We start from the raw sequence: 55459 nt of genomic DNA on the forward strand, positions 1-55459 counted from the left end.
CGCCGGGTTGGCGCTGGGCGGTTTTTCCCTGGGGCTGGGGCATTTCTGGCGCGAGGGGCTGGACGGGGAATTTGCCCTGCTGGCGCTGGCGACGGCAGGATTGCCGGGGGTCGCGATGCTGACCGGCTGGAGTTGCGAGGGGCGGCGGGAGGATGCGCGCTTCGTGACGCTGGCGAGCGCGGCGGCGCTGCTGCTGGTCGTGGCCGGTGGGCTGGGGCTGGCGGCATGGATGCTGGCGGTGGTGATCGCGGCGGTGGCGGCGGGGCTGCTGATGCTGGCGGAACGGGCCGGGGATCGGCGGGTCGAATGGAGTGGCTGGGGCTTCGCCTTTGGCACGGTCGTGGCTTTGGCTGGATCGGATGAGGTGGTCCGGCTTTGGGGCGGCGCGGCGGCGGACGCTGCCTGGCAGGGGGTAATATGTTGGGCGGCGGGCGCGTCGATGGCGGCGTTGTTCGCCTGGCGGGCGCGGTTCGTCGAGGGCCGGATGGTGGCGCAGGGCGCGGCCGTGCTGCTCGCTTATGGGGCGGTGGCGCAGGCGGTGCCTGCAATCTGGGTGCCGGTGGGAGCGGCTTTGGGTCTGGCCCTGTTGGCGGAAGGCGCGCGGAAACTAGCCGTGGGACGGATGGCGCCTGGGTTGGGCGTGGCTCTGACGGTGGTGGCGCTTTGGGCATGCTGGCCGGTGGGACTTTGGTCGGGGCGGGCCTTGCTGTCGCTGGTGGGCGAGCCGATGCTGGCGCGGGATTTGCCGGGGATCGGGGAAGCGGTGCGGCGTCTGGTGGTGCCTGCGGTGATGTTGGGCTTTGCCTTGTGGCGGGCTCGTTCGGTTGTCGGGGTGATCGAACGGCGGGTCGGATGGGTTGTCGCGGCGGTGCTGGGCGGGGTCGCCGTGCATGTCGGGTATAAGCAGGTCTTCGGGCTGGAGAGCTGGGACGATGTGACGCGCCTCGCCTTGGCGGAGCGGACGCTTTGGGAGGGGCTTTTGATTGGAGCCGGGTTCGTGGCTTGGCGGATGGAGCGACTGGCCCTCCCCCGACCTTTCCCGCCGCTATTGGGATGGGCGGTCGGAGGACTGCTCGCGGGTGCGGGGTTGGCGCATTTGCTGGTCTATACCGTTGTGCTGCATGATCCGCTGTGGTTTCCGCAGGCGGTGGGGAGCTGGCCGGTTTTCAATCTGCTGTCGGCTGCTTTTGCACTCTCCTTCGCGGCGCTTTGGATCGCCGGGACTTGGGCGCCGCGCGTGGCGGACGGGTTGCGGATGGCGTTGATCGCGCTGTCCGGGATAGCCTTGCTGCGGCAGCTTTTCGTCGGATCATTGCTGACCGTGCCGGGAGTGAGCCAGGCGGAGGACATATTGCGGTCCGTGCTGGCTTTGGGGCTGGCGATCGGCTTCCTGCTCTGGGGCATACACAGGAAAGCCGGGGATTGGCGGATCGCTTCGCTGCTGCTGATGTTGGCGGCGGTGGCCAAGGTGTTCCTGTTCGATGCCTCAGGCCTCACCGGCCTGTTGCGGATCGCATCCTTCCTGGCTTTGGGGTTCAGCCTGATCGGGATCGGATGGCTTTATAATCGCGTGCTGCGGGAGCCGCTTAACAACTCCGCGACAAATGCTGCATAATGCGTGAAGGACGGGGGTAAGAAAATGTCCGCACCTGATCTGTCTTTGCTGGGTAAACGCCGTTTCGCGCCCTTGTTCGTGGTGCAGTTCCTGGGCGCGTTCAACGACAATCTGTTGAAGTTCGCTCTGTTGTTCCTGGCCAATTTCGGCCTCTATCGCGCCGAGCCGGACAAGGCGGAGCTGCTGGCGACGATCGCCACGGGCCTGTTCATCCTGCCCTATTTCCTCTTTTCCGCGCTGGCGGGTCAGTTGGCTGACGCCTGGGACAAGGCGAAGCTGGTGCGGGCAGTCAAGGCGGCGGAGGTCGTCATCATGGCGCTGGCCGTCACCGGATTTTGGCTGGAATCGGTGCCGGTGCTGCTATCTTGCCTGTTCCTGATGGGGCTGCATTCGACGATCTTCGGGCCGGTCAAATTCTCGATCCTGCCGCAGCATTTGCGGCCTGAAGAGATTATGGGCGGGACCGGGCTGATCGAAGCGGGGACTTTCCTTGCGATCCTGAGCGGGCAGTTGCTGGCGGGCGTCATTCCGCCCTGGGAAGCAGGCATGGTCGCGGTCGGGCTGGCGACGCTGGGGTTTCTGGTCAGTCTGGCGGTGCCGACCGCGCCGACGGTGGTGCCGGGGCTGCGGATCGAGCGGAATGTGTTCAGGAGTACCTGGCATATATTGAAAGCCGCCCGGCATGGGCGGGGCGTGTGGCTGTCGATCCTGGGGATAAGCTGGTTCTTTGCGGTGGGCGCAGTGCTGCTGGCGGAATTCGCGCCTTTGGTGAGCGGGGTTCTGAAAGCGCGGCAGGAGGTCGCCACCTTCTTCCTGCTGATCTTCTCGATCAGCGTGGCGCTGGGGTCGATGCTGGTGAACCGGCTGCTGGGCGGGCATGTGTCGGCGCGGTTCGTGCCGGTGTCCGCGCTGGCGCTGGCGGGGTTCATGATCGATCTGTGGCTGTCGACCAGTGCTTATGTCCCCGTGCATTCGGGCGCGGGCATTGCCGTATTCGTCGGGTCGCCGGGGAGCTGGCGGATCATGGTCGATCTGTTCGGCATCGCCTTTGCGGGCGGGATGTTCATCGTGCCGCTCTACGCCATTCTTCAGACGCACAGCCCGCGTGAGGAGCGGTCGCGGACCATCGCCGCGAACAATATCGTCAATGCGGCGACCACGGTGGCGGTCGTATCGGCGGTGACGGCGATGCTGGCGCGGGGGGAGAGCGTGCCCGGCGTCATCGGGGTGATGGGCTTTGCGACTCTGGTCGTTGCGCTGATTAGCTGCTGGTTGCTGCCGGAGACGGTCATCAAGGCGATCGTGCGGGGGCTGCTGCGGCTTTGCTACCGGGTGGAGGTACTTGGGGCGGAGAATATGCCCGGCGTCGGGGAACCGGCGGTCGTGGTGGTGAACCATGTGTCGTTTCTCGACGGCTTGCTGCTGGCGGCTTTCCTGCCTGGCAAGCCGACTTTCGCGGTGCATACGCGGATCGCCAAGGCCTGGTGGGTGAAGCCTTTTCTTCCCCTGTTCGATGCCTTTCCGGTCGATCCGACCAATCCCCTGTCGGCCAAGGCGATGGTGAAGGCGGTGCGGGAGGGGCGCACTTTGGTGATTTTCCCCGAAGGCCGGATCACCGTGACCGGCGCTCTGATGAAGGTGTTCGACGGCCCCGGCATGGTCGCGGACAAGGCCGATGCGCCGATCATCCCGGTGCGGATCGACGGCGCGCAGTTCACGCCCTTCTCGCGGCTGAAGGGCAAGGTGCGGTTGCGGCGTTTCCCCAAGATCTCGCTGACGGTGCTGCCGCCGCGCCGCTTCGCCATAGAGGGCGAGATGACAGCGCGGGCGCGGCGCGCGATTGCCGGGCGGCGGCTCTATGACGAGATGAGCCAGATGATGTTCGCGACATCGGACACGGACCGGACCTTGTTCGAGGCGCTACTGGAGGCGCGGCATGTCCATGGCGCGGGCGCGCTGGTGGTCGAGGATGTGAAGCGCGAGCCGCTGAGTTACGGGCGGCTGGTGACGGGCGCGCTGGTGCTGGGGCGGGCCTTGGGCCGTTCGACGCGGCAGGGGGAAGCGGTCGGCGTGCTGCTGCCTAATGTGGCGGGGGTGGCGGTGGCTTTCTTTGCCTTGCAGGCGGGCGGACGCGTGCCGGCGATGCTGAATTTCACAGCGGGGCTGGCGAACCTGAAGGCGGCCTGCACCGCCGCGCAGATCAGGACGATCGTGACGGCTCGTGCCTTTGTCGAGCAGGGGAAATTGGGGGACGTCGTCGCCGGACTGGAAGCCGAGGGGATCAGCTTTATCTGGCTGGAGGATGTGGCGGCGGGCATCGGGACCGGCGCAAAGCTACGGGGGTTGATCGCCAGCCGCTTTGCCGGGCGGGCGCATAAGCGGCTCGGGGTTACGCCGGACGATGCGGCGGTCATTCTCTTCACCAGCGGATCGGAAGGGCTGCCCAAAGGGGTGGTGCTGACCCATCGCAACCTGCTGGCCAATTGTCGCCAGTTGGCGGCTCGGATCGATTTCAATTCCGCCGATGTGGTGTTGAACGCCTTGCCTGTGTTCCATAGTTTCGGGCTGACCGGCGGGACTTTGCTGCCGATCTTCCATGGGGTGAAGACGCTGCTCTATCCCAGTCCGCTGCATTACCGGATCGTGCCGGCGCTCGCCTATGACGCCAATGCGACGATCCTGTTCGGGACGGACACCTTCCTGTCGGGCTATGCGCGGATGGCGCATGGCTATGATTTCTATTCGCTGCGCTACATCTTCGCGGGGGCCGAGCGGGTGCGGGAGGAGACGCGCAAAATCTATGCCGAGAAGTTCGGGCTGCGCATCCTGGAAGGCTATGGCGCGACCGAGGCGGGGCCGGTGATCGCGGTCAACACGCCGATGCATTTCCGCGCCGGATCGGTCGGGCGGCTGCTGCCGGGGATCGAGGCGCGGCTGGACGATATGCCGGGGATCAGCGAGGGCGGGCGGCTCTCGATCCGGGGGCCGAATATCATGGCGGGCTATATGAAGGCCGATGCGCCGGGCGTGCTGCAACCGCCGGAAGGCGGGTGGCATGATACGGGCGACATCGTGACCATCGATGAGCAGGGTTTCGTGACCATAAGAGGGCGGGCGAAGCGCTTTGCCAAGATTGGCGGCGAGATGATTTCCCTCCCCGCCGTGGAAGGCTATGCTTCGGCGGTCTGGCCGGATGCCGAGCATGCGGTGGTGACGCGCCCGGATGCGCGCAAGGGGGAGCAGTTGGTGCTGTTCACCACGGCGCGGGAGGCGAAGGCTGCGGCCTTGCAGGCCTGGGGCAAGGCGCATGGGGTGGCGGAACTCGCTCTGCCGCGGGAGATCCGGGTGCTGGACGCGCTGCCTTTGTTGGGAACCGGCAAGACGGATTATGCGTCGATGACGCAGATGGCGGCCGGGTAGGAAAGCTGATCCTCCCCATGCCTTCATGAGGAGGATCAGGTGATCGAACGTCCCTCGCACATGCTGCGGCGCCTGTTGGTGAGGCAGGTGCGGGGTGTGTTCCATGACAGCGCAAAGGGGGAGAAGCCGGTCAAGGCTTCGGATCTGGCGCTATATCCGCCCGGCTCGGTGATCCGGCGGGTGCATGGCGATGTCACCAGCATGATGATCGGCGGGGTGAGCGCCTTGCTAATGCAGATGCTGCATCCCGCCGCGCTGGCGGGGATTTGGGATCATAGCAGTTTCCGCGACGATATGCTGGGGCGGCTGCGGCGGACGGCGCGGTTCATCGCGGTGACCACCTATGCCGAGCGGGCGGAGGCGGAAGCGGCGATCGCGCGCGTGCGGCAGGTGCATGAGCATGTGCGGGGGACTTTGGAGGGCGGCGCGGTTTATGCGGCGAATGATCCCTGGTTGCTCGCCTGGGTACATGTTTGCGAGGCTTTGAGCTTTCTGGATGCGTGGATCGCTTATGGGGAGCCGTTCATGCCGCTGGCCGAGCAGGACCGCTATTTTGCGGAGACCGCCCTGGTGGCGCGAGCCTTGGGGGCTGACCCGGTGCCGGAAAGCCGGGCGCAGGCGGTGATATTGATGGCGCGCTTTCGGGACGAGCTGACGGTGACGGAGCGGACGCGGGAAGTCGCGCGGAGAGTGTTGCACCAGCCTGCGCCTTCGATTGCGTTGGCTCCGGCGCAGGCGATGATGATGCAGGCTTCCGTGGCCTTGCTGCCGGGGTGGGCGCGGCGGATGCATGGGTTTTCGGTGCCGGTCATGGCATGGCCCTTGGTTCGGGTAGGGGCTTTTGCCTTGGCCGGGACGATGCGATGGGCTTTCCGGGGGAAGCGCTGATTGAGAGTCCGGCGTGGAAGTGGGCGGTCAGCGCGTAACGGTCGCCGGGGTAGAGCATGCGGGCGTAGGTGATGCGTTCCTCGCCACGCCATGTCCAGCGCTCCAGCGCCAGACAGGCGGCGTTTTCCGGGGACTGGAGGCTTCCCGCCGTCGCTTTGTCGGCGGTGATGGCGGTGATGCGATGTTCGGCTTCGGTCCAGGGAACATGGGCGAGCAGCCAGGAGCCGGGCGGTTCGGTGGAGAAATCCGCCTCCGCCGCTTCGGGGACGGCGGCAAGGTTGATGAGGCGCTGTTCGAGGGCATAGGGCAGGTCTTCTGCGAAATGGCGGCATTCGATCGCCAGCAATTCGCCGTCCGCGATGCGCAGCAGCGTCTTGTCGTCCGCCGTCGCCTTGCGCCGCTCGCAGCGCAGAAGGTCGAGGCGGTAGGCAAGGCCCTGCCCCTCGACCTCGGCGCGGATGTCCGGGATTTCGAGTGCGGCGCGGTGGAAGCGGGGGGCGGCGACGAAGGTGCCAGCGCGCTTGCGGCTTTCGAGCAGGCCCGATTGCACCAGCGAGCGCAGCGCCTTGTTCACCGTCATGCGGGAGCAGCCATAGGTCTCCATCCACTCATGCTCGTAGGGGATGCGGTGGCCGGGACGCCATTGCCCCGACATGATGCGGCCTTCTATGTCGCGGCGGATGCGGCTGTGGAGCGCGTCTGTCTGGGGACGGGTCAATCGAGCAGGGCCTTGAGCAATTGGATGTAGCGTGCCTCTATGGCGGGGCGGGCGTGGTGGAGGCCCGCGCTAACCCGCTTCTTACCGGCGCACCAGACGCTATCGATGTCGGCGCGGGCGAAGATCCAGCTATCGAGCAGATGATCGCCTGAGCGGGCTGCGGTGGCGGGGTGATCGCGGCGGAGGATCACGATGTCGGCGCGGGCGCCGGGGGTGAGGGCTGCGGGGAGGTGGCCGAGAGCCTGGGCGCCATTTTGGGCATGACGGTAGAGACTGGCGCCGGTGGATTGGTCTGGGGCTGTGAGTAGGTTACGGCCCTGATGGATCAAGCGCTGGCCATATTCCAGAAGGCGCAGTTCGGCGGCGGCGTCGATTTCGACGTTGGAATCGGAGCCTATGCCGATCCGGCCGCCCTGGGCGAGGAAGGCTTGGGCGGGGAACAGGCCGTCGCCCAGATTGGCTTCGGTGATGGGGCATAGGCCGACAGTGGCGCCGCTTTTCGCGACGGCGCCAAGTTCGCTGTCGGTGACGTGGGTGGCGTGGACGAGGCACCAGCGGCGGTCGACCGGGGCGTGATCCATCAGCCATTCGACCGGGCGTTGGCCGCTCCAGGCCAGGCAGGCTTCGACCTCGGCACGCTGTTCAGCGATGTGGATATGGATGGGCCCGTCCGGCGCGAGAATTGTGACGTCCGCCAGTTCTTCAGGCGTGACGGCGCGGAGGCTGTGGGGCGCTACGCCCAATGTCGCGTCGAGGAGCTTGAGGGCTTCCATCAGGCGGGAAAAACTGTCCCGGCTGTGGAGGAAGCGGCGTTGGCTTGTCGTCGGGGGCGCGCCGCCGAAATCGGAATGAGCGTAGAAGACCGGGAGCAGAGTCAGCGCCATGCCCGTCTCCTGGGCGGCTTCCGCAATTGCTTCGGCCATGGCGGCGGGGTTGGCATAAGGGACGCCGCTAGGGTCGTGGTGGAGATAGTGAAACTCCCCGACGCTGGTGAAGCCGCTTTCCAGCATTTCGGCATAGGCCAGCGCGGCGATGGCATGCAGGCCATCGGGATCGAGGCGATCGACAAAGCGGTACATCGCCTCGCGCCAGGTCCAGAAGCTGTCTTTGCCCGCCCCCGCCCTCTCGGTGAGGCCCGCCATGGCGCGCTGAAAGGCGTGGCTGTGGACATTGGGCAAGCCTGCGAAGGCAGGGCCGTGGCGTTCGTCTTCAGGTGCGGGGCTGGTGTCGGGGGTGATGGTCGCGATCCGGCCGCCGCTCAGGGTGATGCGGACGCCGCTGCGCCAGCCTTCGGGGAGCAAGGCCTGTTCGAACCAGAGCGCCATTCTCTTCCTTCTCTGGACAATGGTGATAGTACGCATTTAAGTATATACATTATTGAGTCGATGCCAGTGGGAAATGACGATGCCCCCTCCCTGCGATAGAGTCTGGACCCATGCGCGGATCGCGACCTTGCGGGGTGACGTGCCAGTGATCGAGGGCGGCGCGGTGGGCGTGCGCGGGGGTCTGATCTGCTATGCCGGACCTGCCGGGGACGCGCCGGACGCGGTGGAAGTCATCGACTGCGCCGGGCGGTGGATCACGCCGGGACTGATCGATTGCCACACCCATCTGGTGCATGGCGGCGATCGGGCGGCTGAGTTCGAGATGCGGCTCGCCGGGGCCAGCTATGAGGAGATTGCGCGGGCTGGGGGCGGGATTGTCTCCACCATGCGGGCCACGCGCGAAGCGAGCGAGGATGCGCTGGTGGCGAGCGCCCTGCCCCGGCTGGACGCGCTGATGGCCGAAGGCGTCACCACGGTCGAGGTGAAGTCGGGCTATGGGCTGGACCTTGAGAATGAAGCGAAGATGCTGCGGGCAGCGCGGAGGCTAGGGGAAGCACGGCCGGTGTCAGTCGCTACGACTTTTCTGGGCGCGCATGCTATTCCGCCGGAATTTGCCGGGGATGCGGAGGGCTATGTCGATCTGCTGATCGAGCGGGTCTTGCCGGCGGTGGCGCCGCTGGCCGACGCGGTGGACGGCTTTTGCGAGGGGATCGGCTTTTCGCCTGCCCAGATCGGGCGATTGTTCGAAGCGGCGCGGCGGCTTGGCTTGCCGGTGAAGTTGCATGCGGAGCAATTGTCCAACCTGCATGGCGCGGAACTGGCTGCCCGGCATGGCGCCTTGTCGGCGGATCATCTGGAGCATCTGGACGAGGTGGGCGTGGCAGCCATGGCGCGGGCCGGAACGGTGGCGGTGCTGTTGCCGGGAGCCTTCTACTTCATGCGCGATAGCAAGGCGCCACCCGTTGACGCGCTGCGGCGGGCGGGGGTGCCTGTGGCGCTGGCGACCGACTGCAATCCGGGGACTTCGCCGCTGACATCGCTGCTGCTGGCGATAAATATGGGGGCGACCCTGTTCCGGCTGACCGTCGAGGAATGTCTGGCCGGGGTGACGCGGGAGGCGGCGCGGGCTTTGGGGTTGCTCGACCGGGTCGGGACTTTGGAGGTCGGCAAGAGCTGCGATCTCGCGATCTGGGACATAGAGCGGCCTGCCGAGCTGGTGTATCGCATGGGGTATAATCCGCTCCATGCCCGTATCTGGAGAGGACGATGATGCTCATTCCGGGCGAGGTTTCGCTGGGGCAATGGCGGGCGATCCATGAGGGCGCGGCAGTCGGGCTGGACCCGGCATCCGCACCCCGGATCGCGGCGGGGGCGGCGGCGGTCGAACGCATATTGGCGCGGCATGAGCCGGTCTATGGGATCAATACCGGCTTCGGGAAGCTGGCGAGCGTGAAGATCGGCGATGACGATCTGGCGGCGCTCCAGCGCAATATCGTGCTGAGCCATGCAGCGGGGACCGGTCGCCCCTCCCCCGTGCCGGTGGTGCGGTTGATGATGGCGTTGAAGCTGGCGAGCCTGGCGCAGGGGGCTTCGGGGATCAGGCCGCAGACCGTGGCCTTGCTGGAGGCGATGCTGGCGCGGGGGCTCACTCCGGTTGTACCGGCGCAGGGATCGGTGGGAGCGAGCGGCGATCTGGCCCCGCTGGCGCATATGACCGCCGCGATGATCGGGGTGGGGGAGATTTGGGTCGAGGGCAAGCGTTTGCCTGCTGCGGAGGCTTTGGCGCGGACTGGACTGGCGCCGCTGGAGTTGGGACCGAAAGAGGGGTTGGCGCTGCTCAACGGGACGCAGTTTTCGACGGCGAATGCGCTGGCCGGGTTGTTCGGGGCGGATCGGTTGTTCCGGACCGCGCTTGTCACCGGGGCTTTGTCGACCGAGGCGGCCAAGGGAACCGATGCGCCGTTCGATCCGCGTATCCATCGGCTGCGGCGGCATGCGGGGCAGATCGCGGTAGGGGAAGCCCTGGCCGCGTTGATGGCGGGGTCGGCCATTCGCGCTTCGCATCGGGCGGACGATCCACGGGTGCAGGATCCCTATTGCCTGCGCTGCCAGCCGCAGGTGATGGGCGCGGCGCTGGATGTGATGCGGTCCGCCGCCGCGATGCTGGAGACGGAGGCCAATGGGGTATCCGACAATCCGCTGATCTTCGCGGAGACGGATGAGGCTTTGTCGGGCGGCAATTTCCATGCGGAGCCGGTGGCCTTTGCCGCCGACATGATCGCCATGGCGGTGTGCGAGATCGGGTCCATAGCCGAACGGCGGATCGCGATGCTGGTCGATCCGGCCTTGTCGGGACTGCCCGCCTTTCTGACGCCCCGGCCGGGGCTGAACAGCGGCTTCATGATCCCGCAGGTGACGGCGGCGGCTCTGGTTTCCGAAAACAAGCAACGGGCCTTTCCGGCGAGCGTGGATTCCATCCCGACCTCCGCCAATCAGGAGGATCATGTGTCGATGGCGGCGCATGGGGCGCGGCGATTGGCGGAGATGGTGGAGAATGCCGAAGGCGTGATCGGCATCGAATATCTGGCGGCGGCGCAGGGTTGCGATTTCCACGCACCCTTGACCTCTTCCGACGCGTTGGAGGCTGTGCGGGCGCGGCTGCGCGCCGAAGTGCCGCATCTGGAGGAGGACCGGCATTTCCATCCGGATATGGAGATCGCCAATCATCTGGTGCGCTCCGGCGCGGTGATCGAGGCGGCAGGGCTGGCTCTGCCGGGCGTGGTGGGATGAGCTGGCTGGAAGTCACTCCGGGCGAGGCGCCCTTGATCGTCGCCTTGCCCCATAGCGGAACCGATCTTGCCGATGTGGAGGCGGATTTCCGTTCGCCCGAACTGGCGCTGTGGGATGCGGATTGGTGGGTGGATCGGCTTTACGCCTTTGCCCGCGATCTGGACGTGACGGTCGTGCGGACGGCGGTTTCGCGGAGCGTTGTCGATGTGAACCGTGACCCGTCCGGGGCTTCGCTCTATCCGGGGCAGGCTACGACGGAATTGTGCCCGACGACGACTTTCGATGGGGAGCCGCTTTATGCGGGGGCCGTGCCCGATGAGACGGAGGTCGCCCGGCGGACCCAAGGCTGGTTCGTGCCCTATCATGCGGCGCTGACGGGGGAAATTGCGCGGCTGAGGGTGCGGCATGAGCGGGTAGTGCTCTATGATGCGCATTCGATCCGAAGCCATGTGCCCCGGCTGTTCGAGGGCGAATTGCCGCTGTTCAATATCGGTACTTTTGGCGGGGTGAGTTGTTCGCCTGTTCTCTCAGCCGCCGTGCAGGAGATTTGCGCGGCGAACGGGCAGAGCCATGTGCTGAACGGGCGCTTCAAGGGCGGGTGGACGACGCGCAACTATGGCGAACCGGACAAGGGCGTGCATGCAATCCAGATGGAGCTGGCGATGCGGGGGTATCTGGATGAAGCGGGCGCTTGGCCGCCGGTTTTCGATGCCGATTATGCCGCGCCGATGCGTGCCGTTCTGACCAAGATTTTGCGCCGATGCATCCGTTTTGCGGAAGCTCACGGCTGAATGCACAATAGCATATGAGGAAGCCTGATGACCCGTATCGATAACAGCCGCATGATCCGGCCCGCCACCGGCACGACGCTGAGCGCGAAAAGCTGGCTGACCGAAGCCCCCTTGCGGATGCTGATGAACAATCTCCACCCCGATGTGGCGGAGCGGCCGGAGGAGCTGGTCGTCTATGGCGGCATCGGGCGGGCGGCGCGCGACTGGGAGAGTTATGACCGGATCGTCGAGACGCTGAAGCGGCTGGACGACGACCAGACTTTATTGGTTCAGTCGGGGAAGCCTGTGGGAGTATTCCGGACGCATGTGGATGCGCCTCGCGTGTTGATCGCGAACAGCAATCTGGTGCCGCATTGGGCGAATTGGGAGCATTTCAACGAGCTCGATAAGCGAGGCCTGGCCATGTACGGGCAGATGACGGCAGGGTCGTGGATTTATATCGGCACGCAGGGGATCGTGCAGGGAACATACGAAACCTTCGTCGAGATGGGGCGGCAGCATCATGGCGGCGACCTTTCAGGGAAGTGGCTGCTGACCGCCGGTCTGGGGGGCATGGGCGGGGCGCAGCCTCTCGCGGCGGTGATGGCGGGGGCTTCCTGTCTGGCCGTGGAATGCCAACCGAGCCGGATCGAGATGCGGTTGCGGACGGGCTATCTCGACGCGGCGGCTTCTTCGATCGAGGAAGCCTTGGAGATCATTAAGAAGAGTTGCGCGGAACGGAAGCCGGTTTCGGTGGGGTTGTTGGGCAATGCGGCGGAGGTTCTGCCGGAACTCTATCGGCGCGGGGTGCGGCCAGACCTATTGACCGACCAGACCAGCGCGCATGATCCGGTGAATGGCTATCTGCCCATCGGGTGGACCGTCGCGGAGTGGATTGAGCGGCGGGAGCGGGAGCCGGAAGCAGTGGCGAAGGCCGCGAAGGCGAGCATGGCCGTGCATGTGCGCTCGATGCTGGACTTTCAGGCGGCGGGTGTGCCGACCACCGATTATGGCAATAATATCCGCCAGATGGCGAAGGATGAGGGGGTCGAGAACGCCTTCGATTTCCCCGGCTTCGTGACGGCCTATATCCGGCCGCTGTTCTGCCGGGGGATCGGGCCGTTCCGCTGGGCCGCCTTGTCGGGCGATCCGGAGGATATCTACCGCACCGATGCCAAGGTGAAGTTATTGCTGCCCGATGACGCGCATCTGCACCATTGGCTGGATATGGCGCGGGAGCGGATTCACTTTCAGGGGCTGCCGGCGCGGATTTGCTGGGTGGGATTGGGGGACCGGCATCGGCTGGGGCTGGCCTTCAACGAGATGGTGGCGAAGGGCGAGTTGAAGGCGCCGGTAGTGATCGGGCGGGATCATCTGGACTCCGGCTCGGTCGCTTCGCCCAATCGGGAGACGGAGGCGATGAGGGACGGCAGCGATGCCGTTTCCGACTGGCCGCTACTCAATGCGTTGCTGAACACCGCTTCGGGCGCGACCTGGGTGTCGCTGCATCATGGCGGCGGGGTCGGCATGGGCTATTCCCAGCATGCGGGGATGGTGATCGTCGCGGATGGAACCGAGGCGGCGGCCAGGCGCTTGGAACGGGTGTTGTGGAACGATCCGGCGACCGGAGTGATGCGGCATGCGGATGCGGGTTATGAAATTGCGCGGGAGTGCGCGCGGGAGAAAGGGTTGGACTTGCCGGGCATTTTGGGATGAGATTGTTTCATATTATCGACTGAGTTGATGATCCCGTTTCATCATACGGCGCAATTTGCGCGAAAATGAAACCCATTTTCCCCTTGGGCGTGCGATAAGGCTTCCCATGGCACAGGCTGAACTGGCACTTCCTGACGGCGCGGCTGCGGACTGGACAGTTCCGCAGGACTGGGCTGCCTATACGCCTGACGAGCATGCGATGTGGGACCGGCTGTTCGAGCGCCAAGCGGCGATGCTGCCGGGCCGGGTCGTGCCGGAATTCCTTGAAGGGCTGGACATTCTGCGGATGACGCGGCCCGGCATTCCCGATTTTGCCGAACTGTCGGAGCGGCTGATGCGGCGCACCGGATGGCAGGTAGTGGCGGTGCCGGGGCTGGTGCCCGACCGGGTGTTTTTCGAGCATTTGGCCAATCGGCGCTTCGTCGCCGGGCGCTTTATCCGCAAGCCGGCGCAGATCGATTATTTGCAAGAGCCGGATGTCTTTCACGATGTCTTCGGCCATGTGCCTTTGCTGACCAACCCGGCCTTTGCGGACTATATGCAGGCCTATGGCGAGGGCGGTTTGCGCGCCGACCATATGGGAGCGATCGATCATCTGGCGCGGCTTTACTGGTATACGGTGGAGTTCGGGCTGATGCGGCGCGAGGGCGGGATGCAGCTTTATGGAGCAGGCATCGTCTCCTCCTATGGAGAGTCCGTCTTCGCGCTGGACGACGCCTCGCCCAATCGGATCGGCTTTGATCTCAAGCGGCTGATGCGGACGGAATATCGCATCGACGACTATCAGCAGAGTTATTTCGTCATCGACAGTTTCGAGGATTTACTGGCGAGGACATCGGACGTGGACTTCGGCCCCATTTATCGCGAGCTGGAGGGCGAGAGCGATCTGGCGCCCGATGCGGTGTTGCCCGAAGATCGCGTCTATCACCGCGGCACGCAGGACTATGCGCGAGCGAAGATGGCATGCTGACGCTGGACAATATTCCTGCCTTTGTCGCGGGCCTCGCACCCTATCTATCATAATCGAGAGGATCGCCTTCATGGCTGACAACATCAATCCGCTGGGCCTTAACGGTTTCGAGTTCGTCGAATTCACCTCGCCAGATCCCGAAGCCATGGGACGGCAATTCGAACAATTGGGCTTCGTGGCCAGCCATCGGCATCCGACCAAGAATATCACGCGTTACAAGCAGGGGCGCATCAACATGATGCTGAACCGCGACGATGCCGGGCGGGTGGCGGCTTTCCGGGGCGAGCATGGGCCGTCCGCGAGCGCCATGGCCTTTCGCGTGGCCGATCCCGAAGCGGCGATGGCCTGGGCGCTGGAGCATGGGGCGAAGCCGACCGATGAGGACGATACCGTCATCCAGGGCATTGGCGGTTCCTATCTTTATTTCATCAGAGATGGAGAAGATCTGTACGCCGACTGGGCGGAATTTCCCGGCTGGCGCGAGGCCGAGGCGAAGAATAATGTCGGCTTGGATATGCTCGACCATTTGACCCACAATGTCCGGCGCGGGCAGATGCGGGTGTGGAGCCAGTTTTATCGGACGCTCTTCGGTTTCGAGGAACAGAAATATTTCGATATCAAGGGGCAGGCGACCGGTCTGTTCAGTCAGGCGATGATCGCGCCGGACCGGGCCATTCGCATTCCGCTGAACGAAAGCCAGGACGACAAGAGCCAGATCGAGGAATTCATCCGCCAATATCATGGCGAGGGGATTCAGCATCTCGCGCTCACCACCGACAATATCTACGAGACGGTGGAAAAGTTGCGGGCGCGTGGCGTGCGGCTTCAGGATACGATCGAGACTTATTATGAACTGGTCGACAAGCGCGTGCCGGGGCATGGCGAGGACTTGGAGCGGCTGAAGAAGAACCGGATATTGATCGACGGTTCGGTGGAGAATGGCGAGGGGATTTTGCTGCAAATCTTCACCGAGAATATGTTCGGGCCGATTTTCTTCGAGATCATCCAGCGCAAGGGGAATGAGGGCTTCGGCAACGGCAATTTCCAGGCCTTGTTCGAAAGTATCGAGCTGGATCAGATAAGGCGCGGAGTGATTTCGGTGGATGCCTGAGGATCCCCTGCATTAGCTTACAACGCAGAGGCTTCGTCCTTCATCCTGAAAGCAATCGGAACCGTTTCGGATCAATTGCGCTCGCTCTGAATGGATTTTGCGTGGGCCGGGATGAGCGAAACGCCCGTCGCCTCTCTATAAAGCTGCCATTCCCGCGATTCAGGACTTTGCGCCGTTCCGGTTGCTTCTTTCATGCCCTGACAATCGCCCAAAGGCTATGAATTTCCCCGGCTGAAGCGTTTTGCGTTCACGCAATACGCTCATGGGGGAAAGCAATGCGTTTGGGTTTGAAGGCCAAGCTGACGATCGCCGTAGGGCTGACCGCCGCTTCGGCTTTTCTGGCGTTGGGCGTCCGGGAATTGCGAAAGGCCTCTGCCGCGACGGTGCAGGGCAGCGCCGCACCCGCGAAGATCGCCGCGCCTGCCGCGGTGCTGGTGCAGGCGGCGCGGGCGATCCGGACGGGCGAGACGATCACGGCCGCGATGATCCGCAATGCGGCGGGTGATCCTGCGCGCTTTCCTTATGCGGCGACCTCCGCCGAAGTGGTAGGCAAGGTTGCGACGCGGGACATTCCCATGCGTGCGCTCGTCGCCCGCGACGCGGTCGGGATGGAGAGCAAGCTCGCCATTCGCGTGCCCATGGGGATGCGCGCTGTCAGCATCGACACGACGGCGGAGATCGCCGTGGCCGGGCTGGTCCGGCCAGGCGATCGGGTGGACGTGCAGGTGGTCTATCCCGGCGCCGACGCGATCAGCGGGGCGCGGGGTTCCGGGCGCAGCCGGGCACAGGCTTTGCTCCAGATGGTGCAGGTGCTGGCGGTGGGCGAGGTCGTCGTCGGCACGCAGCAGCCTTCGGGAGTGGATGGGGCGCTGTCCTCCCCTCCCCCGCCTGCGCGGACGGTGACGTTGGCGCTGACGCCGGAGCAGGTGTCGACCCTTTCCCTTGCGAAAAGCACCGGCGCCTTGACGCTGTCGCTGCGCAATCCGGCCGATAGCGCGCAGGTTGCTGTGGCGGTGGCCGCCTCTGCCGGGCCTGAGCCGGGTATGGCGCCCGCCACTCCGCGCATCGTGACGGCGCCTGCACCTCGCGCGGCGCCCCGTTCCATGCCGCATGCCATCGAGCTTGTCGTGGGCGACCGCCGCGAAACCATCTATTCCGGGAGTGTCGGCCGTTGAGGAAGACAGGGATTTCCGCGCTGACCGCCAGCCTGATCGCGCTGGGCTGGCCGATAGGCGCAGCCGCGCAAACGACGCTGCATGTGAAGGAGCAGCATACCCTTTCCTACCCCCACGCCATCGGACGGATCGAGGTCGATCGGGAGGGCGTGCTGTCCATCGCCGCTCCCTCGGCCCGGTCGCTGCGGCTGACGGCGATTGGCGAGGGCGATGCGACCATCAGCGTCTACGGCGGTGACGGCGGGCTGATCGCGCGGGAGCCGATCAGGGTGGAAGTCGACGCAGCGGCAAGCGCACCTGTCGTCCGGGCCGGCGAGCAGGTCGTGGCGGTCGATGTGCAGTTCGCGGCCGTCTCCGCGACGACGCTCAAGGCGCTGGGGTTCAACTTTTCCAAATTGAGTGGCGATATTCAGGGGGCGATCGTTTCGCCCAGCAGTCTGGCGAGCGCCTCGTTCAACCCCGACGGCCTTTCCCTGGAGGCCAGCGCACCCATCCAGAACGCCTTCAACCTGTTCCTCTCCGCCCCCAATCGCGGCATCGGCGCGGTGTTGAGCGCGCTCTCCTCCAACGGCCTGTCGCAGCTTCTGGCGCAGCCGACCTTGCTGGTACGCTCCGGCGAGCAGGCGAGTTTCCTGGCGGGCGGGGAGTTTCCGGTGCCGGTGCCGCAGGTTTCCGGATCGGGGAACACGCTTTCCATCCAATATAAGGAGTTCGGCGTGCGGTTGTCCGTCACGCCCTTCGTGCTGTCGAAGGACCATATCGTCCTGAAGATCGCGCCGGAGGTCAGCGAACTCGACTATAATAATGGCGTACAGTTGCAGGGCTATGTCGTGCCGGGACTGCGGCGGCGGTCGGCGGAAACGACGGTGGAGCTGGGCAGCGGGCAGAGCTTCGTGATCGCGGGGCTGAGCTATTCCAGCCAGACGGTGACGAAGGAGCGAACCCCTTTTCTGGGCGATATTCCGGTGCTCGGCGCTTTCTTCAAGCGGCAGCAGAACCAGAAGGAAAAGCAGGAGCTGGTCATCGTCGCGACGCCCCGGCTGGTGGGGCCGGTGAAGCCGGAGGAAGTGCCATCCTTGCCCGGCGCGGCCACTTCGGGGATCGATCCCGGTATTGGCGACATGATCCTGGGCACGGACGGGCTGGACCAATCGAGCGCGCCCTTTGGCGTGGTGAGGCGGTAAATTATGGCGGCGATCTTCCTGCTTTCCGTCGACCGGATGCTGGCGCAGCGGATCGACGAGGCGATGGCCGGGCGGGCTTCCGTCGAGCTGGTGCAGTCGATCGAGCGCGAGGCTTTGGCGGGGCCGTGCCTCATCGTGATCGACCGGGCGGCGATTCCGCCGGAGCGGGCCTTGTCTGCTGCGATTGGGACCGTGGTGGAGAGCGCGGGCGGGCGGCCTGTCGTGCTGGCGACCGAGGAGATGGAGGCGGAGCCTTTGCTGCGCGCCATTCGGGCGGGGGTGGCTGATGTCATTCCACGTGACGGCGAGGGAGCGGAGATTGCCGCCGTCCTGGCGCGGTTGCTGAATGATGCGGCGGCGGATCGGGCGAGCCGGGGGCGGTTGACGCTCGTTCTCGGCGCGGATCGGGACGCCTGCGCGATGGTGGCGACCGATATGGCGATTGCGGCTGGGCGCGCATCGACCTTGCTGATCGATTGCACTTTGCCGACCAGCGCGGCGGCGACTTATCTCGATTTGAACGTCGATTATGGGCTGGCTTCGGCCATAAGCGACATGGAGCGGCTGGACGCCAGTCTGCTCGCCAGCACGGTGGCGCGGCATGGCCCGAGCGGGCTCATGCTGCTGACCTTCGACGGGGGGACCGGGGCGGAGCCGGCTGGGCTGGCGCCCGGCGATCTGGCGGCGCTGATCCGGCTGCTGCGGGGCTGTTGCAGCGATGTGGTGCTGAATGCGGGGAGCCTGCGCCATGGCGGGCTGCTGCGCGAAGTGGTGGCGGAGGCTACCCAAGTGGAGCTGCTCTGCGGCCAGTCGATCCGGGAAATCGAAGCGTGTCGCCGCCTGCTCGACCGGATCGGGGCGGAGCGCGAGCGGGTCGAGGCGATGCGGTTGCTGCTGTGGGATCATCTGCCGGGCGTGCTGCTGGATGGGCGGCGGATGGCGGATGCTCTGGGAGTCGGATCGGTGCTGGCCCTGCCGACCGACCGGGCGCGAATGCGCAATGCGTTGAACGCCGGGCGACCGCTGGCGATGGAGGCGGATGGCGGAGCCTATATGGCGGCGATCCGGCGGGCTTGCGGGGTGGCGCCCAAGGCTGGGGGGATCGATCGGTTGAGGCGGGCGATGCTCAAAGTCGTGAGCGATTTCGAGCCGGATGCGGGCATCTGGCGGCTTGGAGCCGCAAGGCCAGCGAAGCTAAATCGCGGCAAACAAACAAACGAGCGGGCGTCGTGAGTTTGCTGACCGGGGAAAGGGGCTTCTTGCCTGCACAGGAGGTGCGGATCGCACCCGTCGCCCAACCCGCCGCCCAGCGGATGAGCGACAATTATCAGCTCGCCAAGGCGCAGACCTGCACCCAACTGATCGAGCAACTGGAGGCGCGTGCCGAGACGGCGGAGACTTTGGGGTCGCGGGCGCTGCGCGAGGAGATCGAGCAGGTCATCGCCAGCCGCAGCCGGCGCGGACAACTGGCGCTCAACAGCGCGGAACGGTTGCTGCTGATCGAGGATGTCGAAGATGAGGTGGCGGGCATGGGGCCGCTCGCGCCGCTGCTGCGCGATGCATCGGTGGACGACATCATCGTCAACGGGCCGGGGCATATCTATGCCGAGCGCGGCGGATTGCTGGAAAAGGTCGAGACGCGCTTTCGCGACGATGCGCACCTCATGAACATCATCCAGCGGATCGTCGGGCCGATCGGGCGGCGGGTGGATGAGGCCAGTCCCTATGTCGACGCCCGCCTGCCCGATGGGTCGCGGGTGAATATCGTGATCCCGCCGGTGGCGCTGGACGGGCCAACACTCTCGATCCGCAAGTTCCGCTTGCAGAGCATGACGATCGAGGATTGCGTCTCGAACCAGGTGATGAGCACGGACATGGCCGCTTATCTGAGCGCGGCGGTGCGATCGCGGCTCAATATCCTGATCTGCGGCGGGACCGGGGCGGGCAAGACGACTTTGCTCAACATGCTGTCGACCTTCATCGGGGATCGGGAGCGGCTGATCACCATCGAGGATGCGGCTGAACTCCAGTTGCGGCAGAGCCATGTGGTGCGGCTGGAGACGCGGCCGCCGACCGTCGACGGCAGCCGGGAGGTGAGCAGCCGCGAACTGGTGCGCAATGCGCTGCGGATGCGGCCGGACCGGATCATTTTGGGCGAGGTGCGCGGGGTCGAGGCGGTCGAGATGTTGCAGGCCATGTCGACCGGGCATGACGGGTCGATGGCGACCTTGCACGGCAATAGTCCGAGGGACGCCTTCGCCCGGCTGGAGATGTTGTTGGGCTTTGCCGGGGTGCAGAGCGACATTCGCGCGATCCGGCGCTTCATCGCCAACAGCGTGCATGTGGTGGTGCAGTTGCAGCGGCTTTCCAATGGCAGCCGGCGGGTGATGTCGGTCAGCGAAGTCACCGGGCTGGAGGGCGATGCCTATTCCCTGAATGAACTGTTCGTCTTTCAGGAACAGCCTGCTTTGTCGGGGTTGGGGGAGTTTCGCACCCTGTCGCTGCGGCCCTATTTTGCGGAGCGGCTGCGGGATTATCGGAGCGGGCGGTCATGTTGAGCGGCGCGGCTTTTCTTATCCTCTCGCTGCTGATCGTGGCGGGGATCGGCTGGCAATTGCTGGCGGAGCAGGCGCGGCAACGAGCGGTGATCGACCGGCGGTTGGGGTTCGCTTCGGCGGCGGCGGTGGCGCAGCGGCGGGTGGTGCTGTCGGCGCCGGATGTCGTCGCGCCCTTGCTGGCGCAGGCGCAGATCGACGTCACGGCGCGGGCCTTGGGAATTTTCGGCGGCGTGCTGGTGCTGGCGGCTTTGGTCGCCTTGCTGGCGGCGGGGCCGGTGGCGGCTGTGGCGGTGATCGTCGGGGTGCCGCTGGGGCTGCTGGCCTGGGTGCGACGGCGGGCGCAGCGGCGGGTCGAGGCGCTGATCGAAGCGCTGCCTTATTATATCGACGCCGTGCGGCAGATGCAGGCGGTCGGCAATTCGCTGGCGCAGGCGCTGGAGCGGGCGCTGGCCGATGCGCCCGCCATCGTGCAGGCCTATATCGCCCCGGTTGCGCGGCGGCTGGAACTGGGCGCGCCGGTGGCCGACGCGATGCAGATGCTGGCGGAACGGCTGCGCGTTCCTGAAATATCGATGCTTGCCGCCGCGATCCGCACCAATATGCGCTATGGCGGGTCGATTTCGGCGGTGCTGCTGAACCTGGCCAACATCCTGCGCGAACGGATCCGCATAAAAAGGGAGCTGAAGGCCGCCATTTCCGAAGCGAAGATCAGCGGGCGGGTGCTGATCGTCATGCCGCTGGTGGCGATGGCGCTGCTGGTGGCCATGAACCCCAGCTATATCGACTTTTTCGTCAATGATCCGCGGGGCCACAGGCTCGCGATCGTGGCGGTGGTGCTGCAAGGGATGGGGATGCTGGTGATGCGGCGGGTGATGAGGCTCGCCTTCTGATGGGGGCGCTGTTTCTTTTCTGTGCGGCCCTGGGGGCGGCCTGCGCTTTTGCCGGGATGCGGATGCTGCTGGCCGACCAGCGGCTGGAGGCGCGGCTGGGGATGGCCGGGGAGCGGACCGCCTTTCGGCTGCCTGGTGCCTTTGCGGCTCGCGGGCGGGACAAGTCGGAAATCGCGGCCAAGCTGATGCTGGCGGGCTTCCAGCATGCGCGGGCGGCCGACTGGTTCGTGTGGACCCGCATGGCTGCGACCGGCGGCGCGGCGGCGGCGGTGATGGTCGTTTCCAGGATGATGTGGGGCGGTTTCTTCGCGCAGCCGCTGTTGATCGTGATCGCCGCCGGCCTGACCTATGTCGGGGCCAAACAGGCGATCCATCTGCTCGCGGCGCGGCGGGCGCAGGCGATCATGGCGGAGTTCCCCTTCCTGCTCGACCTGATGCTAATGATGCTGGAGAGCGGGATTTCGCTCGACCAGTGCTTCCGTTCCATTGCGCGGGATGAAAGCATCGCCGTGCCGCATCATGCGCGGCTGATCGCGATGCTGGTGGCCGATCTCGACCGGGGGATGCGCTATGAACTGGCGCTGGACCGCTGGGCGGCGCGGGTGGCGGTGAACGGGGCGAAGGAGCTGGCGGCGCTGTTCCGGCAGGCGCTGTTCCAGGGGGTCGAGCTGGCCCCTGCCCTGCGCGAATTCGTGCGCGAGTTCACCCAACGGCGCGTCATGCGGGCGCGCGAGGCGATGGGCGGCATTACCGTGCGGATGGTGGTGCTGATGATCCTCTTCTTCATGCCCGCTCTGTTCGTGGTGCTGGGCGGGCCGCCGGTGGTGGCGATCTTCGATACCTTGCGGGGGATTTCGCAATGAGGCGGTTCATGCTGGCGGCGTTGCTGATGACGGCTGCGCCTGTGCAAGCGGAGGAGGCGCCGGATACGCGCGGCCTTTATCTGCAACTCATCCATCAGGCGCGCAGCGACGGGCGGCCCCGGGCGGCGCTGGCCTATCTCGACGATTTCGAGCGGCGCTATCCGGGCGATGCCGAAGCGCGGCTGCTGCGAGTCAACAGCCTGATCGATCTGGGCCAAATCGATGCGGCGGAGGCGGTGGCCTTGCCGGTCGAAACGGCGGACGGCGGGGTCAGCGCGGTGCGCGGGCATTTGCTGGCGGCGCGGGGACGCTGGACAGAGGCGGCGGCTTTTTACGAGCAGGCGGGCCGCGCCAGCCCGGCCGATCCGCTGCTGCGCAATGCGCTGGGCTATGCGCTGCTGCGCGCCGGGCAGGCTGGGGCCGCGATAGAGGCGTTGCGCGGCGCGAGCGACCTGGCGCCGCAAATGGCGGTCATTCGCAACAATCTGCTGCTGGCGTTGATGGTCGGTGGGCGGGGCGCGGAGGCCGAGGCAGGGCTGCGGCGGATCGGGGATGGCGGGCTGCGGCAGAAGCTGACGGCAGAGGCCGTTCGGATCGGGAAGGGAGGCTGATCGATGATGGTGCTGTTGCTGATGCTGGCCTCCTCTTCCCCGCCCCCGCCGGTCGAGAGCGCGGCGCGACGGGTGATTGAAGCGCAGTTGAAGGCGCCCGCCCGCGAGGAGGCGGAGCTTTCGGCGGAAGAGGCTGCGCGTATCCGGCAGCTTTATCTGGAGTCCATCGGGCGGCAGGTCGAGCGGGCGCCGGAGGCACGGTGATGAGGTCGGGATTTATCAAACACAAGGCGCGTAGGGTAAGGAAATTGTGCCTCTGGCGCGACCAGTCGGCCGCCGTGGCGCCGATGATCGCGGCTTTGGGCGCGGTGCTGATAGGCGCGGCGGGCTTTGCACTGGATGCGGGGCTTTATTATGTGAGCGAGCGCAATCTGCGCGCCGCGACCGATGCCGCAGCGCTGGCCGCCGCGATGAACCCCGCGCAGGCGACGGCGCGGGCACGGGACAGCCTGACCCGCAACGGCTATGATCCGGCCATTCTCCGCTCGGTGGAGACAGGCCGCTATTGCGCCGATGCGGGACTCGGCGCCGCACAACGTTTCGATGCCAGCATGGCGCTGTGTCCGGGCAACGGGCGGGTCAATGCCGTGCGCCTCCGCACTGGAAAGCCGGCGCGGCAGTTCCTGATGCGGGTGCTGGGGCCGGCCAATCCGCTGCCCGACCTCGCCGCCAGCGCCACCGCCGCGCGCATCGATGAGGCAGGGGTCGGCATCACCTCCGGCATCCTGACCGTCACCAATGCGCTGGTGAACAGCGTCAACGATCTGCTGGGCGCGCTGCTGGGCATCAAGCTGCACCTCTCCACCGCCGATGTCGAGACGCTGATGGCCAGCAATATCGATGCGGGCCTGTTCTTCGATGCGCTGGCGCAGCGGGTGGGGGAAAGCGGAACCTATGCCGCGCTCACCGCCCGGACGGTGGGGTTGCAGGATCTGCTCCATGCCGCCGCCAGCGCCGCCGACAACGCCGCGACCGCCGCCACGCTGACCCTGCTCGCGGGGCAGGTCGGCAACGGCTATACCGTGCCGCTAAAAGGGCTGTTCGGCCTTGGCGTGTGGAAGAACATGCCGGTGGGCGGCGCGAATGAGAAACCCGCCTTGCGCGCCGGGATCAACGCTTATCAGCTCTTTTCCTTCGCGGTGCAGGCGGGAAGCGGCACGGTCGACCTGTCCGATGCGGTCGGCACGATCGCGCCGGGCAGCAGCGTCCTGCTGGCCGGCATGGCGAGCGGGCCGATGGACCGGCCGCGCTTTTCCTTCGGCCCGGCGGGGGAAACCAGCGCCGCGACATCCGCATTGCGGCTGCAACTGGATGTCGGCATCAAGAATGTCACCTTGCTGGGCGTCCCGCTGGTGTCGGTCAATCTGCCGGTGACGATCGACATTGCGGCGGCGCAGGGGCAGGTGAGCGCCATCGACTGCCCCGACACGGCCGAACAGGCGCGGGATATGCGCGTCACGGTCCAGGCCAGCACCGGCCTCGTCAACGCCTATATCGGCACCCTGCCCGCCGGCGCGATGACGCGGCCCATGCCCGCCCTGTCCGCCGCCGACGTGCAGCCGGCCCGGATCGTCAACGCGCTGGGCGTTGTCACCGTGGACGGCCGCGCCGTGGCGCAGCCGGTCATGGGCAATAGCGGCGCGCTGGTCTTCGGCCCCGGCGGGCAGGGCACGATCGGCCGTCCGGGATCGCCGGGCACGTCCGCCAGCATCGGCAATGGATCGCAGGTCGGGCCGTTGCTGACATCGCTGGCCAGCAGCCTGGGCGCGCCGGACGGATTGGAGGTGCAGTTGCTGGGCGCCTGCCTTCCGATCGTCTGCGCTGCGACCAAGGCGCTCGCCCGGTCGCAACTATTGAGCGGCGTCGTCAATCCGCTGGCGGCGCTGGTCGGAACCACCATCGATCCGCTGGTCACCAATCTGCTCGGCGCGCTGGGCGTTCAGCTCGGCCATGCGACGCTCTGGGCGACCGGGGCGCGCTGCGGGGTGCCGGTGCTGGTGTGAGATCTGGCGGCGGGCGGGCCCCTCCCCCGCTCGCCGCCGGTCATCATGGAGGGAATAAGGAGATATGGGATGAACAAGTTTCTGGGATCGCTGATCGCGAAATTGGCGCGGGATGAAAAAGGGCTGACCGCCGTGGAATATGCCGTGCTGGGAGCGGTGGTGGTGGCAGCGATCGTCGCGGTGGGGACCAATTTCAGGACACAGCTCGGCGCCGCCTTCACCACGATGTTCAACAGCATCCCGTCGAGCTGATGCGGAACCGGGTGCGCCGCCTGCTCGCATGCGAGCGGGGGCTGGCGGCGCTGGAATTCGCGCTGCTGGCGCCCGCGCTGTTGATGCTGGTCTTCGCGATCATACTCTATTCCTTTTACTTCGCCGCGTTGATGGGCGTGCGCCATGCCGCCGTCGAGGGCGCCCGCGCCGCCGTGGCGGGCCTCTCCACCACTGAGCGCACGTCGCTGGCGCAGAGCCGGGCGCAGGCGGTGATCAACGGCTATGGCACGCTGCTGGCGGCGGGCGGCGGGCCGGTCGTCACGGCGGGAGCCGATGCGACCGGCACCTTCCGGGTGCGGGTGAGCTACAATATGAGCGGCAGCCCGATGATGCGCTATGCGGCCCTGGTGCCCATGCCGTCCGCGACGGTCAGCGCCAGCATCATCGTCACCAACGGGAGCTATTGAACATGCTTATCCCAGCCGTTTCGCGTCGGTGACAAGGCCGGTTTGAGTGATATAGGCCGTGACCAAAGCGGCAGGCGTAATGTCGAAAGCCGGATTCACGGCGGGCGAAGCGGTGACGCCGATTCGCACCGCGACGCCATGATCGTCGGGACCCGTCATGAACCGTATTTCATCGGCGGCACGCTCCTCGATCGGCACGCTTGCCCCATCCGGGGTTGCCGGATCGTAGGTGCTCAGCGGCAGCGCGACATAAAAGGGCACGTCATGCGCCTGCGCCGCCAACGCCTTCAAATAAGTGCCGATCTTGTTGCAGACATCGCCATTCGCCGTCACCCGGTCGGTGCCGACGATGACCATGTCCACCCTGCCCTGCTGCATCAGCAGGCCACCCGCATTGTCGACGATCAGGCTGTGCGGGACGCCATGGCCCGCCAGTTCGAAGGCGGTCAACGCCCCCTGATTGCGCGGCCTGGTCTCATCGACCCAGATATGGACGGCGATGCCCTCGTCATGGGCAAGATAGATGGGCGCGGTCGCGGTGCCCCAGTCGACCGTCGCAAGCCATCCGGCGTTGCAGTGGGTCAGGATGTTGACCGGCTCTCCGCCCTTGCGCGCCGCGATCTCCCGGATGAGGGGCAGGCCGGCTTCCCCGATCGCCCGGTTGGCGGCGACATCCTCGTCGCACAGGCGGGCGGCTTCGGCATAGGCAAGCGCGGCCCGTTCCCCGGGCGGCTGCTCCGCGACAACCCCGCGCACTCTTTCCAGCGCCCAACGCAGGTTGACCGCCGTTGGACGGGCTGAGGCGAGATGCGCGAAATTGTGTTCGAGCGACGCGACGCTGGAGTCCTCACGCAACGCCAACGCCAGCCCATAGGCCGCGACGGTGCCGATCAGCGGCGCTCCTCGGGTGGCCATATCCGCGATGGCGTCATAGGCATCGCCGGGCGTTCGCAGCACCAGCCGCTCCAGCGCCCAGGGCAGGCGCCGCTGATCGAAAATGCCGACGCTCCACCCATCCGGCTCCAGCCAGATGGAACGCGTGGCCTGACCGTCCAGCTTCATGCCAGCGCCAGCTCCTGACCGATTGCCTGCGACACGGCGGTAATGCCGGGAAAGGACGGGCGGTCCACCAGCAGCGAGCGCGCAATGCGCAGCGCCCGGCGTTCGCAACCGGCGCGCAAGCCTTCATCCGCGATGCTCTCGAAATCGGCCACATGGGCGAGGCCCAGAATCCGGCGGATCATCTCGCAACCGGCAAAACCCAGAGCATCGGTCCAGATGCTGTCGAGCCGATCCCTGATCGCCGCCTCTCGCAAATCGGCATCGGCCTTGGCCAGAGCGTGAAGCGCGCCATGCTCCGCTTGCAGGTCAAGGGCGCGCCAATGCCCGGCGAAACGCAAGGCGAATCCCGCCCACAATGCCTCCGCCTGATCCAGCAGCCAGGGGTCCGGGCGGTCCGCCGGACGCTGGCCGGGCTGTGCCAGATGGGCCATCCAGAGGTTGGCGAGGATCATGCCCACGTCGAAGCCGATCGGGCCATAAAAGGCGAATTCGGGGTCGATCACCTGCGTATCGCTGGCCGTCACCATCACCGATCCGGTGTGGAGATCGCCATGCAGCAGCGCCTCCGGGGCGGCGAGGAAGCGGGCCTTCATACGCTGCGCGGCGAGGCGAAGCGGCACATCCGCCCGGAAGGCGTCGACCACATCCTCCAGGCCCGGCGTATGGCGGTTCATCGGCGCGTCATAATAAGGCTCGTCGAAGATCAGATCCTCGGTGATCCGGCACATGGCGGTGTTGCCGAGATAGGCGGCGATGCGCGCCTTCTTGTCCGCCACCGGCACCGCAAGGTCGGAGGTGAAGAACAGCGTATCGGCCAGAAATTCCGCCAGATGGCCCGCGAGCAGCGGATAGCGTTCCCCTTCGATGAGCGCACCGCGCAGGGTGCGATGCGGGCTGAGCAAGGCCATCACCGTCAGAGCCATGGCGTCGTCATGATGGATCAAGGCGGGCACGCGGGCGGGCGCATGGGCGGCCTGATCGGCCAGAGCGAGCCGCTCATAATAAGCCCGCGACAGGGGGAGCGGCCAGCTTTCACCGACCATGCGGACATAGGGCAGCGCCTGCTTGGCGGCGACGCCGCCTTCCGGCCCTGTGACCAGAAAGACGAGATTGAGGTTGCCGTCCCCGACCTCCCGCACCGTCCAGCCGTCCGGCGTTCCGCCAAGGCGCGCGGCGACGGCGGGAACCGTGGCAAGGAACGGGCCGACGCTGCGTTCATCCAAAGCGGCATAGCTCATCAGCGATCCTCCCCCCAATTTATGGCGTCGAAGCTGGAAACGGCGGGAAAGGCGTCGTCCGGCGGCGCCGCATCCCGCGCCAGCAGGGTCACGGCCAACCCCGCCTCCCGCGCTGCGGCCAGTTCCTCCGGCGTGTCGGAGAGGAACAATATTTCGGCTGGCGGCCAGTCCAGCGCCGCTGCGATGGCGCGATAGGATTGCGTTTTCCGCTTGCCGCCGATCGCAGTGTCGAAATAGCCCGCGAACAGGGGGGTGAGATCGCCATGATCGCTATGCCCGAACAGCAGCTTTTGCGCCGCCACGGAACCGGAAGAATAGACGTAGAGCGCAATGCCCGCATCATGCCATCGGCGCAGCGCTTCTGCCGCGTCGGCATGGACATGGCCGGTGAAATGCCCCTGCGCATAGCCGTCCGCCCAGATCAGACCCTGCAATTGCTTGAGCGGACCGATTTTGCGGTCGGCATCATGCCATTGCAGCAGAAGATCGACGCAGGCCTGCGGGTCCAGTCCCGCCCCTGCTTCAGCCCGCACGGCATGGAGGATCGGCGCGACCTCTTCCGGATGGTCCGCAACGAAGGCCGCCAACCGGGCGCGGGAATAAGGGAAGAGCACATCATGGACGAAGGCGATGCTGGATGTCGTGCCCTCTATGTCCGTAACGATCGCGCCAGGGCGGCTCCCAAGCTTCATGCCACCCCCTGATAGAGCGGAATGGCGCGCGCGATCTCGTCGCCGGTGAAGCGGGCGACCCAGCCGTCGGGCGTCGTGAACAGACGGATGGCGGTGAAATGCGGCCGCTCACCCATGTCAAACCAATGCGGCGTGCCCGCGGGCAGGACGATCAGGTCGCCGGCCGTGCATAGCAGCGCATGAACCACGCCTCCCGAGCGGATGTAGAACAGGCCCGTGCCTTCGACGAAGAAGCGGACCTCATCATCGTCATGGACATGTTCGGCCAGGAATTTGGCGCGCATGGCCTCTCGTTCCGGGTGATCGGGGGTCAGCCTGACGACGTCGCACGACCGATAGCCGCCCCGTGCCTTCAGCCGCTCGATGTCCCCGGCATAGGTCTGCATGATGTCGTCGTCCGTGGCGTCGGGCGCCAGCGCCACGTCCGCTTCCCAGCGCTCCAACCCTATGCCCGCAGGCTCCAGCAGAGCGGCGATCGCCGCATGATCATGCCATGAACCTCGCGCTTCATGAGGCGGCTTGTCGTCATATTGGGTCAGCGCGGTCATCGGGCCACTCCGTTCAGCTTCAGTTCTTCCCAGGCGCAGGCGAGCAGAAATTCGCACCCCTCGACCATCGCCTCCGCCGCCTCCAGCGTCGGACCCCAGGCATAAAGACCATGGCCGCGAATATAGAAAGCAGGGATCGGCGGTTCCTGCCTCTCCAATATCGGCCGGAGCTGGGCAGCCAGTGCGGGCATGTCCTGACTATTGTCCACCAGCGGAAGGGTCACGCTGGTCCGGTGGGTCGTAACGCCCGGAAAAATCTTGAGCAGTTCATAATCGGCCAGCTCCATGCCGTCCCGGCCTTCCAGCGCCCGGCTGAGAACCGTCCCGGCGACGGAATGGGTGTGGAGCACCGCCCCCGCGCCCGGATCGACCGCATAAACGAGGCAGTGCAGCAAGGTTTCGGCGGAGGATTTGCCCGGATCGATCGCCGCGCCGTCCGGCGCGACCCGCATGAACTGCGCTTGCGTCAGGCGTCCCTTATGCGCGCCCGACCGGGTGATGAGGATGGCCCCGTCCGCAAGCCGGGCGGAATAATTGCCCGCCGTCGCCGGCGCGAGACCCCGCGCATCCAGCCGGCCGCCGGCTTCCGCGAGCGCTTGCGCTAAAGAAGGTAAATCAGACATGGCGGGGACATATCCAACAATGGAGAAAAGCGCGAGTCATCGCGGCACCAGTCATCCTTGTCGGACGTCCCGGCTGGATAAGGGCGTTCGATGATCCTTTGATGACAAAGGATCGTTTCGATCCTTAGCGGCTGGAATCAAGGGCAGCAATCAGTGTTGCGACATATCGTTCCGCCGGTTGCCATAGAGATTTATCCAAATCGCTCGCCGCCTTCGAACGATCATGTCCACCCTCCATGAAATCGGCGAACGGCGGCATGTCGGATGGCAGAATATCAAATTCACGATCCACATCCCAAAAAGCGGATATAAGGAGTAATTTGTTGCGGATGAGCAACATAAGAGAAAAAAAGGGTCTGAATTTATACATTATAAGCCAAGGACGATTGCCAGGGTGATGTAGACGGACAACACTCCACCGGGTCTGTTTTGTGGGGTGTTATTATGCGCAACAAGAATAGTCTTAAATACGGCGTAGTCATGTCGGTCCTGATCTGGACGACGCCAGTTCTGGCCCAGGCCGCTCCCCAGGGGGATGAGGGCGTTTCCATCATCGTTACCGGTTCCCGCATCCGCCAGAATCCGTTGAACCAGGACAAGCCGGTCGTGACCGTCGATCAGGAAGCGATCGGGCGGACGGGTCTGTCCTCGATCGCCGATGTTCTTCAGCGTATTCCCAGCGCGGCCGGCGGTTTGAATACCAAGGTCAACAATGCCGGCAATATCGGCGGCCCGCCTGACGGCACCGGCGTCAGTTCCGGTTCGGCGGAAGTCGATCTGCGCTATTTGGGCGCCAAGCGGACGCTGATCCTGGTCGACGGCATGCGTTATGTCAATGGTTCCGCGGCCGGCGGTATTCCCGCTTCGGTAGACCTCAACACCATTCCGGCCAACATGATCGAACGGGTGGAAGTGCTTCAGTCCGGCGCATCGCCGCTTTATGGTACTGATGCCATTGCCGGGGTCGTCAACATCATCACCAAACAGTCCCAAAAGGGGCTGGATTTCTCGGCACAATTCGGTACCTTTCGTCAGGGTGATGGCCACACCTGGGATATCAACGCCAGCTACGGTATCCAGACCGATCGCACCTCGCTGGTTTTCGGCGCCAATTATGTGAAGCAGGACGGGGTCCGAACCGCCGACCGCTCCATCTCGCAATGGCCGACGCCGGGCGCCACGAGCTGCGCGGCCGGCGGCTGTTCCAGCGCCACGCCCAATGGCCGTTACGATGTTTTGGGGCAAAGCCTGACGCTGAATGCACCAGTGATCGGCCGCAATCCGACACTGGCGGATTATCGCAACTACAGTTCCAGCACGGACTCCTTCAATTTCGCGCCCTATAATTACCTTCTGACTCCCTCCGAACGCTATGGCGCCTTCGTGAACTTCAAGGGAGAACTGAACGACAGCGTCAACCTGCGCACGCGGTTCGTCTATCAACATCGCGGTTCCACGACCCAGGCCGCGTTCCTGCCGCTGTTCATCGGGCCGGATGCGGGTAACGGCAATCTGCTCGACACCATTTCGGTCGATGTCACCAACCCCTACAACCCCTTCGGCGTCACGCTGTCGTCGGGCGCCGACGGGTCTCAGCCCAATTATTCCACCATCCGGCGGCGGTTCGTGGAAGGCGGGCAGCGCACCTTCACACAGGATGTCGATACGCTGACCATGGCCGCGACGCTGGATGGTTCCTTCGATGTCGGCGAACATAAATGGTATTGGGACGTCAACGGCGTCTACGGCATCAACGACGCGCATCAGGTCTTTACCGGCAATCTCAACGCCGCCAGGCTGCGGCAGGCACTCGGCCCCGTATCGGCCTGCACCGCACCCTGCGTGCCCTTCAACATATTCGGCGGCGCCGGGTCGATCACCCAGGCCATGTTGGATTATGTGACCTTCGACGAGCGGGACAAGAGCGACCAGCGGCTGTGGGACTTCACGGCGAACCTGTCGGGTGAATTGTTCGACCTGCCGGCGGGCGCGGTCGGTTTCGCCATCGGCTATGAACATCGGGACCAGAAGGCATCCTATAGTCCCGATCCGATCATCGTCGCGGGACTGGGCGCGGACGTGCCGACCAGCCCGGCGCGGGGCGGTTTCAACGTCGACGAAGTCTATGGCGAAATACGGATACCGATATTGGCGGATACGCCATTCTTCCAGAAACTGGACCTGAACGGCGCGGTGCGCCATTCCAACTATTCCAGCTTCGGCGGCAACACGACGATGACTGTATCGGGCCTGTGGAAACCCACGCGTGACCTGCTGCTGCGCGGTGGCTATGCAGAGAGCTTGCGCGCGCCGAGCATCGGTGAGCTTTATGCGGGCCTGTCGCGGACCGACGCCACGATCGACGATCCGTGCACCAGCGCGCCGGGTGGCTCCTTCCAGACCAACGCGACCGTCCGCGCCAACTGCATCGCCAATGGCGTGCCGGCAAGCGGCAGCTATGCCGAACCCAATGGCGGACAGTTGGGTGTCTTCTCGCAAGGATCGACCGCCCTGAAGCCGGAAACGGCCAAGACCTGGACGGCGGGCGGCGTTTACAGCCCGGCCTGGGCACGGAACAGCGGCTTTGCCAGCACGCTCAGCCTGGAAGTCAACTATTACAAGATCCGGCTGAAGAATGCGATCGACTCCGTTCCCGCCTCGCTGACGCTGCACCGCTGCGCCTTCGACGCCGATCCGGTGAGCTGCGCCGCGATCACCCGCACCGCCAACGGCAATGTCGCCGGGATCAGCGGGCGGTTGCTCAACCTGAACGCGATCCGGACGGACGGGCTGGACGCGTCGCTCATCTATCGCTCGCCGGCCATTTCCGACGGCACGATCGGGCTCACCGTCAATGCCGCCTATCTGATAAAATATGATGTTCTGCCGCCGTCGGACCTCAACGCCCCGGTGCAGAAATTCGCCGGCACGGAACGCGGCAGCACGGATCAGGCCTATCCCCGTTTCAAACTGAATGCGACGCTCGACTGGTCGACGGACGGCTATGGCGCCTCCTTCACCGGACGCTATATCAGCAAGGTGGATGAGCGGGACGGTGTGCACAGCATGGGCAGCACCTTCTATGGCGACATCCAACTCTATTTCTCGCCAGGCTGGATGGACCATCGCGCGAGGCTGACGCTTGGCGTCAACAATGTCTTCGACAAGGATCCGCCTGCCTGCTTCACTTGCGACAGTGCCAATTTCGATCCGACCACCTATGATGTGCCGGGGCAGTTCGGCTATCTGCGCCTATCCTACAAGATGTAAGATATGGTCGGAGGGCGCGACAACAGCGCGCCCTCCGACGATTATTTGTGCTAAGAGCGCTTCCGTAAGAACGCCTGGCTAGACTGGCTCCCAACATCCCGTATTCACCGGCGCGGCCGAAACGAGGGCGGCGGTCAACGCGTACGCCATGACGTCAAACATGGAAACTCTTCCAAAATATCGTTTCTCGGATGGACGTCAGACCGCCACCATTCGCGCCGATTTGGTGGCTAGAGCGCGCTGCGCTAAATCAGACGCAGGGCGCGCGCTCTAATTCCTTGTTGTCGCATCCTTTTAAGCGGAAAATCGGTTCCCACTTTTCCGCACGATGCTCTAGCGCCCGGAGTAGGGGACGCTCAGCGCCGCCGCCGCATCAATCGATCGGACGTGCCGCACAGACCCAACAGCAACGGTGCGAGATTGGCGATAATCATGCCGCGAAGGCGCGGCTTTCCCCTGCGCGCCGCCGACGGTGGCTCACCATGAAACTGCGGTGACGAGCATCGATACAAATCCCGGTATTTCGTAAGTTACCATTGTTCAGTGAGCTGAGGAAAACCGGAATCGTCAATGAAAACATTGTATCTATCGACGATAACAAGAATTACCTAAGTCATTATGATATTTATATGCAGGTTTTCGAGCCAAATTTATTCATATGACGACTTATATCGATATTATCCATATCGATTCCTCTCCCGATTTATCTCCGTGATTTATCGGAAAGGTGGATGAGGCGTAGCCGCCTACCAAATACCAATTGAGTCCCGCTCGGATAGGTTGAAGGTATGAAGAGCGCATTGGAGGCGGATTTTCAAAGTTCTTCGCTGAGCGCGGCAGGCACCTCATATCCCCATTCGGCATATTTACGGGCGATGACCGCAGCCATGAGCGCGAGTTCGGGCGAGCGATCGCCTGGTCGATGGCTCATGATGATAGGCGAGGTGGCAGGTTCCACCAAATCGCGGAAGGCGACATCGTGGCTGCGCGCCCGATGGACCGATTCCGGCACGATCGCCATGCCTTCTTCCGCGGCGACCAGGCCGATGGCGATTTGCAGCTCTCGGGCCTCATGGACGATGCGCGGTTCGATGGCATGGTCGCGGAAAAGGGAAATGACCTGATCGGCATAGCTGGGGCGGGGCGCACGCGGATAGATGATCTGCGGTTCGTCCGCGAGGTTGCGCAGCGAGATCGGGCCATCGCCATGGGCAAGCGGATGGCCCACGGGGAAGGCAGCGACCAGCTTCTCGTTGCGCAGGATGATGCGGCGCACTGCGGGATCCTCGAAGCGGATACGGCCGAAGCCGACATCGATGCGTCCATCCTTCAACGCGGCGATCTGCTCCAATGTGGTGCTTTCGAGCATGACCAGCTCCACATTCTCTGCGGCCTTGCGGAACTCGCGGATCAGTTCGGGCAGGCGCGCATAGATGGTCGAGGCGACGAAGCCGATCACCAGCCGCCGCCGTCGGCTGGTCGCCGCCGACTTCACCATGGTCTCGACATCCTCCATCCGGGCCAGCAACTGCAAGGCCTGCGCATGCAGCAACCGGCCTACATCGGTGAGCCGTAGCGGCCGGCTCGCCCTGTCGAGCAGCGGCGCGCCGACATGCGCCTCCAACTGCTGGATCGCGCGCGACAGCGGCGGCTGCGCGATATGCAGCCGCTCCGCGGCGCGGTTGAAATTCCCTTCGTCGGCCACGGCCACGAAATAGCGCAGAAGGCGCAGATCCATCATGAACTATACCTCCAAAGTATGGTTCCTTGACCGCATTGATCTTTGAACGATCCTTTGTCGAGGAATATCTATCCCATGAAACCTATGCATTTGGGAGAGTCGTCGCAATGGCTGCATTGAGCCAAGCTGATACCTTCATCGTCGATGTGCCGACGATTCGGCCGCATGTGCTGGCGATGGCCACCATGCACGCCCAGTCGATGGTGATCGTCCGCCTGACCGACGCGGACGGAGTGGAAGGCCTGGGCGAAGGAACGACGATCGGCGGCCTCAGCTATGGCGAGGAAAGCCCCGAAAGCATCAAGTCTGCGATCGACACCTATATCATCCCCGTGCTGAAGACGTGCGATCTTGCGCAAATCGGCGCGACGATGGCGAAGGTGGCCCGGTGCGTGCGCGGCAATCATTTTGCCAAATGCGCCATCGAGACGGCGTTGCTCGACATGGCGGGCAAGCGCCTGGGCATCGCGGTTTCCGAACTGATCGGCGGTGGCCGCGTTCGCGACAGCCTGCCCGTGGCCTGGACGCTCGCCAGCGGCGACACCGCCCGCGACATCGCGGAAGGCGAGGAGATGCTGGATCGCCGCCGCCATAGGATCTTCAAGCTGAAGATCGGCAAGCGCGAGGTTCGCGATGACGTCGCCCATGTGGGCACCATCTGCAAGGCGCTGGGCGATCGCGCCAGCGTGCGCGTCGACGTCAATCAGAACTGGTCGGAAGCACAAGCCAAGATCGGCATGGCGATGCTCCATGATGTCGGCTGCGACTTGGTCGAGCAGCCGGTTGCGGGCGATGCGGTGGGCGCAATGGCGCGCTTGTCTAAGGCCCAGGCCGTACCGCTCATGGCCGATGAGGCGCTGCATGGCCCGCGCAGCGCGCTGCGCATCGCCTCGGCCAATGCCGCGAGCGTTTTTGCGCTGAAGATCGCGCAGTCCGGCGGTCTCTTCGCGACCGCGCAGGTTGCCGCCATCGGTGCGGCGGCAGGTATCGGTCTCTATGGCGGCACGATGCTGGAGGGCGGGGTCGGCACGATCGCATCGGCGCATGTCTTCGCGACCCTGCCGGAACTGGCATGGGGCACCGAGCTGTTTGGCCCGCTGCTCCAGACCGAGAACATAATGAGCGAGCCGCTTGGCTATGGCGACTTCTCGCTCGCGGTCCCGGCCGGGCCGGGCCTTGGCATCGCCTTTGACGAGGACAAGCTCGCCTTCTTCCGGCGTGACCGTGAAGCGGCGCGTCTCCACCCCGTCAGTGCAGGAGCCTGAGACCCATGCTGTTCATGGTCGAAATGGACGTCAACATCCCGCTGGGCTTCGACCCGCAGGAAGCCGCACGGATCAAGGCCGAAGAAAAGGCCTGTTTCCAGAAACTCCAGGCCGCCGGCACCTGGCGCCATATCTGGCGCAAGGTCGGCCTCTATTCGAACGTCTCGATCTTCGACGTCGAAAGCAACGCCGCCCTGCACGACACGCTCATGGCCCTGCCGCTCTACCCCTTCATGACCATGAAGGTGACGCCGCTGTGCCGCCACCCCTCATCGATCCACGACGACGATCGCTGATCGTCGAACCACGAATAGGAGAGCATGAAATGGACATCAGCTTCGTACATACCCCGGAAATCCAGCAGTTGCTCGACCGCGCCGCCGGCATGGGGGAAAGCGGCGGCAATCCCCGCCTCAAGGCGATCGTGCGCGACCTCACGCAAAGCGTGATGGAACTGATCGTGGAGCATGATATTTCCGAAAGCGAATTCTGGCTGGCGATGAAATATCTGGCGGACAGTTCGGCGGAGATCGGCCTGATCGTGCCGGGAACGGGCATCGAGCATTTCCTGGACCTTTATATGGACGCCAAGGACGCCGACGCTGGCCTTGGCGGCGGGACGCCCCGCACCATCGAGGGACCGCTCTATGTCGCCGGCGCGCCGCTGGTGGAGGGCGACGTCAATCTGAGCGTCGACGCTGACGAGGGTACCCAGACGCTCTCTATGAGCGGCGCCGTCACTGGCCCCGACGGCGAGCCGGTGCAGGATGCAATCGTTCATGTCTGGCATGCCAATTCGAAGGGCTGGTATTCGCATTTCGACCCGACCGGCGAGCAGACCCCGTTCAACAACCGCCGCCGCATCAAGCTGGGCAAGGACGGCCGCTACGCCTTCCATTCGAAGCAGCCAAGCGGCTATTCGGTGCCGCCGGGCGGCGCGACCGACCAGTTGATGCAGGCGCTTGGCCGCCATGGCAACCGCCCGGCGCATGTCCATTTCTTCATCGAGGCGCCCGGCTATCGCACGCTGACGACGCAGATCAACTTTGGCGATGATCCCTTCGCTGCTGACGATTTCGCCTTCGGCACCCGCGAGGGTCTGCTGCCGGTGCCCAGCCGTCAGGGCGATACGGCCACTATCGCCTTCGACTTCCAGCTTCAGCGCGCCGTCAGCGAAGGTGACGAGGGCTTTTCCTCCCGCACCCGCGCCGAGGCGCTGGCCGAACCGGCAGTCGAGGTCGCCTGACCTTTGAGGAACACGGGAGACAGGATCATGCATGAACATCTGATGCAGCGTGTCGCGACCGCCGTGGTCGACGACCCCGAAACCGGGCTGTTCCGCTGCCGCCGGGATGTCTTCACCGACCCCGAACTGTTCGATCTGGAGATGAAATATATCTTCGAGAGCAACTGGGTCTATCTCGCTCATGAAAGCCAGGTCTCCAGCAAGAACGACTATTTGACGACCTGGATCGGGCATACTCCGGTGATCCTGACCCGCGCCAAGGACGGCGGCCTCAATTGCGTGGTCAATGCCTGCGCCCATCGCGGCGCCAAGCTCTGCCGCCGCAAGCGGGGCAATCAGCCGCTGTTCGTCTGCCCCTTCCACGGCTGGAGTTTCAAGACCGACGGCAAGCTGCTGCGCGCCAAGGACGCCAGCAGCGGCGCCTATCCCGACAGCTTCGATCATGACGGGTCGCACGACCTGACCCGCGTGCGCGTGGAAAGCTATCGCGGCTTCATCTTCGGTTCGCTCAACCATGATGTCCTGCCGCTGGAGGATCATCTGGGCGAGGCGAAGATCATCATCGACCAGATGGTGGACCAGGCGCCCGAAGGGCTGGAGGTGCTGACCGGCAATTCGACCTACACCTTCCACGGCAATTGGAAGATGCAGATGGAGAATGGCTGCGACGGCTATCATGTCAGTTCCGTCCACGAAAATTACCAGTCGACCATGGGCCGCCGTGCCGAGGGCGGGACCAAGGCGGTCGACGCCAATGGCTGGTCGAAGGCACCCTCGAGCGGCGTCTATGGCTTCGAACATGGCCATATCCTGCTCTGGACGCAGGTGCTGAACCCCGAAGTCCGTCCGGTCTGGAGCCGCAAGGACCAGCTTGTAGATCGGCTGGGCGAGGACAAGGCGCAGTTCATCCTCGAACAGACCCGCAATCTGGCGCTCTATCCGAATATGTTCCTGATGGACCAGTTCTCGACCCAGATCCGCGTGGTGCGGCCGATCGACGTCCACACCACTGAAGTAACCATCTACTGCTATGCCCCCAGGGGCGAGAGCGCCGAAGATCGCGCCCATCGCATCCGCCAATATGAGGATTTCTTCAACGTCACCGGCATGGGCACGCCCGATGATCTGGAGGAATTCAGCAGTTGCCAGTCGGCCTATGAGGGCGCAGGCGCGCTCTGGAACGACCTCAGCCGCGGCGCCACGCGCTGGATCGCCGGGCCGGACGCCAATGCGACGGCGATGGGCATGACCCCGCTGCTGTCGAGCGAGCGTAGCGAGGATGAAGGCCTGTTCGTGCGCCAGCATGAATATTGGGCCAGGATCATGCTCGACGGCATGGCCAGGGATGCCGGTGCCGCACCGATGATGGAGGCAGCGGAATGACCCTCATTCTCAACAAGGAGCGCGTAGCGCTTTCCTATCATGACATTTGCGCCTTTCTCTATCGCGAGGCGCGGCTGCTCGACGACCGCTTATGGGACGAATGGCTGCAATGCTATTGCGAAAAGGTCGAATATTGGATGCCAGCCTGGACGGACGATGATGCGCTGACCACCGATCCGCATAGCGAGATATCGCTGATCTATTATGCGAACCGTAAGGGTCTGGAAGACCGCGTCTATCGCCTGAAGACCGAACGGTCATCGGCCAGCACGCCGGAGGCGCGCACGTCCCACTTCATCGCCAATGTCGAAGTGATCGAGACACGCGCCGACGCGATCGACCTGCGCTACAATTGGCACACGATGAGCCATCGTTACCAGCAGACGGCGCAGTTCTTCGGCACCGCGTTCGTGACGCTCGACACAACCGGCGAGATGCCGAAGATCCTGAAGAAGACAATCATCCTCAAAGACGATTATATTCATCAGGTCATCGACATCTACCATCTCTGAGGCGCGGGCGATGATCTTCCAGGGACGTTTCGCGGGCAAAGTCATGGTCGTGACCGGCGCGGCGCAGGGCATTGGCGCCGGGGTCGCCACCCGCGCGGCGGCCGAAGGCGCCAGCCTTGTCCTCGTCGACCGGGCGGACTTCGTGGCTGAAGTCCAGCAGGCGATCATGGCAACGGGCGGCAAAGCCGTGTCCGTGCAATGCGACCTTGAAACCTATGAGGGCGCGGCGCAGGCCGTGGCGGCGGCGATAGAGTCGTTCGGGCGCATCGACATCCTGATCAACAATGTCGGCGGCGCGATCCGCATGCGGCCCTATGCCGCGTTCGAGCCAGCGCAGATCGACGCGGAGATCCGCCGGTCGCTGATGCCGACGCTTTACTGCTGCCATGCCGTGCTGCCGATAATGCAGGATCAGGGCGCGGGTACGATCGTCAACGTCTCGTCCAATGCCACGCGCGGCATAAGGCGCGTGCCCTATTCGGCGGCGAAAGGCGGGATCAATGGCCTGACACAAGCGCTGGCGATGGAATATGCGGAAAGCGGCATCCGCGTCGTCGCCACGGCGCCCGGTGGCACCCATGCTCCGGCCCGCCGCGTGCCGCGCAATGCGGAAGGCGACAATGAACAGGAACGGGCGTGGATGGCGCAAGCGGTCCAGCAGGTCACATCCTCTGCCTTCATGAAGCGCTACGGCACGCTGGATGAGCAGGTCGCGCCGATCCTCTTCCTTGCCTCGGACGAGGCCAGCTATGTGACTGGATCGATCCTGCCCGTCGCCGGAGGCGACATAGGGTAAAGAGTCGCCGAAGGCGATATCGGTTGAAGGAGCCAGGAAATGCGCAAGATATACGACAGCCCTCGGGTCGCACTGGAAGGCCTGTTGTTCGACGGCATGACGATCATGTCGGGCGGGTTCGGGCTCTCGGGCAATCCCGAGAGCCCGAACCCGGAAACCCGGGCCTCGGGCGTGAAGAACCTGACCGTCATCTCCAACAATGCGGGGGCGGACGGCTTTGGCCTGTGGATGCTGCTGGAAAGCCGTCAGGTGCGCAAGATGATCTGAGACGGGAATATAGTGAGACGGGAATATAGGAAGTGCCAAAACTGATCGTCATCAACCGCTCGGGCGACGAAACGAGCATCGATGCCCGCGAGGGCGTCTCCGTGATGGAAGCCATTCGCGACAATGGCTTCGATGAACTGCTGGCTCCATGCGGCGGCTGCTGTTCCTGCGCCACCTGCCATAGATTCGTGGATGAGGTCTGGAGCGGCGCGGTCGGCGCGGCCAGCGGCGACGAGGACGATCTGCTCGACTCCTCCGGTCACCGCATGGCGCGATCACGCCTGTCATGCCAAATCATGATGACCGCCGCGCTGGATGGCCTGCGCGTCGCTATCGCGCCGGAGGACTGAGCATGGCCTTCACCCAACGCCCGGACGCCCGCCTCTATTGGAAAGTTGACGGACGCGACGATGCTCCTGCGCTCATCCTGCTCAATTCGATCGGGACCGACATGGACCTCTGGGACGCGCTGCTGCCCCATCTGCGGAGCCGCTTCGCCTTGTTGCGGATCGACACGCGTGGCCATGGCGCATCCACCGCCGATCCGGGCGATTATTCGCTGGCGATGCTGGCAGACGATGTACTGGCGGTTGCCGATGCCGTCGGCCTTGATCGTTTCTCGCTTGCGGGCGTGTCTCTGGGCGGCATGGTCGGGATGGAACTCGCCCTAGGGGCGCCCGGCCGGATCGAGAAGCTGCTGCCCATCTGCACCTCGGCGACGATGGACGGCGCATCCTGGAACGACCGTATCGCCAAGGTGAGGGGCGAGGGCATGGCCGCCATCGCCGACCTTGCCATGGGGCGTTTCCTGTCCGATGCCGCCGAACCAGCCGTTTTCGAGGCCGTGCGCCGCCAACTCATCGCCATGGACCCGCAAGGCTATGCCGGATGCGGCGCGGCGATCCGCGACATGGATCTGGCCGATCGGATCGCGGGAATTGCCTGCCCCACGCGCGTCGTCACCGGCGCCCGCGATACATCGACGCCGTTCGCTGGCCATGGCGAACATCTGGTCGCGCGCATCCCCGGCGCGACACATATATTGCTGGAGGCCGCGCACCTCGCGCCGCTGGAAGCGCCTGAGGCGCTGGCGGGGGTGATCCTCTCTTTCCTGGAAAGCTGACACATCGGCATATCCGGCGAGGAGCGGGCGCCCCGCTTCCAGAACATTCTGCTGCCGCTGGACGATGCCTTGGGCGGAAAATTGCCGTCGCCTGACTCGACCGGCTCCTGGAAATAGCGGCTGAAACCAGAGCTTCACCCGACAATGGATAAACCCTCTCCTTTTTACTATCTTAATAGTAGATATAGGCTGCCTTGGGTTTTCATCCGGAAGCAAAATGAACATTACATTCGAACATGCACCGTCCGACAAAGGCATCGAATTCCCCCGGCAGATCGACCTCGTCGTCGAGGGGCTGCTTCAGGCGCGGCTGGACTGGCGCGCCGGGCATGCGCGCCACGCCGAACAGGGCGTCTATTTTCCTTCACGCCAGGCGCTTCAACGCATCTCCCGCGAGTTGGCGATCGCCCTTTTCCCGCTGCGTTTCGGCCCGCCGGAACTGACCGCCCAGAATGAGAATAATTATGTGGCGGCCGCTCTGGAATCCACGCTGTCGCAGCTCGCCGCGCAGATCAGGCTGGAACGCGGCTATCACCAACCCGACAGCGATCAGCAGGCCATTGCGATCGACGTCGATCGGGCGATCGGCATATTCGCCGCCCGGCTGCCGGCCATCCGCCGCCTGCTCGATACCGATGTGGAGGCGGGCTACGCCGCCGATCCCGCTGCGCGCAGCGTGGATGAAGTGCTGCTCGCCTATCCGTCGCTGACCGCCGTGATCCATCATCGCATCGCCCATCTTCTCTACACATTGGGCGCGCCGCTTGTGGCCCGGGTCATCGCGGAGATTGCGCATGAACGCACGGGGATCGACATCCATCCCGGCGCGACCATTGGCCGCAGCTTCTTCATCGATCATGGAACGGGCGTCGTGATCGGGGAAACGACGATCATCGGGGACTGGGTGCGGCTCTATCAGGGCGTCACGCTTGGCGGCGATCCGGATGTCGAGGGCCGCCGCGATATTTTGCGGCATCCCATCATCGAAGACGATGTCGTCATCCACGCCAATGCCAGCGTCATCGGGCGGGTGAAGATCGGCGCGGGCTCCCGCATCGGCGGCAATCTCTGGCTCCGGCAGGATGTCCCGCCGGGAAGCATCGTCGAAGCGCCCGCCCCGACGATCCGTCAAATTCGATAGGCGCAAAAAGAGACGAGGCCAGCCTGCGCACCATATCGCCGGCTTTCGATCGTCAGCAGGAAAGTTGGTCCACGACCGGACAGCCATAATGGGAGGACGAAGCATGGAAAGCATTAACCGGCGCGGACTCATCACGGCCATGGCGGGCGCGTTATGGCCGACATCCCTTTGGAGCCGGGCGAACGAAGGGCACATCACCCTGCCCTTCGCCAATGGCGAGCGTCACCTTGTCCGCTATCCGCAAAAGCGTCCGCTCATCCGTCTCACCACCCGGCCACCACAGCTCGAGACGCCTTTGGCGCTGTTCAACGAAGGGCCGATCACGCCCAATGACGCCTTTTTCGTCCGCTATCATCTTTCGGACCTGCCGCTCGCCATCGATGCGCGGCAGTTCCGGCTTGCGATCGGGGGACATGTCGACAGGCCGCTCTCCCTCTCGCTCACGGAATTGAAGCGCGACTTCCCGGTCCAGGAAATCGTCGCGGTCAACCAATGTTCCGGCAATGGACGCGGCTTTTTCGAACCGCGGGTCGGCGGTGGCCAGCTTGGCAATGGCGCGATGGGCAATGCCCGCTGGCGCGGCGTTCCGCTGCGCGCTCTGCTCGATCGAGCAGGCGTTCGGGCGGGCGCCCGGCAAGTGACCTTCAACGGCCTCGACAATCCCCAAGCTGAGGGCGTTCCCGATTTCATCAAGGCGCTGGATATCGACCATGCCCGCGACGGCGAGGTGATGGTCGCCTGGGCGATGAACGGTGCCGACCTGCCCTTTCTCAACGGCTATCCGCTGCGATTGGTCGTGCCGGGGCATTACGGCACCTATTGGGTCAAGCATCTGAATGAGATCAACGTCGTCGATGCGGCTTATGACGGCTATTGGATGAAGACGGCCTATCGTATTCCCGACAATGACTGTGCTTGCGTGACGCCCGGCGGCAAGCCCGACAAGACCCGTCCGATCGGCCGCCTCAACATTCGCTCCTTTCTCACCAGCCATGCGCCCAACGCGCAGATCGCCGCGGGAAGACCGATGTTGCTGTCGGGCATCGCCTTCGACGGCGGGACAGGGATTGCACGCGTCGACATATCGTCCGATGGCGGCCAAAGCTGGCAGCAGGCGGCACTGGGCGAGGATCTGGGCCGTTACAGCTTCCGCCCCTGGCAATTGTCGCAAAGCCTGCCGCCCGGCCGCCACCACATTCTGGTCCGCGCCACCAGCCGGTCGGGAGAGGTCCAGCCGCTGGAGCCCCGCTGGCAACCCGCCGGCTATATGCGCAACGTCGTCGAAGCCGTGGAGATCGTCGCCCTATGAAAGCGCTGCTCCCCATCGCCCTGCTCTTTGCCACCGGCGCGGCCGCAGCGGGCTATCGCCTGCCTGACGAGCGGCCGATCACCCTGCTGCCCGGTCCCGATGTGGAATTGACGGCAGCGACTTGCTCTGCCTGTCATTCGCTGGACTATGTAACCAGCCAGCCTCGCGGCAAGGGTGCGCAGTTCTGGAACGACAGCGTAACCAAGATGGTCAAGGTCTATGGCGCGCCGATCGAACCGGCTGATGCGGCACGCATCGCCGCTTATCTTGCTGCCACCTATGGTCAGTAGGACGCCGCCGCCCCGTCCCGTTCCAATCCTTGAGGATGAAGCCTCATCGATTTTGCGTGTACGCAAAGTCTGCCCACCTCGCCCGGTAGTCGGCACCTTAGCCCTGCTATCGGCGCAGCCTAGGCCACCATCGGAGCAGCGCGTACCGCGACGATGGTTTCACGCAGCCGGGCCAGCAACTCGTCCAGATCGGCATCCTCCGATATGCTGAGGTCGATCGTCAGGGCGCCGCTGCGGCCGGGCTTGGCGCGGCCGATGCGCGCACCGCCCGCGATGATCGCAATGTCGCGGGCTTCCTCCGGCGCTTGGGGCATGGCGGCTTCGCGCAGCCGCGCCAGCACCGTGGCAGGCGAGATCATGCGATCGCCTTCGCGGGCGAGCGTCTGCTGCTGCTCCCCGATCAGTTGCGCTTCGGCAATCATCCGCCCGCGCTGGTCGTGGCGGCGCAAAAGCGGGGTCAGCAGTTCCGAATAGCGCACCCGCAATTCGTCCTTGGTGGCGAAGGCATTGACCACCTCCTCGGGCAATTGCGCCAAAGCGAGCAAGCGGCTCAACTGGCTGTTCGACAGATTCAGCGCCTCAGCCATGCGCGACTGCACCCCGCCATAGAAACGGTCGACCGCATGCTGATAACTGCGCGCCCGGTCCAGTTCGCTGATGTCCGCCCGCTCGCGATTTTCGATATCGGCCAGGCGGAAGGCTTCCTCGTCGGACAGGTCGACGACCAAAGCCGCCAGCCGCAATTCCGGCCGCCCATTATGGTTGAGCCAGTCCACCGCGAAACGGCGGCGGCTGCCGACCAGAAGCTGATAGGGCCGGTCCGAACCCGGCGGATTGAGACGCACCAGAACGGGGATGCGGTTGCCGCCCTCGCTGGCGATGGAATCGATCAGCGAGCGACAGCTATCGGCGGTCAGCCCCGGCTGGTCACGCGGATTGCCGTCCCAGACCGAACATTCGTCCGGCTGGACCGAAATCGCCCCCCGCGATCCCGCGCCCTTGTCAGCAAAATGCGCCAGTCGTTCATCGAGACGGCTCAGTTGCTCCTCATCGGCGGGGGCTTTGGCGGCGGGCTCATGGGCCAGGGTCGCCAATATGTCGCGGATAAAGCGGGCCATGGATCACTCCCTTTTTGCGTAGCGTGGGTGCGCAATAGCCGGATAAGCGCGGTTGTGGCGGAAAACCCGGTTCGTTTTGGAGCAATCCATTGTCCTCCCTAGAGCGCGCTGCGCTAAATCGCACGCAGGGCGCGCGCTCTAATTCCTTGTTGTCGCATCGTTTTAAGCGGAAAACCGGTTCCCACTTTTCCGCACGATGCTCTAGAAGCGGCGGCCCACTGTCAGCGTTGCGGCATGGACGTGGCGGTCGGAGCTGAACTCGCCCGTATAACCCAGGCGGACGGACGTGCGGCTGTTCCAGGTTGCGCTGATCCCGGCATTGACCAGTCCCGCATCGCGCGCCAGCCGCGTGGGGCGCAGCGTGAAGATCGGCAAGTCACGAGTGGCGAAGCGGGCCTCGATCCGGCTGTCGGGCCGGCTGCGCAATTCGCGCTGCCATTGCGCCTCAACCGAGGGGCGCAGCGTCCAGCCGCCCTTCGCCACATTGACGGAGGCGCGCGCGCCTAGAGCGCCGCGCAACGATTTGGTGCGGAACGCGGCCACCTCCAGCGCGGCGGCGCCGCCATTTTCGACAAAGCCGCTCACATCGGCATAACGGTAATGCAGACCGGCAAAGGGCTGTATCCGGATCGCCCCTGCGCGGACCATGGCGCCCGCCTCGCCCGAAGCAGCCCAGCCGTCGCCATCGACCGGCGCCACCATCCGGCCGGTAAAGCCGGGCCAGCCGATCTGGCGCCGCAACTTATATTCGGACAGCGTATAGGATGCCGTCGCATCGGCGTAGAAACGGCCGTTGCTGTAGCTGACATAGGGACCGATCATGCTGTTGAACTGGCTGATGCGTGGGCGCTGCGCCGGATCGAGTTGGGCATCAATGCCATCAATGCCCAGCGACGCGCCGACGAGCAGGCCGCGCACCGGCTTCACGTCGATCGCGAAGCGCAGCGACCGGCTGTCAGACTCCGCCTCCGGCCGGTCGATGCTGCCTTTATATGTCGCCTGCTTGACGCCGCCGGTCAGCATCATGGTGATGGTGCGGTCGCCGCTCACCGGAACGCTGGCGGGCGCGTCGATGGCGATGCTGCGTCGCTCGGCAAGCCAGGAGCGGATCTCGCGGTCGGCGGCGTCCATCGACTGGATCGACAGGCGGGGCAGCAGGGAATAGCTGCGCGGCGAAAGCTGACCCAGCGCATCGGCCCGCGCCGTCGCCGTCGGCAGGGCATCGATCGACGCCAGCATGGCAGCACGGTCGCTGGTGGCCGCGCCGGGCATCGCATCCAGCATCGCGCCGACCACTGCCTCGCCGGGCGTTGCGGCATAGGGCGCATAGGGACCGGCAATGGCGGGCTGAGTAGCGAGCAACAGCAGCGCGGCAACACTCTGGATCAAACGACGGATCGAAAAAAGACGGTTCGACAAGATGGAATTCCCCTTTGGCGAAAATTTTTGCGTGTGCGCAAAAGCCTCCCGGCCTGGCGCTTGAAGGTTTGAGGAGGCAGTGCGCCCACTGCCTCCTCGCCCCCGCCCTTCCCCCGGGGGCTAATGGGGGAGAGCATCGTCGGCGCGCAGTCCGCCATGCATGAGGACCATGCCGGACCGCGCGCCAGCGTCAGTTACCTCCAAGCAGTCCGCCGAGCAGGCCGGTCACAGGAGCGGTCGTCTGGCCCGATCCGGTCGCCGGGGTGAGAGCGCCGTTCAACAGGCCCGTGACGGGGGCAAGGGCATCGCCGGTCCCCTGTCCCGCGCCCAGCAAGCCATCGACCACGCCCGTTACCGGCGCGAGCGCCCCCCCGTTCTCTCCTCCGGGCAGCGTTGGGGCCAGGCTGTTGACGGTGTCGAGCAGCGGCGCGGCGACGCTGTCGACCGTGCTGGTGACGGTCGCGACCACGGGAGCTACTGCGCCAGTAACCTGGTTGACGGTCGTTCCAGCTTGCGGTCCCAATATGCCGCCTGCGAGATTGCCGACCCGCTGCAATCCAGCCTCGACCCCGGAAGCCGTCGTCGGCACGGCCACATCGACCAGATTGCCCTGCGACAGGATACCGACCGTTGCCAATTGTCCGGCCACCGCCCCGCCTTCGGACGGCAGCAGATTGACCCCGACCAGCGTATCGGCAGTGGGGGGGCCGGTCAGCGCATTGCCACCGACATTCGCGCCGACGAGCGGCCCGCCCGGTGCGGCGGAGGGATTTCCGCCAACGCCGCCCAACACGCCCGTCAGGCCACCGACCGTATTTTCGACCAACCCGGTCACGGGGGCAAGGACGCCATTGTCACCAACCAGCGGATCGGTGACGGGCGACAGCGCCCCGTTGACCGTCCCAAGCAGCGGCGTGGCGAGCTGGCCAACGGCGGAGGTGACAGCCGCCACCGTCGGTGAAAGACCATCGGTGAGTTGCGTCACAGCCCCCCCGGCCGGGGCGCTGAGCACGGTTCCGGCAAGAGTGCCCACGGGCGCCAGACCCTGCTGCACGCTTTGGGGGGTGGTCGGCAGAGCGACCTGCGCAACCGTGCCATCCCCCGTCAGCAGATCGACCGTCGCCACGCTGCCCGTCGCGGGCGTTTCACCCGGCAGCACATTGACGCCGATCAGCGAGCCAGTGCCGGTGGGACCAACGACAGGCAGATTGCCTACGGACGCTCCAATGATCGATCCGCTGGCCGTGGGGCCGGTCGGGCCGGAGGGGTTGGTCGGCCCTGTGGGTCCGCTGGGACCACCAGGGCCTGTCGGGCCGGCAGGACCAGTAGGACCGCCCGGTCCGGTCGGACCACCGGGACCTGTAGGACCAGCGGGGCCCGTCGGGCTGGAGGGACCAGTCGGACCGCCGGGACCAGAAGGCCCAGAAGGACCGGCAGGCCCGGTTGGACCGCTGGGGCCAGTGGGACCACTCGGACCGGAGGGGTTGGTCGGGCCGGTGGGTCCGCTGGGGCTGGACGGGCCGGACGGGCCGGACGGGGACTGGCCCCCACCCCCCGCTCCTATGTCAAACCCCACTCCATCGGCACAGGCACTGAGCAAAAGAAGAGGTATCGCCGTGGCGCACAACAAATAGTGCCTTCCCGATCGGACCGATCCATAACGTGGCATTGCAAGACTCCCTGTTTTTCTGCGAGCAGATCGCAACAGGGGGCAAGTTAAGCCGGACAGTCCTTATCGCCTCGTCAAGAAGAAACCGGTCTGGTTGGAATATATTCCCAATTCCAAATCCGTTCCATCAGAGCGCGCAACAAGACACCACCATATGCGCAAAGCCGGTTACGGCATAAGGATCTTCCCGACGACATCTCATTTTTTGGCCTTCCCAAAGACTCCACATTCGCAAAATGAGCCGTTGGACAAGCAAGTCGACCCTCATCTATTTTCTTCCGGAATGGTTCATTCTCATTCGATTTCGTCGAGGTGGACGTAATCGCTATTGTGGAAGCACCTATCGCCAGTCTTGGACCCGGCGCGGGCATAGACGGCGCGCTGCGACTATGCCGCAATCGAACATCGGCCGGTCTCTCAATAGAGCGCCGCTTAGCCGGATATGCTCAAGAAGACCGCATAGGCGCATCGGACCGCGCGCCAGCATTCCGGTCGCCGCATTCAGCCGGCAACCGGGTTGGTCCATCAAAATGACAGGGGAGAGCGAGTGATCAGGCCGTCAGCGGCAGCTCATCGCCATCTTGGCCCTTCGACCCAGCTCACCAGGCTGCGCCGTACGCCTTTGGTCACGGGCAGGACGCGATGCTGGAGGAAGGATGGGAAGATCAACATGCTGCCCCGCGGCGCGAAATTCACGCCCGGCTGCTGAAGACCGAAAAATTCGAATGCCCCGCCCTCATAGTCCTCCGGATCGGACAATTGCACCACCACCGACAGCTTGCGGTCGAAGGGGCGAGAGGATTCCAGCCAGACATCCTGATGCCAGTCATATTTGCCCTGCGCCCGGCCATGATATTCGGTATATTGCAGGTCAAAGAGCCCTGCGATGTCGATCCCGAAATTGGTGCGGTTGGACGAATGGATGAACTGCATCAGGCGGTCGACGATATCCTTGTCGCGGTGAACATCTAGCCAGCTTATGGTGGAGGACCGATAGGCATGATCGCTGCGCGCGCCCTGCGCGAAGCCAACGGTCGCGCTTTCCGGCGTATAAAGCGCCGCTCGCTTGACGATCGCGTCGCATTCCGCTCCGGTCAGCGCTGACGGCCAAACCTCCCACACATTGTTCATCGTCTTACTTCCTGCGCATGTGTTTTTGCGTATTCGCAAAAAGGCGGATCAAAACGCCCGCCCTACCCCGAAGAAAAAACGTGCCTTGCGGCTATAGGCCGGATCGGGTCGCTTCACCGGCACGGCCACCTCCGCGCTGACGCGCCATTTCGGCCCGAGGCCCAGCCGTACCCCGCCACCTGCCGATGCGAGACTATAGTCCTGCGCCGCGAGACGATAGACGGGCCGCGCCGTGCCGTGCGCCAGCGCGCCGTCGACGGCAATGAACAGCGCGCTCGCCTTCAGCAACGGCGATCGGGCGGGCAGCGACCATGTGAGTTCCGCGCTGCCCGCGACCGCCTGTTCCGCCGTCAGCGTTCCGGTGCGGAAGGCCATGCCCGCGCCCCGGCCGCCAAGCGGGAAGCGTTCCGTTACAGGCAAATCGTCTTTCGAATATTGTCCTTTGACCGAAGTCCTGAGGCTGAGTTTCCGGCTGATCCCCTTCACTGCGATGGCCTGAACATTGATCTTGGTAAAGCCTGTTTCGGAAAAGCCGGCAAAGGGTCTGGCGCCCAGCGCATTCAGCCCCCGGCTGACCACCGCCGAAAGCGCATAACCGCTCGTCGCATCGGCGCGGGACCAGGATGCGCCCAGACGCAACGCCCTCGACCGGTAATCGCCAAAGCGGATGTCGAGAAAATAATTGTCGCTGTCGATGCCGTCGACTGACGCCGTGACCGATAGATTGGACTTGGCCGACCGCAAGATGGGATAGCTTAACGTCAGCCCGGCCAGTGTCGCTTCGCCCTTCGTCCTGCTGTCGCGTGATCGGGTCTGCACATGCGCGGCCTGCGCGCTCAGCGTCAGGCCATTGCTGCCGATCGGCGTGCTGTGGCTGAGCGAATAATATTGATAGCGGTCGGGATAGAGGGGCAGATAACCGGACATTCGTGTGCTGTCACCTTCCCGCGCCAGGCCGTTGACCGTGACGGACATCTGCGCCTGCACGCCATCCACGACATTGCTGACACCGCTATTATCGATCGTCAGCCCGACCTGCACTTGCTTGCGCTTGACGATCAGGTCGATCAGAAGGTCGCCCGGCGCGCCCGACTGCCGAAGCCGGGCATCGACCGTCTGCCCTGGAATGTCGCGCAGCAGGGACAGCGTCCGTTCCAGCCTGCTCCTGCGCAGCGGCGCATCGTGCATCAGACGGCGCATATGCGCGGCGATCAGGCCGGCCGGCATGCTGGGCGACATGCCCGCCAGCCGATAATCCCTCACCCGACCCTCCACCAGCCGGATAGTCAGGGCGCCACCGATGGGCACCTGCGAGGGGATGGAGACGGAATAGAAGGCAATGTCGCTCTTTGCGTAAACGGCACTGATCGCATTGGCGATCGCTTGCAGCGTCTCGCCGCTCAGGGGCCGGCCAATATAGGATGCCGTGGCGGCATCCAGCCGCGCGGCGGGCAGCGTCGTTCCGCTATAATGGAGCCGGGTCAGCACGGCGAAACTGGCGGACGCCCCCGCAGGCGCGACCTCAATCGACGGCGCCGGACGGGGTGCAGCAGCAGGCGGGGGCGCGATTTGCGGCTCCAGCCGATCCGTGCGGTCACGCTCGATGATCGGCGCCGTGCCCGTTTGCCCCGGCCCATCCTGCGCCAGCGCCGGGGCCGCCAGCATCAGGCCCAGGCCAATCGCAATCCCCCGCGCAGCGCGCCTGCGCAGCGTCATCCCCGCCATGATCTGCTGCCACATCGTCCCATGCCACCTTGGACGCCGAAGCGGCCGCCCTGAAGGAAGGAAGGATGGGAGAAAATGGCGCGGCCTTCACCTGCAACCGGGACCGGATCGGTGATATTCGCAAGCTTTCGTAAAAGACGAAAGCAGGCATTTTCCGGTCGCCGGGCAACCGGACGGCGACAGCCCGCCGCGACAATTGCGCCCATTTTGGCGAAACCGGACCAACATCCCCCGGCCGGGGTTCTAAGAGGACGAAAACAGCCCCTTGCCTGGACCCGCGCAAATCGGGCGACAGAGTCGCGATCCGGGAGGGAAAGCGCCCGAACGACGCCGACCGCCCCCGATTCAGAGCCAAAAAGCCGGAATGACGCGATTTTAACGCTGATTTTCGCTGATATCCGGTCGCAAAGGGACTAGTTGAGCGCGAAGAGACAGGTTAAGACCATCCGTCCACGAAAGGGAGATCATCATGAACAATACTGAACTCGCCGAAGCACTGGCCGCCGATCATGGCCTGACCAAGGCCGACGCGCGCAAATATGTCGACGGCGTTTTCGCCGCGATCGCCGGTGCCGCCGCGAAGGGCGACGAAGTTTCGCTGAACGGATTTGGCAAGTTCAAGGTCAAGGACCAGCCCGCTCGCGAAGGCCGCAATCCTTCGACCGGCGCCGTGATCCAGATCGCCGCTTCCAAGAAGCTGACCTTCACCCCGGCGAAGGCCGTGAAGGACCAGTTGAACGGCTAAGCCGATCTTCGGCGGCCGCGATCGGCCGCCGATGAAAAGATCGGAAGGATCGACCTGGACGACTAGGCGAGATCCTTTCTTGATCGAATGGCGCGCCCCTGCCGCTTGGGCGGGGCGCGCGCCATCACGGCAGGATGGAGCCTGCCACTCCCCTCATCAAAAGCCCCTGATCTTTGCCGCCGCGACAGACTGGGTGAAGCCCGGCGTCATGTGTGGAGCCCTGCCAAGTCGCCCTGAAGGCTGCGCTCTCGCGGCGCCGCAATGGCGCACGATGCCGGTTGAATGCACCGGATTGCATCGGACGCAATCACATCGCCGCGCTTCGCATTTGCCATAAAGGGCTCGGACCGCCATTTGGCGGGTGCCTTTCAGGCATCCTCTCCTAAACTCAATAGGCCGGTCGAAAGATCGGCCTTTTTTTTCGCCCGACCGGATGCATTGGGCAGGAATAGATCTCATGACATCAAAATATCCGCATGTTCGGTTTCAGCATTATCATGCCGAAAACGAATATAGTCCGCAGCCCGCATTTTCCCGCGCAAACCATCGCGTCAGCGGGCCGGAACTGTCGAATTCCCGCGGGAAAGCCGACGGCTGGTAGAAGCGAGTTTGGTGGCCAGCCTCTGTGCCATCTCGAAACAACAAGGTTGTTTGTTCCTTTACAAAAGCACTGAATAGCGCTGTTTCAATTGTTTCGGATTTACATTTCACGCAAAACCGCGCAAAAGGCCGTTTCTATTACTCAAAGATGGGAAGCGGGGCCAATGTCTGAAAACAACCAGCCTGACATCACGACGCTCACTGTTCAGCTGGTGAGCGCCTTTGTCTCCAACAATAATGTCGGGAGCGAAGGTCTTGCCGAGCTCATTCGAACCACGCGCCTGGCCTTGACTGATGATCTGGCTGCAAAGCCCGCCGAGGCATCGGCGCCGACTTACACGCCCGCCGTTTCCGTGCGCAAAAGCTTGTCCTCGCCCGATCATATTCTGAGCATGATCGACGGCAAGCCCTACAAGACACTGAAGCGCCATCTCGCTAGCCATGGCCTAACGCCCAATGATTATCGCGAACGCTATGGCCTGCCGAAATCCTATCCGCTGGTCGCGCCCAACTATTCGGAAGCGCGGCGCGCAGTCGCCACCAAGCTGGGTCTTGGCCGCAAGCCGGTGAACGCCAGGAAGGCGCCCGAACCAGCGGCCGCGCCGGTGGCTCCGAAGCCTGCCGTGACCAAGCCGGCGCCTGCTGGGAAACCCGCTGCAGCAAAAGCGCCTGCCAAGGCTGCCGACACCAAGACCCCAGCAGCAAAAGCAAAACAGGCCGAAGCGAAGGCTCCTGCCGCGAAGCCCGTGGAGGCCAAGGCCCCTGCTGCCAAAACCGCTCCTGCCAAGGCTCCGACAGCAAAGGCAGCAGCGTCGCGCAAGCGCCTGTCGATCGCCACGCCGGCCGCTCCTAAAAAGGATGCAGCTCCGGCAGGGGTTAAGCCTGCCGACAAGGCAGCGGCTGGTGACAAGCCTGCAACGCCTGCCAAGACCGCCAAGAAAAAACCGGCTGCGAAGCCTGCCCCCAAAGCGGCTACGCCCCAAACGGCCTGATCACCGGGCTTTTTAAAGCACCGATCGAGATCACACCCCAATCAGCAATAGCTGGTTGGGGTGTTTTTCTGTCCGGGGCATGGCTATCAACGGTGGCTTTAAACTTGGTGACGACCAACGGATTTCGACCGACGAGCTACCGAATCTGCTTCATAGAAAAGCTGTTTATGAAGACATCGCTCACGCGGCATGGTCAAACCCCGCAATCAATAAAAGAATAGTCCAATTGGATCCCTTCAGGCAATCACCATGAGTCGAACGGAATCAGGCGTACGACGAGATGTGGATGGGGGTTTTAAGAGAAGTAATAATAAAATTAACTACCGAGCTTGTTGCGATAAAATCGTATCATTGTCGCGTAAGCATCCTGTGCTTCCGGCAAAGAGATATTATAGTAGAAGCAATGTCCCAACCCATCAAACACGTGGAGGGATGCGTCCACGCCCGCGGCGACGAGCGCACGGTGAGCGGCTATGGCTGGACTCATGTCGGAAGCTCGCGTACCCGTAATCAGAAGAGTGGGAGGATATTGTGCACGAAAAGCTTCTGGCGCGATATTGGGATTGACCAGGTAGTCGTCTGCCCGAACATCTGAAAAATAGCCGACCTTGCCTCCCATAAGGTCAGTGAACAGATCGAAGGGCGGCGTTTGGCCTGAACTGATCGCCGCGAAATAGGCGGAGTCGCCAATACCGCCTGTTCCGGCTCCGAAGATGCCAAGAGCTCCCGGTGCGGGCTGTTCGTGCTCGATCAGCCATGCAATCGTCTGAGATGCGATCGTGCCGCCCGCCGAGCCGCCGAATATACCGATATGACGAGCAGGGTATGTTTTTAGCAGTTCGGAATAGACTGCTGCGACGTCTTCGCTAGCAGCGGGAAATTTATGCTCAAATCCCTGTCTATAGTCTACGGAAATGATCTTCCACCCACCAAGGTGGCAAACGGGGATGGATTCGACCCGGCCGATATACTTTGCGCCAGCGCAGAAAGCGCCCCCGTGCAGATTTATGAGGATCTGATCTTGTACGTGCGGGCCGGTGGGAGTGAAGATTTCAACGAGCACGCCACGGATAGAGCGCTGTTCGATCCGCACGGGGTAAACGGTATGAATGGATTCGGACAGAGCCTGTGCAAGGCCTGTATCCAGTTTGCTGCGGAAGGCTAGGACGGCCTCCTCGAAGGCCTCTTCCGAGTTGATTTCGCTAAGGCGTGGAATCACCGGGGCACCGGCTGACGGCCTACCCATGGATTGCGCCAGCCGGGCGGCTTCGCTCAGCGCAGCCGAGGGCGGTAGGTCAAATGCAGGAACCTTGACAACCCCTTCGCTTATCAGCGCTGTCGTAGGGGGAGCTTGCCGTCCATCATTATCCTGCAACACAGACCTCCTAGTAATATATGTTATTGAAGATCGGGACTTTCATCGTTGAAACCTTATGTCGCTTCGGTGACTCAGGCTCCAATGGCTAAGCATATCGTGAGACTGCGCCGTCGCCGCATGGGAACCGCATGAACTGCCTCATTCCGCGCGCGCTTTATTAGCGCATCCGCGGGTCGGTGCACCTCATGTCAACCTTAGCCATCGCGCTGCAGTCGCGTTAGGCCGAAGGACATATTCGCAGCCTAGTTCTAAATCCGGATGGCACTCAAGATGGCCGTAGGCAGCTTTCTCGGACAAAGCATCATCGATGCGACATAAAATCCGTGCAACGCCCTAGCTAGGTGGTGTGGACACTTATCGTAGCCGGAGGACGATGGCGGCGAGAGTGATGACGGCGCGGTAGTTTCTGGCGGTTTTTCGAAGCGTGTCGCGACACGACGGAATTGCTTGAGCTTTGAGAAGCAGCATTCGACGAGATGGCGCTGGGCATAGAGATGTTTGTCGAGCGAATACTTAAATGTGCGGGATGGATTGTTGGGGATGACGGCGATTGCGTCTTTGTTGGCGATCACCTGCCGCAAGGCATCGCTGTCACAGGAGGTGTCGGCCATGACGACCCTGGCAGGCAGGTCTTCGATAAGATTGGCAGCTTGCGGCGCATCGCCCTTCTGTCCGGCGGATAATAGGAACCACACCGGGCAGCCAAGCCCGCGCACGGCCATGTGGATCTTGGTGCTCAAACCACCGCGCGAGCGACCAAGGGGGGCTGTCAGGAATTTCGTGTGCGGCGAGGCGGTTGACCATCAGGCCGTCATGGCCCTGATGAAGCGTTCGCCGAAGAGAACGGCAAATTGCGCCTTCGCCATGTTCCACTCGCGCGGCGGCATTT

The 55459-nt window shown here is 64.2% G+C and carries 49 protein-coding genes and 2 pseudogenes (1 of these 51 running past the window's edge); 35 read left to right on the forward strand and 16 right to left on the reverse strand.

The features are described from left to right. The 3 genes in view from HHL26_RS17520 to HHL26_RS17530 are tightly spaced (at most 42 nt apart) and all read left to right on the forward strand, a layout consistent with a single transcriptional unit that may run on beyond the window. Window positions 1-1615, forward strand: the 3' portion of a protein-coding gene (locus HHL26_RS17520) for a DUF2339 domain-containing protein (RefSeq protein WP_169576284.1). The gene continues 1349 nt to the left of window position 1, outside the view; only the last 1615 of its 2964 coding nucleotides appear in the window; its start codon lies off the left edge, out of view; the stop codon is at window positions 1613-1615. A gap of 24 nt (window positions 1616-1639) precedes the next feature. Further along, window positions 1640-5035, forward strand: a complete 3396-nt coding sequence (locus tag HHL26_RS17525) for an acyl-[ACP]--phospholipid O-acyltransferase (protein WP_240962492.1) — start codon at window positions 1640-1642, stop codon at window positions 5033-5035. Between the two features lie 42 nt (window positions 5036-5077). Further along, on the forward strand, window positions 5078-5923 hold the full coding sequence (locus HHL26_RS17530; protein WP_169576346.1) for an oxygenase MpaB family protein: 846 nt from the start codon (window positions 5078-5080) through the stop codon (window positions 5921-5923). On the opposite strand, the gene hutC is transcribed toward HHL26_RS17530, so the two are convergent. Further along, window positions 5844-6641, reverse strand: coding sequence for a histidine utilization repressor (gene hutC, locus HHL26_RS17535; RefSeq protein ID WP_082748969.1), 798 nt, complete (start codon window positions 6639-6641; stop codon window positions 5844-5846). The two genes, HHL26_RS17530 and hutC, sit on opposite strands and share 80 nt — an antisense overlap. Further along, a complete protein-coding gene (locus tag HHL26_RS17540) occupies window positions 6638-7966 on the reverse strand; it encodes a formimidoylglutamate deiminase (protein WP_169576286.1) in 1329 nt (442 codons plus the stop codon). The genes hutC and HHL26_RS17540 overlap by 4 nt, the downstream gene beginning before the upstream one ends. Before the next feature lie 73 nt (window positions 7967-8039). Between HHL26_RS17540 and hutI the strand changes: the two genes are divergently transcribed. The 17 genes from hutI (at window position 8040) to HHL26_RS17625 (ending at window position 25287) form a co-directional block, all read left to right on the forward strand. After that, window positions 8040-9236, forward strand: a complete 1197-nt coding sequence (gene hutI / locus HHL26_RS17545; RefSeq protein ID WP_169576287.1) for an imidazolonepropionase — start codon at window positions 8040-8042, stop codon at window positions 9234-9236. Beyond that, window positions 9233-10756 (forward strand): histidine ammonia-lyase, encoded by a 1524-nt coding sequence (gene hutH / locus HHL26_RS17550; protein ID WP_169576288.1) that lies wholly within the window; start codon window positions 9233-9235, stop codon window positions 10754-10756. Before hutI ends, hutH begins: the two co-directional genes overlap by 4 nt. Next, entirely contained in the window at window positions 10753-11547 is a 795-nt protein-coding gene (gene hutG / locus HHL26_RS17555; protein WP_066562175.1) for an N-formylglutamate deformylase, read from the forward strand. The genes hutH and hutG overlap by 4 nt, the downstream gene beginning before the upstream one ends. 27 nt (window positions 11548-11574) lie before the next feature. After that, window positions 11575-13242, forward strand: a complete 1668-nt coding sequence (gene hutU / locus HHL26_RS17560) for a urocanate hydratase (protein WP_169576289.1) — start codon at window positions 11575-11577, stop codon at window positions 13240-13242. A gap of 106 nt (window positions 13243-13348) precedes the next feature. Beyond that, complete coding sequence (phhA, locus tag HHL26_RS17565) at window positions 13349-14212, forward strand: phenylalanine 4-monooxygenase (protein WP_169576290.1); 864 nt, start codon at window positions 13349-13351, stop codon at window positions 14210-14212. Window positions 14213-14282: 70 nt separating this feature from the next. Beyond that, window positions 14283-15323 (forward strand): 4-hydroxyphenylpyruvate dioxygenase, encoded by a 1041-nt coding sequence (gene hppD / locus HHL26_RS17570; RefSeq protein ID WP_066562171.1) that lies wholly within the window; start codon window positions 14283-14285, stop codon window positions 15321-15323. Window positions 15324-15598: 275 nt separating this feature from the next. After that, complete coding sequence (gene cpaB, locus HHL26_RS17575; RefSeq protein ID WP_169576291.1) at window positions 15599-16498, forward strand: Flp pilus assembly protein CpaB; 900 nt, start codon at window positions 15599-15601, stop codon at window positions 16496-16498. Then, on the forward strand, window positions 16495-17682 hold the full coding sequence (locus HHL26_RS17580) for a pilus assembly protein N-terminal domain-containing protein (protein WP_240962493.1): 1188 nt from the start codon (window positions 16495-16497) through the stop codon (window positions 17680-17682). The genes cpaB and HHL26_RS17580 overlap by 4 nt, the downstream gene beginning before the upstream one ends. A gap of 3 nt (window positions 17683-17685) precedes the next feature. Beyond that, complete coding sequence (locus HHL26_RS17585) at window positions 17686-18915, forward strand: histidine kinase (protein WP_169576293.1); 1230 nt, start codon at window positions 17686-17688, stop codon at window positions 18913-18915. Continuing rightward, entirely contained in the window at window positions 18912-20240 is a 1329-nt protein-coding gene (locus tag HHL26_RS17590) for a CpaF family protein (RefSeq protein WP_169576295.1), read from the forward strand. Before HHL26_RS17585 ends, HHL26_RS17590 begins: the two co-directional genes overlap by 4 nt. Beyond that, window positions 20234-21130, forward strand: coding sequence for a type II secretion system F family protein (locus tag HHL26_RS17595; RefSeq protein ID WP_169576296.1), 897 nt, complete (start codon window positions 20234-20236; stop codon window positions 21128-21130). Before HHL26_RS17590 ends, HHL26_RS17595 begins: the two co-directional genes overlap by 7 nt. Further along, window positions 21130-21993: a type II secretion system F family protein gene (locus HHL26_RS17600; protein WP_087574366.1), complete on the forward strand. Its 864-nt coding sequence runs from the start codon at window positions 21130-21132 to the stop codon at window positions 21991-21993. Before HHL26_RS17595 ends, HHL26_RS17600 begins: the two co-directional genes overlap by 1 nt. Further along, the gene (locus HHL26_RS17605) at window positions 21990-22604 is read left to right on the forward strand and encodes a tetratricopeptide repeat protein (protein ID WP_240962494.1); all 615 of its coding nucleotides are present in this window, start codon (window positions 21990-21992) and stop codon (window positions 22602-22604) included. The genes HHL26_RS17600 and HHL26_RS17605 overlap by 4 nt, the downstream gene beginning before the upstream one ends. 3 nt (window positions 22605-22607) lie before the next feature. Then, window positions 22608-22808, forward strand: coding sequence for a hypothetical protein (locus tag HHL26_RS17610; protein WP_169576298.1), 201 nt, complete (start codon window positions 22608-22610; stop codon window positions 22806-22808). Next, entirely contained in the window at window positions 22808-24607 is a 1800-nt protein-coding gene (locus HHL26_RS17615) for a pilus assembly protein TadG-related protein (RefSeq protein WP_169576299.1), read from the forward strand. Before HHL26_RS17610 ends, HHL26_RS17615 begins: the two co-directional genes overlap by 1 nt. A gap of 69 nt (window positions 24608-24676) precedes the next feature. After that, entirely contained in the window at window positions 24677-24859 is a 183-nt protein-coding gene (locus HHL26_RS17620; RefSeq protein WP_066562160.1) for a Flp family type IVb pilin, read from the forward strand. Beyond that, window positions 24859-25287 carry a TadE/TadG family type IV pilus assembly protein gene (locus tag HHL26_RS17625; RefSeq protein WP_169576301.1) on the forward strand — a complete coding sequence of 143 codons (429 nt, stop codon included), beginning with the start codon at window positions 24859-24861 and terminating at the stop codon, window positions 25285-25287. Before HHL26_RS17620 ends, HHL26_RS17625 begins: the two co-directional genes overlap by 1 nt. Before the next feature lie 6 nt (window positions 25288-25293). Here HHL26_RS17625 and mtnA read toward each other — a convergent pair whose 3' ends face one another. The 6 genes from mtnA to HHL26_RS17655 all read right to left on the reverse strand — a co-directional run bounded on the left by mtnA (window position 25294) and on the right by HHL26_RS17655 (window position 29820). Further along, on the reverse strand, window positions 25294-26349 hold the full coding sequence (mtnA, locus tag HHL26_RS17630; protein ID WP_169576302.1) for an S-methyl-5-thioribose-1-phosphate isomerase: 1056 nt from the start codon (window positions 26347-26349) through the stop codon (window positions 25294-25296). After that, entirely contained in the window at window positions 26346-27587 is a 1242-nt protein-coding gene (gene mtnK / locus HHL26_RS17635) for an S-methyl-5-thioribose kinase (RefSeq protein ID WP_169576304.1), read from the reverse strand. Before mtnK ends, mtnA begins: the two co-directional genes overlap by 4 nt. Beyond that, a complete protein-coding gene (gene mtnC / locus HHL26_RS17640; protein ID WP_169576305.1) occupies window positions 27587-28279 on the reverse strand; it encodes an acireductone synthase in 693 nt (230 codons plus the stop codon). Before mtnC ends, mtnK begins: the two co-directional genes overlap by 1 nt. After that, window positions 28276-28827: a cupin domain-containing protein gene (locus HHL26_RS17645; protein ID WP_169576307.1), complete on the reverse strand. Its 552-nt coding sequence runs from the start codon at window positions 28825-28827 to the stop codon at window positions 28276-28278. Before HHL26_RS17645 ends, mtnC begins: the two co-directional genes overlap by 4 nt. After that, complete coding sequence (locus HHL26_RS17650) at window positions 28824-29450, reverse strand: methylthioribulose 1-phosphate dehydratase (RefSeq protein WP_169576308.1); 627 nt, start codon at window positions 29448-29450, stop codon at window positions 28824-28826. Before HHL26_RS17650 ends, HHL26_RS17645 begins: the two co-directional genes overlap by 4 nt. A 124-nt stretch (window positions 29451-29574) precedes the next feature. Beyond that, window positions 29575-29820: a hypothetical protein gene (locus tag HHL26_RS17655; RefSeq protein WP_169576309.1), complete on the reverse strand. Its 246-nt coding sequence runs from the start codon at window positions 29818-29820 to the stop codon at window positions 29575-29577. A gap of 74 nt (window positions 29821-29894) precedes the next feature. On the opposite strand from HHL26_RS17655, the gene HHL26_RS17660 reads away from it, so the two are divergent. Continuing rightward, window positions 29895-32720, forward strand: coding sequence for a TonB-dependent receptor (locus HHL26_RS17660; RefSeq protein ID WP_169576311.1), 2826 nt, complete (start codon window positions 29895-29897; stop codon window positions 32718-32720). An 814-nt stretch (window positions 32721-33534) separates the two neighbouring features. Here the strand turns inward: HHL26_RS17660 and HHL26_RS17665 are convergent. Continuing rightward, entirely contained in the window at window positions 33535-34458 is a 924-nt protein-coding gene (locus HHL26_RS17665) for a LysR family transcriptional regulator (RefSeq protein ID WP_087576103.1), read from the reverse strand. 110 nt (window positions 34459-34568) lie between these two features. On the opposite strand from HHL26_RS17665, the gene HHL26_RS17670 reads away from it, so the two are divergent. From HHL26_RS17670 to HHL26_RS17725, 12 genes and pseudogenes are all read left to right on the forward strand, one after another. After that, the gene (locus HHL26_RS17670) at window positions 34569-35726 is read left to right on the forward strand and encodes a muconate/chloromuconate family cycloisomerase (protein ID WP_169576313.1); all 1158 of its coding nucleotides are present in this window, start codon (window positions 34569-34571) and stop codon (window positions 35724-35726) included. A gap of 5 nt (window positions 35727-35731) precedes the next feature. Then, window positions 35732-36022, forward strand: a complete 291-nt coding sequence (gene catC / locus HHL26_RS17675; RefSeq protein WP_169576314.1) for a muconolactone Delta-isomerase — start codon at window positions 35732-35734, stop codon at window positions 36020-36022. A 29-nt stretch (window positions 36023-36051) separates the two neighbouring features. Next, window positions 36052-36972, forward strand: a complete 921-nt coding sequence (locus tag HHL26_RS17680; RefSeq protein ID WP_169576316.1) for a dioxygenase — start codon at window positions 36052-36054, stop codon at window positions 36970-36972. A gap of 27 nt (window positions 36973-36999) precedes the next feature. Next, window positions 37000-38355, forward strand: a complete 1356-nt coding sequence (locus tag HHL26_RS17685) for a Rieske 2Fe-2S domain-containing protein (protein ID WP_169576321.1) — start codon at window positions 37000-37002, stop codon at window positions 38353-38355. Further along, the gene (gene benB, locus HHL26_RS17690) at window positions 38352-38867 is read left to right on the forward strand and encodes a benzoate 1,2-dioxygenase small subunit (RefSeq protein WP_169576322.1); all 516 of its coding nucleotides are present in this window, start codon (window positions 38352-38354) and stop codon (window positions 38865-38867) included. The genes HHL26_RS17685 and benB overlap by 4 nt, the downstream gene beginning before the upstream one ends. A gap of 10 nt (window positions 38868-38877) precedes the next feature. After that, the gene (gene benD, locus HHL26_RS17695; RefSeq protein ID WP_169576324.1) at window positions 38878-39663 is read left to right on the forward strand and encodes a benzoate diol dehydrogenase BenD; all 786 of its coding nucleotides are present in this window, start codon (window positions 38878-38880) and stop codon (window positions 39661-39663) included. 39 nt (window positions 39664-39702) lie between these two features. Further along, window positions 39703-39927, forward strand: a pseudogene (locus tag HHL26_RS17700) (CoA-transferase); the annotation flags it as partial. Window positions 39928-39962: 35 nt separating this feature from the next. Beyond that, a complete protein-coding gene (locus HHL26_RS17705) occupies window positions 39963-40280 on the forward strand; it encodes a ferredoxin (protein ID WP_169576325.1) in 318 nt (105 codons plus the stop codon). Window positions 40281-40282: 2 nt separating this feature from the next. After that, window positions 40283-41053 (forward strand): 3-oxoadipate enol-lactonase, encoded by a 771-nt coding sequence (gene pcaD / locus HHL26_RS17710; RefSeq protein WP_169576327.1) that lies wholly within the window; start codon window positions 40283-40285, stop codon window positions 41051-41053. A gap of 217 nt (window positions 41054-41270) precedes the next feature. After that, window positions 41271-42194, forward strand: coding sequence for a serine O-acetyltransferase EpsC (gene epsC, locus HHL26_RS17715; protein ID WP_169576328.1), 924 nt, complete (start codon window positions 41271-41273; stop codon window positions 42192-42194). Between the two features lie 103 nt (window positions 42195-42297). Continuing rightward, window positions 42298-43503, forward strand: a complete 1206-nt coding sequence (locus HHL26_RS17720; RefSeq protein WP_206377510.1) for a molybdopterin-dependent oxidoreductase — start codon at window positions 42298-42300, stop codon at window positions 43501-43503. Beyond that, complete coding sequence (locus HHL26_RS17725; RefSeq protein ID WP_169576331.1) at window positions 43500-43793, forward strand: cytochrome C; 294 nt, start codon at window positions 43500-43502, stop codon at window positions 43791-43793. The genes HHL26_RS17720 and HHL26_RS17725 overlap by 4 nt, the downstream gene beginning before the upstream one ends. A 119-nt stretch (window positions 43794-43912) precedes the next feature. Here HHL26_RS17725 and HHL26_RS17730 read toward each other — a convergent pair whose 3' ends face one another. The 5 genes from HHL26_RS17730 to HHL26_RS17755 form a co-directional block, all read right to left on the reverse strand. Beyond that, window positions 43913-44911 carry a ParB/RepB/Spo0J family partition protein gene (locus tag HHL26_RS17730; RefSeq protein WP_169576332.1) on the reverse strand — a complete coding sequence of 333 codons (999 nt, stop codon included), beginning with the start codon at window positions 44909-44911 and terminating at the stop codon, window positions 43913-43915. A 201-nt stretch (window positions 44912-45112) separates the two neighbouring features. Further along, window positions 45113-46330, reverse strand: a complete 1218-nt coding sequence (locus tag HHL26_RS17735) for an autotransporter outer membrane beta-barrel domain-containing protein (protein WP_169576334.1) — start codon at window positions 46328-46330, stop codon at window positions 45113-45115. 190 nt (window positions 46331-46520) lie between these two features. Then, window positions 46521-47489 (reverse strand): hypothetical protein, encoded by a 969-nt coding sequence (locus HHL26_RS17740; RefSeq protein ID WP_346765598.1) that lies wholly within the window; start codon window positions 47487-47489, stop codon window positions 46521-46523. A gap of 1080 nt (window positions 47490-48569) precedes the next feature. Beyond that, window positions 48570-49130: a 2OG-Fe(II) oxygenase gene (locus tag HHL26_RS17750; RefSeq protein WP_169576336.1), complete on the reverse strand. Its 561-nt coding sequence runs from the start codon at window positions 49128-49130 to the stop codon at window positions 48570-48572. 48 nt (window positions 49131-49178) lie between these two features. Next, the gene (locus tag HHL26_RS17755) at window positions 49179-50870 is read right to left on the reverse strand and encodes a ShlB/FhaC/HecB family hemolysin secretion/activation protein (RefSeq protein ID WP_240962495.1); all 1692 of its coding nucleotides are present in this window, start codon (window positions 50868-50870) and stop codon (window positions 49179-49181) included. 454 nt (window positions 50871-51324) lie between these two features. On the opposite strand from HHL26_RS17755, the gene HHL26_RS17760 reads away from it, so the two are divergent. Beyond that, window positions 51325-51600, forward strand: coding sequence for an HU family DNA-binding protein (locus tag HHL26_RS17760; RefSeq protein ID WP_013849042.1), 276 nt, complete (start codon window positions 51325-51327; stop codon window positions 51598-51600). Between the two features lie 764 nt (window positions 51601-52364). Then, window positions 52365-53192: a MucR family transcriptional regulator gene (locus tag HHL26_RS17765; RefSeq protein WP_169576337.1), complete on the forward strand. Its 828-nt coding sequence runs from the start codon at window positions 52365-52367 to the stop codon at window positions 53190-53192. Window positions 53193-53508: 316 nt separating this feature from the next. Here HHL26_RS17765 and HHL26_RS17770 read toward each other — a convergent pair whose 3' ends face one another. After that, on the reverse strand, window positions 53509-54567 hold the full coding sequence (locus HHL26_RS17770; protein WP_169576338.1) for an alpha/beta hydrolase fold domain-containing protein: 1059 nt from the start codon (window positions 54565-54567) through the stop codon (window positions 53509-53511). A 357-nt stretch (window positions 54568-54924) separates the two neighbouring features. After that, window positions 54925-55331, reverse strand: a pseudogene (locus HHL26_RS17775) (IS5 family transposase); the annotation flags it as partial. Window positions 55332-55459: the final 128 nt, after the last annotated feature.

Source organism: Sphingobium sp. TB-6 (genome assembly GCF_012927365.1).
GTDB lineage: Bacteria > Pseudomonadota > Alphaproteobacteria > Sphingomonadales > Sphingomonadaceae > Sphingobium.

What these genes read in the sequence shown, in the direction of transcription:
- HHL26_RS17525 (WP_240962492.1), top strand. Translation starts at nt 1,640, where the DNA reads ATGTCCGCACCTGATCTGTCTTTGCTGGGTAAACGCCGTTTCGCGCCC.
- HHL26_RS17540 (WP_169576286.1), bottom strand. Translation starts at nt 7,966, where the DNA reads ATGGCGCTCTGGTTCGAACAGGCCTTGCTCCCCGAAGGCTGGCGCAGC.
- hutI (WP_169576287.1), top strand. Translation starts at nt 8,040, where the DNA reads ATGACGATGCCCCCTCCCTGCGATAGAGTCTGGACCCATGCGCGGATC.
- hutH (WP_169576288.1), top strand. Translation starts at nt 9,233, where the DNA reads ATGATGCTCATTCCGGGCGAGGTTTCGCTGGGGCAATGGCGGGCGATC.
- hutG (WP_066562175.1), top strand. Translation starts at nt 10,753, where the DNA reads ATGAGCTGGCTGGAAGTCACTCCGGGCGAGGCGCCCTTGATCGTCGCC.
- hutU (WP_169576289.1), top strand. Translation starts at nt 11,575, where the DNA reads ATGACCCGTATCGATAACAGCCGCATGATCCGGCCCGCCACCGGCACG.
- phhA (WP_169576290.1), top strand. Translation starts at nt 13,349, where the DNA reads ATGGCACAGGCTGAACTGGCACTTCCTGACGGCGCGGCTGCGGACTGG.
- hppD (WP_066562171.1), top strand. Translation starts at nt 14,283, where the DNA reads ATGGCTGACAACATCAATCCGCTGGGCCTTAACGGTTTCGAGTTCGTC.
- cpaB (WP_169576291.1), top strand. Translation starts at nt 15,599, where the DNA reads ATGCGTTTGGGTTTGAAGGCCAAGCTGACGATCGCCGTAGGGCTGACC.
- HHL26_RS17585 (WP_169576293.1), top strand. Translation starts at nt 17,686, where the DNA reads ATGGCGGCGATCTTCCTGCTTTCCGTCGACCGGATGCTGGCGCAGCGG.
- HHL26_RS17595 (WP_169576296.1), top strand. Translation starts at nt 20,234, where the DNA reads ATGTTGAGCGGCGCGGCTTTTCTTATCCTCTCGCTGCTGATCGTGGCG.
- HHL26_RS17600 (WP_087574366.1), top strand. Translation starts at nt 21,130, where the DNA reads ATGGGGGCGCTGTTTCTTTTCTGTGCGGCCCTGGGGGCGGCCTGCGCT.
- HHL26_RS17605 (WP_240962494.1), top strand. Translation starts at nt 21,990, where the DNA reads ATGAGGCGGTTCATGCTGGCGGCGTTGCTGATGACGGCTGCGCCTGTG.
- HHL26_RS17610 (WP_169576298.1), top strand. Translation starts at nt 22,608, where the DNA reads ATGATGGTGCTGTTGCTGATGCTGGCCTCCTCTTCCCCGCCCCCGCCG.
- HHL26_RS17615 (WP_169576299.1), top strand. Translation starts at nt 22,808, where the DNA reads ATGAGGTCGGGATTTATCAAACACAAGGCGCGTAGGGTAAGGAAATTG.
- HHL26_RS17620 (WP_066562160.1), top strand. Translation starts at nt 24,677, where the DNA reads ATGAACAAGTTTCTGGGATCGCTGATCGCGAAATTGGCGCGGGATGAA.
- HHL26_RS17625 (WP_169576301.1), top strand. Translation starts at nt 24,859, where the DNA reads ATGCGGAACCGGGTGCGCCGCCTGCTCGCATGCGAGCGGGGGCTGGCG.
- mtnA (WP_169576302.1), bottom strand. Translation starts at nt 26,349, where the DNA reads ATGAAGCTGGACGGTCAGGCCACGCGTTCCATCTGGCTGGAGCCGGAT.
- mtnK (WP_169576304.1), bottom strand. Translation starts at nt 27,587, where the DNA reads ATGAGCTATGCCGCTTTGGATGAACGCAGCGTCGGCCCGTTCCTTGCC.
- mtnC (WP_169576305.1), bottom strand. Translation starts at nt 28,279, where the DNA reads ATGAAGCTTGGGAGCCGCCCTGGCGCGATCGTTACGGACATAGAGGGC.
- HHL26_RS17645 (WP_169576307.1), bottom strand. Translation starts at nt 28,827, where the DNA reads ATGACCGCGCTGACCCAATATGACGACAAGCCGCCTCATGAAGCGCGA.
- HHL26_RS17650 (WP_169576308.1), bottom strand. Translation starts at nt 29,450, where the DNA reads ATGTCTGATTTACCTTCTTTAGCGCAAGCGCTCGCGGAAGCCGGCGGC.
- HHL26_RS17655 (WP_169576309.1), bottom strand. Translation starts at nt 29,820, where the DNA reads ATGTATAAATTCAGACCCTTTTTTTCTCTTATGTTGCTCATCCGCAAC.
- HHL26_RS17660 (WP_169576311.1), top strand. Translation starts at nt 29,895, where the DNA reads ATGCGCAACAAGAATAGTCTTAAATACGGCGTAGTCATGTCGGTCCTG.
- HHL26_RS17665 (WP_087576103.1), bottom strand. Translation starts at nt 34,458, where the DNA reads ATGGATCTGCGCCTTCTGCGCTATTTCGTGGCCGTGGCCGACGAAGGG.
- HHL26_RS17670 (WP_169576313.1), top strand. Translation starts at nt 34,569, where the DNA reads ATGGCTGCATTGAGCCAAGCTGATACCTTCATCGTCGATGTGCCGACG.
- catC (WP_169576314.1), top strand. Translation starts at nt 35,732, where the DNA reads ATGCTGTTCATGGTCGAAATGGACGTCAACATCCCGCTGGGCTTCGAC.
- HHL26_RS17680 (WP_169576316.1), top strand. Translation starts at nt 36,052, where the DNA reads ATGGACATCAGCTTCGTACATACCCCGGAAATCCAGCAGTTGCTCGAC.
- HHL26_RS17685 (WP_169576321.1), top strand. Translation starts at nt 37,000, where the DNA reads ATGCATGAACATCTGATGCAGCGTGTCGCGACCGCCGTGGTCGACGAC.
- benB (WP_169576322.1), top strand. Translation starts at nt 38,352, where the DNA reads ATGACCCTCATTCTCAACAAGGAGCGCGTAGCGCTTTCCTATCATGAC.
- benD (WP_169576324.1), top strand. Translation starts at nt 38,878, where the DNA reads ATGATCTTCCAGGGACGTTTCGCGGGCAAAGTCATGGTCGTGACCGGC.
- pcaD (WP_169576327.1), top strand. Translation starts at nt 40,283, where the DNA reads ATGGCCTTCACCCAACGCCCGGACGCCCGCCTCTATTGGAAAGTTGAC.
- epsC (WP_169576328.1), top strand. Translation starts at nt 41,271, where the DNA reads ATGAACATTACATTCGAACATGCACCGTCCGACAAAGGCATCGAATTC.
- HHL26_RS17720 (WP_206377510.1), top strand. Translation starts at nt 42,298, where the DNA reads ATGGAAAGCATTAACCGGCGCGGACTCATCACGGCCATGGCGGGCGCG.
- HHL26_RS17725 (WP_169576331.1), top strand. Translation starts at nt 43,500, where the DNA reads ATGAAAGCGCTGCTCCCCATCGCCCTGCTCTTTGCCACCGGCGCGGCC.
- HHL26_RS17730 (WP_169576332.1), bottom strand. Translation starts at nt 44,911, where the DNA reads ATGGCCCGCTTTATCCGCGACATATTGGCGACCCTGGCCCATGAGCCC.
- HHL26_RS17750 (WP_169576336.1), bottom strand. Translation starts at nt 49,130, where the DNA reads ATGAACAATGTGTGGGAGGTTTGGCCGTCAGCGCTGACCGGAGCGGAA.
- HHL26_RS17755 (WP_240962495.1), bottom strand. Translation starts at nt 50,870, where the DNA reads ATGTGGCAGCAGATCATGGCGGGGATGACGCTGCGCAGGCGCGCTGCG.
- HHL26_RS17760 (WP_013849042.1), top strand. Translation starts at nt 51,325, where the DNA reads ATGAACAATACTGAACTCGCCGAAGCACTGGCCGCCGATCATGGCCTG.
- HHL26_RS17765 (WP_169576337.1), top strand. Translation starts at nt 52,365, where the DNA reads ATGTCTGAAAACAACCAGCCTGACATCACGACGCTCACTGTTCAGCTG.